Origin of the sequence: Duganella sp. Root198D2, assembly GCF_001428585.1 — a bacterium.
Lineage (GTDB): Bacteria > Pseudomonadota > Gammaproteobacteria > Burkholderiales > Burkholderiaceae_D > Rugamonas.
Window position 1 is genome coordinate 56747 of the sequence record NZ_LMIC01000013.1, and the last position, 46110, is coordinate 102856.

General features: G+C 61.1%; 34 protein-coding genes, 4 tRNA genes and 1 riboswitch (1 of these 39 running past the window's edge). Of the genes, 18 read left to right on the plus strand and 20 right to left on the minus strand.

What is annotated here, in order from left to right; all coding sequences use genetic code 11:
• Together ASE26_RS14900 and ASE26_RS14905 are read left to right on the plus strand one after the other, a co-directional pair.
• Nucleotides 1-1883 carry the 3' portion of a GGDEF domain-containing protein gene (locus ASE26_RS14900; protein ID WP_082591375.1) on the plus strand. The gene continues 97 nt to the left of window position 1, outside the view, so the window shows 1883 of its 1980 coding nt (coding positions 98-1980); the start codon falls outside the window, past its left edge; the stop codon is at nucleotides 1881-1883.
• Complete coding sequence (locus ASE26_RS14905; RefSeq protein WP_057246488.1) at nucleotides 1856-3076, plus strand: TIGR03862 family flavoprotein; 1221 nt, start codon at nucleotides 1856-1858, stop codon at nucleotides 3074-3076. Before ASE26_RS14900 ends, ASE26_RS14905 begins: the two co-directional genes overlap by 28 nt.
• On the opposite strand, the gene ASE26_RS14910 is transcribed toward ASE26_RS14905, so the two are convergent.
• From ASE26_RS14910 to hpnC, 5 genes are all read right to left on the minus strand, one after another.
• Nucleotides 3050-3865, minus strand: coding sequence for a head GIN domain-containing protein (locus ASE26_RS14910; protein ID WP_057246489.1), 816 nt, complete (start codon nucleotides 3863-3865; stop codon nucleotides 3050-3052). The genes ASE26_RS14905 and ASE26_RS14910 overlap by 27 nt on opposite strands.
• An 11-nt stretch (nucleotides 3866-3876) precedes the next feature.
• Nucleotides 3877-4662: a DUF1700 domain-containing protein gene (locus ASE26_RS14915; RefSeq protein WP_057246490.1), complete on the minus strand. Its 786-nt coding sequence runs from the start codon at nucleotides 4660-4662 to the stop codon at nucleotides 3877-3879.
• A gap of 126 nt (nucleotides 4663-4788) precedes the next feature.
• Complete coding sequence (gene hpnE, locus ASE26_RS14920; RefSeq protein WP_057246491.1) at nucleotides 4789-6135, minus strand: hydroxysqualene dehydroxylase HpnE; 1347 nt, start codon at nucleotides 6133-6135, stop codon at nucleotides 4789-4791.
• On the minus strand, nucleotides 6128-6961 hold the full coding sequence (gene hpnD / locus ASE26_RS14925) for a presqualene diphosphate synthase HpnD (RefSeq protein WP_057246492.1): 834 nt from the start codon (nucleotides 6959-6961) through the stop codon (nucleotides 6128-6130). The genes hpnE and hpnD overlap by 8 nt, the downstream gene beginning before the upstream one ends.
• A 38-nt stretch (nucleotides 6962-6999) precedes the next feature.
• Nucleotides 7000-7824, minus strand: a complete 825-nt coding sequence (gene hpnC, locus ASE26_RS14930; RefSeq protein ID WP_057246493.1) for a squalene synthase HpnC — start codon at nucleotides 7822-7824, stop codon at nucleotides 7000-7002.
• A 166-nt stretch (nucleotides 7825-7990) separates the two neighbouring features.
• Between hpnC and ASE26_RS14935 the strand changes: the two genes are divergently transcribed.
• From ASE26_RS14935 to ASE26_RS14990, 12 genes are all read left to right on the plus strand, one after another.
• The gene (locus ASE26_RS14935; protein ID WP_229207097.1) at nucleotides 7991-9064 is read left to right on the plus strand and encodes an efflux RND transporter periplasmic adaptor subunit; all 1074 of its coding nucleotides are present in this window, start codon (nucleotides 7991-7993) and stop codon (nucleotides 9062-9064) included.
• Nucleotides 9061-12147 (plus strand): efflux RND transporter permease subunit, encoded by a 3087-nt coding sequence (locus ASE26_RS14940; RefSeq protein WP_057246494.1) that lies wholly within the window; start codon nucleotides 9061-9063, stop codon nucleotides 12145-12147. Before ASE26_RS14935 ends, ASE26_RS14940 begins: the two co-directional genes overlap by 4 nt.
• A gap of 181 nt (nucleotides 12148-12328) precedes the next feature.
• Nucleotides 12329-12415, plus strand: a tRNA-Leu gene (locus tag ASE26_RS14945).
• A gap of 34 nt (nucleotides 12416-12449) precedes the next feature.
• Nucleotides 12450-13787, plus strand: a complete 1338-nt coding sequence (gene tig / locus ASE26_RS14950) for a trigger factor (RefSeq protein WP_055927913.1) — start codon at nucleotides 12450-12452, stop codon at nucleotides 13785-13787.
• A 57-nt stretch (nucleotides 13788-13844) separates the two neighbouring features.
• Complete coding sequence (clpP, locus tag ASE26_RS14955; protein ID WP_055927915.1) at nucleotides 13845-14462, plus strand: ATP-dependent Clp endopeptidase proteolytic subunit ClpP; 618 nt, start codon at nucleotides 13845-13847, stop codon at nucleotides 14460-14462.
• A 134-nt stretch (nucleotides 14463-14596) separates the two neighbouring features.
• A complete protein-coding gene (clpX, locus tag ASE26_RS14960; RefSeq protein ID WP_055927918.1) occupies nucleotides 14597-15865 on the plus strand; it encodes an ATP-dependent Clp protease ATP-binding subunit ClpX in 1269 nt (422 codons plus the stop codon).
• A 235-nt stretch (nucleotides 15866-16100) separates the two neighbouring features.
• On the plus strand, nucleotides 16101-18509 hold the full coding sequence (lon, locus tag ASE26_RS14965) for an endopeptidase La (RefSeq protein ID WP_055927920.1): 2409 nt from the start codon (nucleotides 16101-16103) through the stop codon (nucleotides 18507-18509).
• Between the two features lie 221 nt (nucleotides 18510-18730).
• Nucleotides 18731-19003 (plus strand): HU family DNA-binding protein, encoded by a 273-nt coding sequence (locus tag ASE26_RS14970; protein WP_055927923.1) that lies wholly within the window; start codon nucleotides 18731-18733, stop codon nucleotides 19001-19003.
• A gap of 41 nt (nucleotides 19004-19044) precedes the next feature.
• A tRNA-Val gene (locus ASE26_RS14975) sits at nucleotides 19045-19120 on the plus strand.
• A gap of 33 nt (nucleotides 19121-19153) precedes the next feature.
• Nucleotides 19154-19230: transfer RNA gene (locus ASE26_RS14980), tRNA-Asp, on the plus strand.
• Between the two features lie 23 nt (nucleotides 19231-19253).
• A tRNA-Asp gene (locus ASE26_RS14985) sits at nucleotides 19254-19330 on the plus strand.
• A 126-nt stretch (nucleotides 19331-19456) separates the two neighbouring features.
• Nucleotides 19457-21352 carry a SurA N-terminal domain-containing protein gene (locus ASE26_RS14990; protein ID WP_082507211.1) on the plus strand — a complete coding sequence of 632 codons (1896 nt, stop codon included), beginning with the start codon at nucleotides 19457-19459 and terminating at the stop codon, nucleotides 21350-21352.
• A gap of 94 nt (nucleotides 21353-21446) precedes the next feature.
• On the opposite strand, the gene mnmH is transcribed toward ASE26_RS14990, so the two are convergent.
• Both mnmH and ASE26_RS15000 read right to left on the minus strand, forming a co-directional pair.
• Nucleotides 21447-22502, minus strand: coding sequence for a tRNA 2-selenouridine(34) synthase MnmH (gene mnmH, locus ASE26_RS14995; protein ID WP_055927926.1), 1056 nt, complete (start codon nucleotides 22500-22502; stop codon nucleotides 21447-21449).
• Entirely contained in the window at nucleotides 22499-23128 is a 630-nt protein-coding gene (locus tag ASE26_RS15000; RefSeq protein ID WP_156397939.1) for an arylesterase, read from the minus strand. The genes mnmH and ASE26_RS15000 overlap by 4 nt, the downstream gene beginning before the upstream one ends.
• Before the next feature lie 4 nt (nucleotides 23129-23132).
• Here ASE26_RS15000 and ASE26_RS15005 point away from each other — a divergent pair, with 4 nt between their 5' ends.
• Nucleotides 23133-23831 carry an ABC transporter ATP-binding protein gene (locus ASE26_RS15005; protein ID WP_055927934.1) on the plus strand — a complete coding sequence of 233 codons (699 nt, stop codon included), beginning with the start codon at nucleotides 23133-23135 and terminating at the stop codon, nucleotides 23829-23831.
• A gap of 4 nt (nucleotides 23832-23835) precedes the next feature.
• Here the strand turns inward: ASE26_RS15005 and ASE26_RS15010 are convergent, their stop codons facing one another.
• Entirely contained in the window at nucleotides 23836-25362 is a 1527-nt protein-coding gene (locus ASE26_RS15010; RefSeq protein WP_055927937.1) for a bifunctional ADP-dependent NAD(P)H-hydrate dehydratase/NAD(P)H-hydrate epimerase, read from the minus strand.
• Between the two features lie 54 nt (nucleotides 25363-25416).
• Here ASE26_RS15010 and ASE26_RS15015 point away from each other — a divergent pair, with 54 nt between their 5' ends.
• Nucleotides 25417-29019, plus strand: a complete 3603-nt coding sequence (locus tag ASE26_RS15015) for a hydantoinase B/oxoprolinase family protein (RefSeq protein WP_057246495.1) — start codon at nucleotides 25417-25419, stop codon at nucleotides 29017-29019.
• Here ASE26_RS15015 and ASE26_RS15020 read toward each other — a convergent pair.
• On the minus strand, nucleotides 29016-30653 hold the full coding sequence (locus ASE26_RS15020) for a tetratricopeptide repeat protein (RefSeq protein ID WP_055927945.1): 1638 nt from the start codon (nucleotides 30651-30653) through the stop codon (nucleotides 29016-29018). The two genes, ASE26_RS15015 and ASE26_RS15020, sit on opposite strands and share 4 nt — an antisense overlap.
• Before the next feature lie 12 nt (nucleotides 30654-30665).
• Nucleotides 30666-32276, minus strand: coding sequence for a response regulator (locus ASE26_RS15025; protein WP_057246496.1), 1611 nt, complete (start codon nucleotides 32274-32276; stop codon nucleotides 30666-30668).
• Nucleotides 32277-32495: 219 nt separating this feature from the next.
• Between ASE26_RS15025 and purL the strand changes: the two genes are divergently transcribed.
• Entirely contained in the window at nucleotides 32496-36539 is a 4044-nt protein-coding gene (gene purL / locus ASE26_RS15030; protein ID WP_055927950.1) for a phosphoribosylformylglycinamidine synthase, read from the plus strand.
• Nucleotides 36540-36542: 3 nt separating this feature from the next.
• Here the strand turns inward: purL and ASE26_RS15035 are convergent, their stop codons facing one another.
• The 8 genes from ASE26_RS15035 to ASE26_RS15070 form a co-directional block, all read right to left on the minus strand.
• On the minus strand, nucleotides 36543-37223 hold the full coding sequence (locus tag ASE26_RS15035) for a hypothetical protein (protein WP_156409948.1): 681 nt from the start codon (nucleotides 37221-37223) through the stop codon (nucleotides 36543-36545).
• 142 nt (nucleotides 37224-37365) lie between these two features.
• Nucleotides 37366-38064 carry a DNA alkylation repair protein gene (locus ASE26_RS15040; protein ID WP_229208157.1) on the minus strand — a complete coding sequence of 233 codons (699 nt, stop codon included), beginning with the start codon at nucleotides 38062-38064 and terminating at the stop codon, nucleotides 37366-37368.
• A gap of 26 nt (nucleotides 38065-38090) precedes the next feature.
• Nucleotides 38091-38867: a peptidylprolyl isomerase gene (locus ASE26_RS15045; protein ID WP_055927960.1), complete on the minus strand. Its 777-nt coding sequence runs from the start codon at nucleotides 38865-38867 to the stop codon at nucleotides 38091-38093.
• Between the two features lie 64 nt (nucleotides 38868-38931).
• Nucleotides 38932-39711, minus strand: coding sequence for a peptidylprolyl isomerase (locus ASE26_RS15050; protein ID WP_055927962.1), 780 nt, complete (start codon nucleotides 39709-39711; stop codon nucleotides 38932-38934).
• Nucleotides 39712-39831: 120 nt separating this feature from the next.
• Nucleotides 39832-40104, minus strand: a complete 273-nt coding sequence (locus ASE26_RS15055; RefSeq protein ID WP_055927964.1) for a BolA family transcriptional regulator — start codon at nucleotides 40102-40104, stop codon at nucleotides 39832-39834.
• Nucleotides 40101-40805, minus strand: a complete 705-nt coding sequence (locus ASE26_RS15060) for a septation protein A (RefSeq protein WP_307143558.1) — start codon at nucleotides 40803-40805, stop codon at nucleotides 40101-40103. The genes ASE26_RS15055 and ASE26_RS15060 overlap by 4 nt, the downstream gene beginning before the upstream one ends.
• Nucleotides 40735-41133, minus strand: coding sequence for a peptide-methionine (R)-S-oxide reductase MsrB (gene msrB, locus ASE26_RS15065; RefSeq protein WP_055927970.1), 399 nt, complete (start codon nucleotides 41131-41133; stop codon nucleotides 40735-40737). The genes ASE26_RS15060 and msrB overlap by 71 nt, the downstream gene beginning before the upstream one ends.
• An 8-nt stretch (nucleotides 41134-41141) precedes the next feature.
• Nucleotides 41142-42605 (minus strand): YdiU family protein, encoded by a 1464-nt coding sequence (locus ASE26_RS15070; RefSeq protein ID WP_082591376.1) that lies wholly within the window; start codon nucleotides 42603-42605, stop codon nucleotides 41142-41144.
• 234 nt (nucleotides 42606-42839) lie between these two features.
• Here ASE26_RS15070 and ASE26_RS15075 point away from each other — a divergent pair, with 234 nt between their 5' ends.
• On the plus strand, nucleotides 42840-43589 hold the full coding sequence (locus ASE26_RS15075; RefSeq protein ID WP_082507217.1) for a PEP-CTERM sorting domain-containing protein: 750 nt from the start codon (nucleotides 42840-42842) through the stop codon (nucleotides 43587-43589).
• Between the two features lie 56 nt (nucleotides 43590-43645).
• Here ASE26_RS15075 and ASE26_RS15080 read toward each other — a convergent pair whose 3' ends face one another.
• Nucleotides 43646-45412: a S8 family serine peptidase gene (locus tag ASE26_RS15080; RefSeq protein ID WP_055927975.1), complete on the minus strand. Its 1767-nt coding sequence runs from the start codon at nucleotides 45410-45412 to the stop codon at nucleotides 43646-43648.
• A gap of 104 nt (nucleotides 45413-45516) precedes the next feature.
• Nucleotides 45517-45605, minus strand: a riboswitch (cyclic di-GMP riboswitch).
• A gap of 269 nt (nucleotides 45606-45874) precedes the next feature.
• Nucleotides 45875-46110: Ig-like domain-containing protein (locus ASE26_RS31045; protein ID WP_057246499.1), on the minus strand; the 236-nt coding region annotated here is incomplete at its 5' end.

A 46110-nucleotide genomic window follows, 5' to 3' on the forward strand; every position in this document is an offset into this window, starting at 1 on the left:
ATGCGCAAACTGATGAGCTGCTGCGCAGCAACCGGGCCTTGCGCATGGCTTCGCGTTGCCGCGTAGCGCTGCTGCACGCCGGCAGTGCGGAGGAAATGATGGCGGCTGTCTGCAAGGCCATCTCCGAAGAGGGCGGCTATTCGCTGGTGTGGACCGGTTTGTCGATGGCTGGCAGCAGCAGGGACTTGCTGGCCAGCGAGATCCAGGGCACGCCGGCAGGACGCTTCGCAGCAGCCGCAGGTGGCTTGCAACGCGGCTGCAGCTGCGAAGGCATTGCGCTCGATGTGATGTCGGATGCGAAATCCCGCCTGCGCCATGGGACGTCGGCAGAGTTCGGCTACCCAAGCGTGCTGGCCTTGCCCCTGGGCAGCGCCAGTGGAGATGCGGCGCCAATCGGGGTGCTGTGCGTATACTCGATCGCCCCCTGCGCTTTCGACAGCGATGACGTGCAAGTCTTGCAGGAACTGGCCACCGACCTGGCGCTTGGATTGAGCAATATGCACGCGGCACGCAGCCGCCGCGCGGCCGAGCAGGCGTCGGCCTGTCACGCCCAGCATGACCCGGCGACCGGCCTGGCCAGTCGCTCGCTGTTCAATGACCGCTTGCGCCAGGCCCTGGTAGCGGCGGAGCGCACCGGCCGCAAGGTGGCCGTGCTGGCACTGAGCATGGACCGTTACCGCGGCGTCAAGGCCAGCCTTGGTGCCGACGCCTGCAGCGCCTTGCTGATGCACGCGGCATCCGCCATGAAGTCCTGCCTGCACGAGGGCGATACGGTGGCCCACCTGCTTGGCAACGAATTCGCGGTGATCCTGTCCGACCTGATCAACGACGACGATGTGCTGCCGGTTGCGGGCAAGCTGCTCGAGGCCATCAAGGCACCGATGCGCTGGCAGGACAATATCGTGAATACCACAGCCAGCATCGGCATCGCATTGATGGGCGAGGATGGCGGCGAACCTTCGGTCATGCTGCGCTCGGCCAACTCGGCTATGGCGCATGCGGTCGGGCATGGCGGCAACCGCTTCCGTTTCGTCGCGCAGGAGATGAACGAGCGCGCCTCGCGCATGTTTGCGCTCGAGGCTGAACTGCGCAGCGCCCTGCTGCACAATGAAATGGTGGTGCATTACCAGCCGCGTGCGGCCCTGGGCGATGGCTGCCTGACCGCCGCCGAGGCGCTGGTGCGCTGGCAGCATCCGACGCGCGGCCTGGTGCCGCCGGCTGAGTTCCTGCCGCTGGCCGAGAGCAGCGGCCTGATTGTTCCGCTCGGAGCCTGGGTGATCCGGGAAGTGTGCCGCCAGCAACGGGCGTGGCGCGACGCAGGCCTGCCAATGGTGCCTGTCTCGATCAACCTGTCGGCGCGCCAGTTCCGCGAAGAAGGGCTGGTGGAACATATTGAAGTGACGCTGGAGGAGTACGATGTGCCATCGGCCATGCTGAGTTTCGAGATCACGGAATCGATGGTGATGGAGGATCTCGACGATGCCGTGGCCCGCATGAACGAATTGAAGGCAATTGGCGTCAAGCTGTCGATGGACGACTTTGGCACCGGGCATTCCTCGCTGGCCCGCCTGCGCCTGCTGCCGCTGGACCAGCTGAAGATCGACCAGTCCTTCGTGCGCCAGCTCGGCAGCGAGCAAGCCGACGAAGCCATCTGCCGTTCCATCATCGACGTGGGCCACAACCTCAATATGCAGATCGTCGGCGTCGGGGTGGAAACGCTGCTGCAGCGCGAATGGCTGCGTGCCCACTACTGCGACGAGATGCAGGGCTGCTTCTTTGGGCGGCCCATGGCGGCGCAGGACTTTGCCCAACTGCTGGCGGCCGATCGCCCGAGATCGAATACAATGCTGCCCCTATGGAAAGCAATCAATTACAAGGTGTAGCGGTGATCGGCGGCGGCCCCGCCGGCCTGATGGCCGCCGAAGTATTGGCGGCGGCGGGCGTGCGGGTAGATGTCTACGACGCCATGCCTTCGGTCGGCCGCAAGTTCCTGCTGGCAGGCCGCGGCGGCATGAATATCACCCATTCCGAACCCTATGGGGCATTCTTGGCGCGCTACGGCAGCCGTGCCGGCGTCATGCGCCCGATGCTCGATGCCTTCAAGCCCGACGACTTGCGGGCCTGGGTGCATGGGCTGGGCATCGATACCTTTGTCGGCACCTCGGGCCGGGTTTTCCCGACCGAAATGAAGGCGGCGCCGATGTTGCGCGCCTGGTTGCACCGCCTGCGCGAAAGCGGGGTGCACTTCCACCAGCGCCATCGCTGGCTGGGCTGGACAGCTGACGACAGCTTGCGCTTCGCGACAGCGGCAGGCGAGCGCAGGGTGCGCCACGCTGCGGTGTTGCTCGCGCTGGGCGGTGCAAGCTGGGCGCGCCTCGGCTCGGACGGGGCGTGGCAGCCCCTGTTGGCCGAACGCGGCGTCGGCATTGCGCCGCTGGTGCCTGCCAATTGCGGTTTCGATTCCGGCTGGAGCGCCCATTTCTCCGAAAAATACGCGGGCCAGCCGCTGACCACCGTGGCAATTGGCGGCCGCAAGGGGCAGATGGTGGTCACCGCAACGGGCGTCGAAGGCAGCCTGGTTTATGCCCTGTCGGCCGGCATCCGCGACCGCATCGCCGCGCATGGCAGCGCGACTATCGAACTGGACCTGCTGCCGGACTGGCCGCTGGAGCGCCTGCGGCAGGAGTTGTCGCATCCGCGCGGCTCGCGCTCGATGTCGAGCTTTCTGCAAAGCCGGGTCCACATCAAGGGCGTCAAGACCGGCCTGCTGCACGAGGTACTGGACAAGGAGGCTTTCCATGACCCGCTGCGCGTGGCGGCGACCCTGAAGGCGCTGCCAATCACCCTGCGCGCGCCGCGCCCGATCGATGAAGCAATCAGCAGCGCGGGCGGGGTTCGTTTCGAGGCACTGGAAGGAACCATGCTGAAGGCGGTGCCGGGCGTGTTTGTTGCCGGCGAAATGCTGGATTGGGAGGCGCCGACCGGCGGCTACCTGCTCACCGCCTGTTTCGCCAGCGGCATGGCCGCCGGCAAGGACATGCTGCGCTACTTAATGAACCCAGCTGACGCCGCCTGAGCCGCTGCGGCTGACGTTGCGTTCCGATGGGTTGCCGAACACGCGGATATTGCCGGTACCCTTGACGGTGAGATCGGCCGATTGGCGGGCAAACACATTGGTGGTGCCGGAACCGAGCAGGGTCACGGCCACCTTATCGGTCGCCAGGTGCTCCGCATCGAGGTCGCCGGAACCGGTGACTTCCGCGGTCAGCTCCTTGCAGCTGCCGCTGGAAGTGATAGCGCCCGAACCCACCATCTCCAGCATGACTTTCTCGCCGTGGCCGGTGTTCAGGTTCAGGTCACCGCTGCCGTGCACCCCGGCCTCGACATTCTTGTAGCGGCCGTTGAAGGTCAGGTTGCCCGAGCCTTGCAGCTGTACGCTCAGGTGCTCGCCGCTGAAACCATTGACGTTGCTGTCGCCGCTGCCGTTGATCACCAGTTCGTGCAGGGACGGCAGCACCAGCTCCACTTCAATCGGGCGGCGCGGGTGCAGCAGCAGGCCTTTCGAACCGATGCGCAGGGTCGAGCCATCCTGTTCGGTGCCGATATTGCCCAGCAGCCGCTGCTCGCCGCGTACTTTGAGCGAGGGCACATCGCCTTGTTTCAGGCGCAGGTCGATCGGGCCGACCAGTTCAACACTGGAAATCGTCGCGCTCACTTCGCGCACTTCGGTGCGGGCGGCGCGGCCGGCCACGCTGGTCGGGTTGGCGGCGCCCTGGGCGCGCAGCATGCTGTAGGTGACGCCGGTCAGCAGCACCGCCAGCAAGGCCAGCCCGAAGCCGATTTTGAGCAGGGAACGGAGGTTCATTGCGTTTCCTTTCAGCGGCCGCGCAGCAGCGCAACATTCATCTGGATGTAGCGTTTCAGGCCGATCAGCGAGTAACGCGTCACCACGATGCTGGCCAGGCTCAGGACGATGCCGAGCAGTATCAGGCCGATGCCGACAGCGGTCTGCGTGGCGCGCGATTCGTTATCGAGGTCGGAGATGATGTGCACGCCGCCTTCGGCCATGGCTTCCGCACCTTCCAGCCACTTCTCGGATTTGCTGTCCGCCTCATCCCATTCCTTGCGCAGGCCGGCCGAAGGTTCCTGGAACACCTCGATGCCGTGGTCGCTGATCGCAATCTTGGTTTGCATGCGGGCGTCGACCTGGTCGCCTGCGTCGTCGAAAATGACAAGGTGGCGCAGCGGGCCGGTCAGGACCAGCTCATTGGCGCCGGCCAGGCCGGTTGCGGTAATGGCAATGCCGCTGATGTAAAAGGCGAAGGCGCTGGCGTAGATCGATACCAGCAAAGCAGAAAAGACTGCTGCCGGCACCACCATGAAGAGGTTGAAGATGCCAAGGCCAATGAGCGAGAGCAGCATGCGGGCCAGGGTGGCCGGATTGCTCTTTTGCTCGAATGCGCTGCGGTGGGCGTTGGCGCGCAGGGTCATGGCGATCTTGCGCGGCTCGTCCAGTTCGGCCGCGATTTCCTCTTCAGTCCTGCCGGCGGCCAGGCTGTCGATAAAGCGCTGTTCGTAGTAAGCCATCGTCCTGGCCGCCACCTCGGGCGGCAAGCCGGCGAGGGCTTTTTTCAGTGCGTCAAGGTACTCATGCTTGCTCATTAGAAACTCAAGCCTCCGGTTGTTCCATGATCGCACTGTATCGTTGGCACCAGGGTGGCTCCAGTTGTTTACGACAGGATGCAGAAATGGGGGAGCAGGCGACTGAAATGCGGGACAGGCGGGACATCAAACTTTCGCTTTCGCGAGCAGGCGGGCGGCTTGTACGCCGCTGCGGACGGCCATTTCGAGCGTTGCAGGGTAGTCGCCGGCGGTATAGTCGCCGGCCAGGACCAGGCCTTTCGCCGGAGTTTCGTTGGCGGGGCGCATCAGGCCCGGCGTGCAGGCGTAAGTGGCGCGTTTTTCGGTGATGACTTTGCTCCAGGCCGGCTGCGCGAACTCTGGCCGCCGCAGGTCGGCCGCCAGTTGCGCCGCCACTGCTGCCGTCAATACATCCTGAGGCAGGCCGGCCGCGTCGCTGGAAGCGCTGATCACGACGGCAAACAGGCCGTCCTGCCGGGCATCGAGCTGGCCGCGATCAAAGACGAATTGGCCCCAGCGCTGGCTTGCAGGATCGTCAACCAGGGCAAGGAACGGGATCTCCAGGCGCGTGCCGGGGGCATATTGCAGGTAGCAGGTGGTGATCGGCTCGGGCTCGAACGCGGCCAGCCGGCTTGCCAGTTCGGCAAAGCCAGGCATGCCTTCAACCAGTGCGATGGCCGCGCTGGACGAGGCGGCGAGCACGACGCCGTCGAAATTGCCGCTCCAATCGCCGCCAACGGCCGCGCCGCTCGCCTCCACGCGCCAGCTGCCGGCGGCCGCTCGCAGGGCGGTGACTTTAGCGCCCAGGTGGATGGTGTTGCCCTTTGCCTGCAGCCAGGCTGCCGCGGCATCCGGGAAGAGGGCGGAAAGGTCGGCGCGCGGCAGCAGCATATCGGAGGCGGCGCGGCGTGCGCCAAGGCTGTCGCGCAGCACGGCAAGGAATACCTGTGCCGATGCGCGTTCCGGCGGCGTATTCAGCGCGGCCAGGCACAATGGCCGCCACATCAACGTCACAAGGCGCGGCGTCTGGTCGAAGCGTTGCAGCAGCTCCGCCACGCTGCAATCATTGTTCAAACGCCAATCCATCCAGCGTGCGGTAGTGGTGAAGCGTGCCAGCGCCATCTTGTCCTCGCGCGCCAGGCCGCGCGCGCGCAGCAAGGCGATGCCGACATGCAGCGGCGCCGGCAGGCGTGGGGCCAGGAAGTCCATGCCGTCGCCGCCAAGCGGATAGCGCATCTGCAAGGGCAGGGTGAGGACGGCCGAGCGTAAATCCACGCCAACGGCGCGCATGATGCGCAGCGATTCGGAATAAGCCCCCAGCATGATGTGCTGGCCGTTATCGAGCTCGCGCCCCTCGAAAGCGACGCGCCGCGCCCGCCCGCCCAAAGTGCGGGCAGCCTCGAAAACCGTCACCTGGTGACCAGCCCGCGCCAGTTCGACGGCGGCAGCAAAACCCGCCCAGCCGCCGCCGGCTACCGCAAAGTGCTTAGCCACGAACCCAGGTCTTCCAGGCCAGCCACAGTTTGCGGATAGGTGTCAGCGAAATGCGTTGCTTGAGGACGTGGTAGCCGTCCTCTTCGATCTCGTTCAGCAGGGTGCGGTAAATCGCTGCCATGATCAGGCCCGGGCGCTGGGCGCGCCGGTCTTCCTTCGGCAGCAGTGCAAACGCTTCGTCATAAGCCTTCTGCGCGCGCGCCACCTGGAATGCCATCAGTTTCGAGAAATTTTCGGTCTCGCGCGCGTTCAGCAGGTCCGCCGCAGTCACATTGAACTGCTGCAGCTCATTGACCGGCAGGTAAATGCGGCCTTTGCGGGCGTCTTCGCCCACGTCGCGGATGATATTGGTGAGCTGGAAGGCATGGCCCAGCTTTTCGGCGTACTGCAGCGTCTCCGGGCGGGTCACGCCGAAAATCGACGCCGACAGAATGCCGACTACGCTGGCCACGTGCCAGCAATACTTCGACATGCCCGCGTAATCCAGGTAGCGGGTCTGGTTCAAGTCCATCTCCATGCCATCGATGATGGCCTGCATATGCTCTTGCTTCAGGTTGTACACGGCAAGATGCGGCTGCAAGGCTTGGGTGACAGGGTGCGACTGCTTGCCTTCATACATCTGGGCGATTTCGTTGCGCCACCAGGCCAGCTTGATGCGCGCCAGCGACTCGTCGCTGCATTCATCGACGGTGTCGTCAACCTCGCGGCAGAAGGCGTACAGTGCCGTGATGGCGCGGCGGCGCTCCGGTGGCAGGAACAGGAAGCTGTAATAGAAACTGGAGCCGCTGGCGGCGGCCTTCTGCTGGCAGTATTCGTCGGGGGACATGTTCTTATGGCTTGGGTAATGCTGACAAAGGCGCTATTTTATAGTGAAGAAGGCTTCATCCGAAGCGCGCGCCATAAAAGCTTGAACCAATCGCGCTTTTGCAGCGTCGGACGACGCAGGAAAACGTCGTAATCGACTTCCTCGATTGCCTCCAGGATGCGCAGGCCGCCCTGGACCACCAGGCGCAGCTCCAGGCCTATGCGGCCTTTCAGGCGGCAGGCCAGCGGGGCGCCGGAAAGCATCAGGGCGCGGGCACGGTCGACCTCGAATTTCATCATGGCGCGCCATTTTGCCCTGTTATCGGGGCGCGCGAGGTGGGCCGGCGACAGCGCATAGCGGGCCAGGTCTTCCATTGGCAGGTAGATGCGCTCCTTATGCTCGTCGATCGCCACATCTTGCAGGAAGTTGATGAGCTGCAGGGCGGAGCAGATGGCGTCCGACTGGCGGACATTCTCTTCACTGGCGGCGCCGTACAGGTGCAGCATCAGCAGGCCGACCGGGTTGGCCGAGCGGGCGCAGTAATCCAGCAAGGACGCGTAGTCCTGGTAGCGGTGCACCACAATGTCCTGCTTGAAGGCGGACAGCAGGTCGTAGAAGGGAGGCAGCGGCAGTTTATGCTGTTCGATGACGGCAGCCAGCCGCTCGAACATCGGTTCATGGCCGCCTTCTGCGCGTTCGATGCGGCCCAGCGCTTCTTCATAGGCGGCCAGGGCCGCCAGGCGCTGTTCGGGCGTGGCGACGCCTTCGTCGGCGATATCGTCGGCGCTGCGGGCAAAGGCATAAATCGCCTCCACTGCCGGACGCAGCCGGCGCGGCATCAGGATGGAAGCGACAGGGAAATTCTCGTAATGGTCAACGGACATAGAGGTGCTGTTCTAAATTAATGACGCGAAAGTCATTTGCAAGTTCGGTTGACCCGGCTATAATTTTTTCTTACTAAACGGAAAGTCAGTTAGTTCCAAACGGGAAATAATAATGGCAAACATGCACTCCCGGCAATTGCCAGAGACACTAAAAAGGAATTCCATCGTGTTCGTAGCGAAAAAACTCCCCCTGGTTGCGGCTTGCGCTTTGCTGCTCGCAGCCTGTTCGAAAGAAGCCCCCAGGACCGAAGACATCCGGCCGGTGCGCGCCATGGTGCTGCAAAGCTCGGACATCGATGTGAATGCCGAATTCTCCGGCGAAGTCCGTTCGCGCGTCGAATCGCGCCTGGGATTCCGGGTCGGCGGCAAGATTATCTCCCGCAAAGTGGATGTGGGGAGCGTGGTCAAGCGCGGCCAGGTCCTGATGGACCTTGATCCCCAGGATTTGAAGCTGTCGCAGGCGCAGTCCATGGCTGCCTTGCGCGCGGCGGAAACCACGCGCGACCTGGCCAGCGCGGAATTGAAGCGCTACCAGGAGCTGCGCGACAAGAACTTCGTCAGCCAGGCTATCCTCGATGCCAAGCTGTCGGCCTATAAGTCGGCGCAGGCGCAAGTCGATTCGGCGCAGGCGGCGTATCGCGGCATGTCCAACCAGGCCGGCTACGCCAGCCTTGAGTCGGACATCGATGGCGTAGTCACCGCGGTCGATGCGGAAGTCGGGCAGGTGGTGTCGCCCGGCACGCCGGTCGTGCGCGTGGCCAAGACCGATGAAAAGGAAATTGTGTTCGGCGTGCCTGAAGACAAAGTCGACACCCTGCGCGCCATCACGGACGTGCATGTGCGCCTGTGGGCCAGCCCGGGTAAAACCGTGATAGGCAAGATCCGCGAGATCTCCCCGGTGGCCGATCCCTTCACCCGTACTTATGCCTTCCGCGTGTCGATTCCCTCCAGCCTCGCCGAAGCCAAATTGGGCATGACTGCGCTGGTGGCTTTTGCCTCGCGCACGCCGCAGCCGCAGATCAAGGTGCCGTTGACGGCCTTGTTCCATGAGAAGGCCGCGACCTCCGTGTGGGTGGTTGAAAACGGCGTCGTGCGCCTGGTACCGGTCACTGTGAACGGCGTCTCGGGTAACGAACTGGTCCTGGGCAGCGGCGTGAAGCCCGGCCAGACGGTCGTTACCGCAGGCGTCAACCTGCTGAAGCCTGGCCAGAAGGTAACCATACTCGGAGCTGCTAAATGAAGGGCTTCAACCTTTCGCGCTGGGCGCTGGAGCACATTCCGCTCACGCGCTACCTGATTGCGGTGCTGCTGCTGGGCGGCATGCTGGCGTACAAGAACCTGGGGCAGGATGAAGATCCGCCGTTTACCTTCCGTTCGATGGTGGTGCAAGCCTTCTGGCCCGGCGCCACCTCGCTGCAGATGGCCGAACAGGTCACCGACAAGCTGGAAAAGAAGCTGCAGGAAACGCCGTTCATTCACGAAATCACCAGCTATTCGAAACCGGGCCAGACGCTGATCATTCTCAGCCTGCGCGAGTCGACTCCGCCCAAAGAGGTGGCCCAGGCCTGGTACCAGGTGCGCAAGAAAATCGGCGACATCCGTTCGACGCTGCCTGCCGGCGTGCAGGGCCCCGTTTTCAACGATGAATTCGGCGATACCTATGGCTCGATCTTTGCGCTGTCCGGTGACGGCTTTAACTATGCGGAGTTGAAAGACTACGCGGACCTGGTGCGCCAGCAGCTGCTTGGCGTGAAGAAGGTGTCCAAGGTCGAACTGTTCGGCGTACAGGACGAGAAGATCAATATCGAGTTCTCGCACAAGAAGTTCGCCCAGCTGGGACTGACCATCGAGCAGATCGCCAACCAGATCGCCACCCAGAACGTGGTGGAGGCGACAGGCGTTGTGGTGACGCCGACCGACAACCTGCAAGTGCGCGTTTCCGGCGCGCTGCGCACGGTCAAGGACCTGGAAGAGCTGGAGCTGCGTGCCAATAACACGACCTTCCGCCTGGGCGACTTCGCGACCATCAAACGCGAATACCTCGATCCTCCGCGCGACAAGATGCGCTTCAACGGCAAAGAGGTGATCGGACTTGGCGTGTCGATGGAGAAGGGCGGCAACATCATCCAGATGGGCAAGGACCTGGAGAAGACCGTCAACGCCATGAAAACCAAGCTGCCGGTCGGTATTGAACTGGAGCGCGTGTCGGACCAGCCGGCCGCGGTTACCGCGTCGGTGGGCGAATTCCTGCATACCCTGATCGAAGCGGTGCTGATCGTGCTGGCAGTGAGCTTCGTTTCGCTCGGCCTGCATACCAAGCCCAAGCTGCGCCTGGATACGCGTCCCGGCCTGGTGGTGGCATTGACCATCCCGCTGGTGCTGGCGGTAACCTTCCTGTTCATGCGCATACTGGACATCGACCTGCACAAGATCTCGCTGGGCGCCCTGATTATCGCGCTCGGCCTGCTGGTCGACGACGCCATCATTGCCGTTGAAATGATGGTGCGGAAGATGGAGGAGGGCCATTCGCGGCTCGAAGCGGCGACCTTCGCCTACACCTCCACGGCCATGCCGATGCTGACCGGCACCCTGATCACCGTCGCAGGCTTCCTGCCGATCGGCCTTGCCGCATCGGCGGCAGGCGAATACACCTTCTCGCTGTTCTCGGTGAATGCGATTGCGCTGGTGACTTCGTGGATCGTGGCCGTGGTGTTCACGCCCTACATCGGTTACATCCTGCTGAAGGTGAAGCCGCACTCCGAGGGCGGCGGCCATCACGAGCTGTTCGATACGCCGGGCTACCGCAAGTTCCGCTCCATCGTGAACTGGTGCGTGGAATACCGCAAGACCACGATCGTGGCCACGCTGGTGGTGTTCTTCCTGGGCGTGTACGGCTTCAAGTTCATCGAGAAGCAGTTCTTCCCGGATTCCAGCCGCCCGGAGCTGATGGTGGAGATGTGGTCGCCGGAAGGCACGGCGTTCGCGCAGACCGAACGCCAGGCGAAGAAATTTGAAGAGTTCATCCGCAAGGAGCCGGGTGTGGCCAGCGTGACGACCTATGTCGGCACCGGCAGCCCGCGCTTCTACCTGCCGCTGAACCAGATCTTCCCGCAGACCAACGTGTCGCAGACCGTGGTGCTGGCGAAAGACCTGCGTTCGCGTGAAGAACTGCGCAAGAAGATCAGCAATGTCTTCAAGACCGACTTCCCGGAAGTGCGCGGCCGCGTGCAGTTGCTGCCGAACGGCCCGCCGGTGCCATACCCGGTGCAGTTCCGCATCACGGGTACCGAGGTGGAAGGTGTGCGCTCGATTGCCGACCAGGTGAAGGACATCGTGCGCGCCAACCCCAACGCGGTGGGCGTCAACGACAACTGGAACGAATCGATCAAGGTGCTGCGCCTTGACCTGGACCAGGACAAGATGCGTGCGCTGGGCGTAACGTCGCAAACCGTGATGCGAGCGGCGAACACGATCCTTTCAGGTACGCCGATTGGACAGTTCCGCGAAGGTATCCGCCTGATCGACATCCAGGTGCGCCAGCCGCTGGACGAGCGCAGCACCATTGCGGTCCTGAACGACACTTACATTCCGACCAATAGCGGCCGTTCGGTGCCGATCTCGCAACTGGCGCGCGTGCATTTCGTCTGGGAGCCGGGTGTCGTGTGGCGCGAAGGCCGCGAATGGGCGATTACCGTGCAGTCGGACGTGGTGGAGGGCGTGCAGGGGCCGACCGTGTCGGGCCAGATCAATCCGAAGCTCGATGAGCTGCGCGCCAAGCTGCCGCCGGGCTACGAGATCAAGGTCAAGGGCGCCGCTTCGGACAGCAGCGCAGCAGAGGAGTCGATTGCCGCCAACTTGCCGCTGGCCGTGTTCATCATCTTCACCTTGCTCATGCTGCAGCTGCACAGCTTCTCGCGTGCGCTGCTGGTGTTCCTGACCGGGCCGCTGGGCGTGGCCGGGGCGGCGATGGCGCTGCTGGTGATGGGAAGGCCGCTGGGCTTTGTCGCAAACCTGGGCATTATTGCGCTGTTCGGCATGATTATCCGTAACTCGGTAATCCTGGTGGACCAGATCGAGCAGGATATCAAGGCCGGGGTGCCGGCATGGGATGCGATCGTGGAATCGGCGGTGCGGCGTTGCCGGCCGATCATCCTGACCGCGGCGGCGGCAGCGCTGGCCATGATTCCGTTGTCGCGCTCCGTGTTCTGGGGGCCGATGGCGGTGGCGATCATGGGTGGGCTGATCCTGGCGACCGCGCTGACCTTGCTGTTCTTGCCGGCTTTGTATGCGGCGTGGTTCCGTGTGCCAAAACCAAACCGATAAGCAGTGCCTGACCCTGCGGGTCAGGCATCGGGGTTGCCGGTTTTGCCCAAATGTTGCGCATAACGCAAAAAACCACTTCCGCACTCCAGAAACACCGTATAGAATGCCGGGTTGAAGTTGAAAGCCCCGGGCGACCCCGTTTTCACTGTAAGGTCGCCCTTTGCTTTTGTGCAAATATGCCGCGAGGATGGCGAAATTGGTAGACGCACCAGGTTTAGGTCCTGACGCCAGCAATGGTGTGGGGGTTCGAGTCCCCCTCCTCGCACCATAAGTACACTTATTTTTATTGGACGATTTTTACAATGGCCACTGCAGTTGAAACCCTGGGCACTCTCGAACGCCGCATGACGATTTCCTTCCCACTGTCGGACGTACGTTCCGAGGTGGAAAAGCGCCTGAAAGTACAGGCTCGCTCCGCACGTGCTCCTGGCTTCCGTCCAGGTAAAGTGCCAATGAAGATGGTTGCCGCACAATACGGCTACCAGATCGAAACCGAAGTGCTGAACGACAAAGTCGGCCGCGCTTTCAACGATGCCGCCAATGAAAACCAGCTGCGCGTTGCAGGTTTCCCACGCATCGAGCCAAAACAAGACGCACCGGAAGGCCAATTGTCCTTCGACGCAACGTTCGAAGTGTACCCGGAAGTCGAAGTTGGCGACCTGACCAAGGTTGAGATCGAAACCGTCAAGTCCAACGTGACCGACGTAGAAATCGACAAGACCATCGACATCCTGCGCAAACAGCGCGTGCACTTCCACGTGAAGGGCGAGAAGGGCGAACACGGCGACGGCGGCGAAGCTATCGCTGCCAACGGCGACCGCGTGACCGTGGACTTCGTCGGCTCCATCGATGGCGTTGAGTTCCCAGGCGGTAAAGCCGAAGGCTATCCGTTCGTGCTGGGCGAAGGCCGCATGCTGCCGGAATTCGAAGCCGCGACCGTCGGCCTGAAAGTTGGCGAAGCCAAGACCTTCCCGCTGTCGTTCCCAGAGGACTACCATGGCAAGGACGTGGCTGGGAAAACCGCCGAGTTCACCATCACCCTGAAGAACCTGGAATGGGCGCACCTGCCGGAAGTCGACGCGGAATTCGCTAAGTCGCTGGGCGTGCCTGACGGCGACCTGGCCAAAATGCGCGAAGACATCAAGGTGAACCTGGAGCGCGAAGTTGCCGGCCGCGTCAAGGCGCGCAACAAAGAAGCCGTGATGGACACCCTGGTGAAGACCGCGACCCTGGAAGTGCCACAGTCGCTGATCGCACAAGACACCGAGCGCCTGGCGGAAATGACCCGCCAGGACATGGCTCAGCGCGGCATGAACGTAAAAGATGTACCATTCCCTCCAGAGCTGTTCAAGGACAAAGCCGAGCGTCGCGTACGCCTGGGCCTGATCCTGTCCAAGCTGGTGGCTGACCAGAACCTGCAGGCTACCCCTGACCAGGTGAAGGCGCAGATCGAAGACTTCGCGCAAAGCTACGAGGATCCACGCGAAGTGCTGAAGTACTACTACTCCGATCGCCGCCGCCTGGCTGAAGTCGAAGCTCTTGTATTGGAAGAAAACGTCGTTACTTACGTCCTGGGCCTGTGCAAGAACGTCTCGAAAGAAATTCCTTTCGACGAACTCATGGGAAGCGTACAAGCTTAATAGCTTGATATCATTCGACGCCGGCCCCGAGCCGGCGTTGTTTTCAAAGGAATTGGAATGAATCGTAATCCCGCACTCGATACGGAAATGCTCGGCCTGGTGCCGATGGTGATCGAACAAAGCGGCCGCGGTGAGCGCTCGTACGATATCTACTCGCGCCTGCTGAAGGAACGCGTGATCTTCATGGTCGGTCCGGTCAACGACCAGATGGCCAACCTGATTGTCGCCCAGCTGCTGTTCCTGGAAAGCGAAAATCCGGACAAGGACATCTCGCTGTACATCAATTCCCCTGGCGGTTCCGTTTCCGCGGGCCTGGCGATCTTCGACACCATGCAGTTCATCAAGCCTGATGTGTCGACCCTGTGCACCGGCATGGCCGCTTCCATGGGCGCCTTCCTGCTGGCCGCAGGCGCCAAGGGCAAGCGTTTCTCGCTGCCGAACAGCCGCATCATGATTCACCAGCCGTCCGGCGGCTCGCAAGGCATGGCGTCGGATATCGAGATCCAGGCGAAAGAGATCCTGTACCTGCGTCATCGCCTGAACAGCATCATGGCAGAACGCACCGGCCAGTCGATCGAACAAATCGCCAAGGATACCGACCGCGACCGCTTCATGTCTTCGGACGAGGCAGCGGAATATGGCCTGATCGACAAAGTCTTGACCAGCCGCGCATAAGCGTCCTTGCAAGTCGACGCCCGGACGCTACAACGTTCGGGCGTTTTGCTTTTATTTCGGGTAGCATGTGGTTGTGCGCAGGATTTCTTGCTTGTGCGCACGGCAAATTTGCACCAAAACTAAAGATTAGTCCCATGTCAGAGAAAAAATCCTCCAGCGGTGAAAAACTCCTTTACTGCTCGTTCTGCGGCAAAAGCCAGCACGAGGTGAAGAAGCTGATTGCCGGCCCGTCCGTCTTCATCTGCGATGAATGCATTGACTTGTGCAATGACATCATCCGCGACGAGACCTCCAGCATCGAATCTGTCACGGGTGCCAAGTCGGACCTGCCGACCCCGCTGGAAATCACCGAACTGCTGAACCAGTACGTGATTGGCCAGTCGACTGCCAAGCGCATCCTGTCCGTGGCGGTGTACAACCATTACAAGCGCCTGAAACACCTTGGCAAGAAGGACGACGTTGAACTGGCCAAGTCCAACATCCTGCTGGTGGGCCCGACCGGCTCCGGCAAGACCCTGCTGGCCCAGACCCTGGCGCGCATGCTGAATGTGCCGTTCGTGATCGCCGACGCGACCACCCTGACCGAAGCCGGTTATGTGGGCGAAGACGTGGAAAACATCATCCAGAAGCTGCTGCAAAGCTGCAACTATGATGTTGAAAAAGCACAGCGCGGCATCGTCTACATTGATGAAATCGACAAGATTTCCCGTAAGTCCGACAACCCGTCGATCACCCGCGACGTTTCGGGTGAGGGCGTGCAGCAGGCGCTGCTGAAGCTGATCGAAGGCACCATGGCTTCCGTGCCACCGCAAGGCGGCCGCAAGCATCCGAACCAGGATTTCGTGCAGATCGACACGACCAATATCATGTTCATCTGCGGCGGCGCATTTGACGGCCTGGCCAAGATCATCTCCAACCGTTCCGAAAAGTCCGGCATCGGCTTCGCGGCGGAAGTGAAGAGCAAGGAACAGCGTTCGAACAGCGACCTGATGCTGGACGCCGAGCCGGAAGACCTGATCAAGTTCGGCCTGATCCCTGAACTGGTGGGCCGCCTGCCGGTGGTGGCGACCCTGGCCGAACTGACCGAAGAAGCCCTGATCGAAATCCTGGTCGAGCCGAAAAATGCGCTGGTCAAACAGTATTCGAAGCTGCTGGAAATGGAAGGCGCCGAACTGGAAATCCGTCCTGCCGCCTTGCACGCCATCGCCCGCAAGGCACTGGCTCGCAAGACCGGTGCCCGCGGCCTGCGTTCCATCCTGGAACACGCGTTGCTGGACATTATGTTCGACCTGCCAAACCAAACGAACGTCACCAAAGTCGTTATCGATGAAAATACGATCACCAGTGGCGCAAAACCCCTCCTGATTTATCAGGAATCCCCCAAAGCTGCAGGGGAAAATTAAATAGGGTTTTGAATCCCTGAGGCAAGGCGTTACAATCGGTCTCAATAACCATAACGCCGGCTTCAGTCGAAAAGCCACTCGCGATCACTCGTCGCGCGTGGCTTTTTTTGTTCTGAATCGGCATTAAGTTAGAGTAAAACTGCATTTTCTCAAAGCAAATATAATTGCAGCATAGGGCTTGTGAATTGGCCGCTGGGGCCTATATCAGAATCAAGCTTTTAAAATAAGGTACGCCATGACAACTACCAAATTAACTGAGCAAACTCAACTGCCTCTGTTGCCACTGCGTGACGTAGTCGTCTTCCCGCACATGGTAATTCCGTTGTTCGTTGGCCGACCAAAGTCCATCAAGGCGCTCGAAGCTGCTATGGAGCAGGGTAAGAGCATCATGCTGGCGGCACAGAAAGCCGCTGCCAAGGACGAACCTTCGCCTTCGGATATTTATGAAATCGGCTGCGTGGCCAACATCCTGCAGATGTTGAAGCTGCCTGACGGCACCGTGAAGGTGCTGGTTGAAGGCGCCCAGCGTGCACGCATCAAGAAGATCACCGATAGCCCAACCCATTTTATTGCCGACCTGATGCCGCTCGAATCCGAGCAGGGCGATGAGTCGGAGATCGAGGCCATGCGCCGTGCGATCGTCCAGCAGTTCGACCAGTACGTCAAACTGAACAAGAAGATCCCGCCTGAGATCCTGGCTTCGCTGTCGGGTATCGACGATGCCGGCCGCCTGGCCGACACCGTGGCCGCCCACCTGCCGCTCAAACTTGAGCAGAAGCAGGTGATCCTGGAAATCATCGAAGTGTCGAAGCGCCTGGAGCACCTGCTCGGCCAGCTGGAAGGCGAGCTCGATATCCTGCAGGTGGAAAAGCGCATCCGTGGCCGCGTCAAGCGCCAGATGGAGAAGTCGCAGCGCGAGTACTACCTGAACGAGCAGGTCAAAGCCATCCAGAAGGAGCTGGGCGAGGGCGAAGAGGGCGCCGATATCGACGAACTCGAGAAGAAGGTCATCTCCGCCAAGATGCCGAAGGAAGCGCTGGAAAAGGCCCAGGCCGAGCTGAAGAAGCTGAAGCTGATGTCGCCGATGTCGGCCGAGGCAACCGTGGTGCGCAACTATATCGACACGCTGGTGTCGCTGCCATGGAAGAAAAAATCCAAGGTCAACAACGACCTGGCCAATGCCGAGAAAGTGCTCGACCACGATCACTACGGCCTGGAAAAGATCAAGGAACGCATCGTCGAGTACCTGGCGGTGCAGCAGCGCGTGGACAAGCTGAAGGCGCCGATCCTGTGCTTCGTGGGTCCTCCAGGCGTGGGTAAAACCTCGCTGGGCCAGTCGATCGCCAAGGCCACCAACCGCAAATACGTGCGCATGGCGCTGGGCGGCGTGCGCGACGAAGCCGAGATCCGCGGCCATCGCCGTACCTACATCGGCTCCATGCCGGGCAAGGTGCTGCAGTCGCTGTCGAAAGTCGGCGTGCGCAACCCGCTGTTCCTGCTGGACGAGATCGACAAGATGGGCGCGGACTTCCGCGGCGATCCATCGTCGGCCCTGCTGGAGGTGCTGGATCCTGAACAGAACCACACCTTCTCGGACCACTACATCGAAGTCGATTTCGACCTGTCCGATGTGATGTTCGTGGCGACCTCGAACTCGTACAACATCCCGCCGGCACTGCTGGACCGTATGGAAGTGATCCGCCTGTCCGGCTACACGGAAGACGAGAAGACCAATATCTCCTTGCGCTACCTGTTGCCGAAGCAGGTCAAGAACAACGGCTTGAAGGAAGAGGAAATCGCCATCAGCGAAGGCGCGGTGCGCGACATCATCCGCTACTACACCCGTGAAGCCGGCGTGCGTTCGCTGGAGCGCGAAATCTCCAAGATCTGCCGCAAGGTCGTGAAAATGCTGCTGCTGAAGAAGTCCGACAAGAAGGTCAGCGTCACGCCGAAAAACCTGGACAAGTTCCTGGGCGTGCGCCGCTACGACTTCGGCGTGGCCGAGAAAACCAACCAGGTGGGCCAGGTGGTCGGCCTGGCATGGACCGAAGTGGGCGGCGACCTGCTGACCATCGAATCGGTCAGCATGCCTGGCAAAGGCAACGTCATCCGCACCGGTACTTTGGGCGATGTGATGAAGGAATCGATCGAAGCTGCCCGCACCGTGGTGCGCAGCCGTGCCGCACGCCTGGGCATCAAGAACGAGGCCTTTGAGAAGAAGGACATCCACATCCACGTGCCGGAAGGCGCAACGCCGAAGGACGGTCCATCGGCAGGTATCGCGATGACCACGGCGATGGTGTCGACCTTCACCGGCATTCCAGTCCGTGCGGACGTGGCGATGACGGGCGAGATCACGCTGCGCGGCGAAGTGCTGCCCATTGGCGGCTTGAAGGAAAAGCTGCTGGCGGCGCATCGCGGCGGCATCAAGACCGTGCTGATTCCTGAGCAGAACGTCAAAGACCTGGCCGAGATTCCGGACAATGTGAAAAACAAGCTGGAAATCGTGCCGGTGCGCTGGATCGACAAAGTGCTGGAAGTCGCACTGGAACGCCAGCCGGAACCAATCACCGAGCCGGTGGCGGCGGTGGAGGTGCCGGCAGTTGCAGCGGCCGACGGAAGCAGCGAAGTAGTCAAGCACTAAACCGAAGGGCCGGTGTCCGACCCGTTGGGTCAGACACCGGTTTGCCGGTTTTAGCGGTAAAAAGGGCGCCAGAAATGGCGCCCTTTTTGTTTCATGACCCGATTTGCCCTTGACACAGTGCAACCCCGACCTGTTTAATACGGCCCTGAGATTTTTATACGCATCACAACGCGGCATAAAAAACGGTATAAACGATATAAACCTTTGTGACGGGGACTGTAATGAACAAGACCGAACTGATCGACCACATCGCGACTTCCGCTGACATCTCCAAGGCCGCTGCTGCGCGCGCCCTGGATGCTGTGATCGATGGCGTAACCACCACCCTGGCCAAGAACGACAGCGTCACCCTGGTTGGCTTTGGCACCTTCTCCGTGAGCGAGCGCGCAGCCCGTACCGGCCGCAATCCGCGCACCAAAGAAGAGATCAAAATCGACGCAGCGAAAGTTCCTAAATTTAAAGCTGGTAAAGCTTTGAAAGACGCTGTACAATAATGGCCTTCGGTAAGCAGCAATGCTTACCGGCCAGTTTAAGCGGGCGCTTAGCTCAGTTGGTAGAGCGGATCCCTTACAAGGATTAGGTCGGGAGTTCGAGCCTCTCAGCGCCCACCACTTAAACGAAATGGTGTACCTGTTGTGAATGCTGGAGCGGTAGTTCAGTTGGTTAGAATACCGGCCTGTCACGCCGGGGGTCGCGGGTTCGAGCCCCGTCCGCTCCGCCAGCAAACACATATGGCCACTACCTGGAGTGGTAGTTCAGTTGGTTAGAATACCGGCCTGTCACGCCGGGGGTCGCGGGTTCGAGCCCCGTCCACTCCGCCAGAATCCCGAGAAAGCCCCACAAGTCCAAAAGACGGTGGGGCTTTTTCATTTGCTATTGGAGCAACTGCCCTGTAAAATCGCGCGAGCAGTTTTCACGCCTCCTCTCTACGGAAAAAAATAGCTGACATGTTTGATTTTGTACGCACGCATCAAAAGCTGATGCAGATTATCCTGGCGCTCCTGATTGTGCCGTCGTTTGTGCTGGTCGGTGTCAGCGGCGTCAAGCTGTTCGGCGAAGACGCGAACACGATTGCCAAAGTGGCAGGCCATCCGGTCACCCAGCAAGAATGGGACAACGCCCAGCGCAACCAGCTGGACCAGCTGCGCCAGCGCATGGGGCCGCAGTTCGACCAGAAGCTGTTCGATACTCCCGAGTTCAAACAGAACATCCTGGACCAGCTGATTGCCCAGCGCGCGATGAACGCGGAAATCCGCAGCGCCCACCTGACCGCCAGCGAGCAGAAGGTGCAGGAAGCGATTACGACGCAACTGCCATTGTTCAAAGCTGACGGCAGCTACGACAAGGAACAATACCTGCAGATCCTGGCAGCGCAAGGCATGAATGCCGGCATGCACCAGGAACAGGTTCGCCACGACCTGGCCTTGCAGCAGGTAGCTACCGGCGTGGAACTGAGCGGCTTCGTACCGCGCACCGTTGCCAAGGCGATTTCCGATTTCGGTTCGCAAGAGCGCGAAGTGCAGGAACTGGCGCTGCCGGTTTCGCAATTCCTGCCGAATGTGAAGGTCACTGACGACATGGTGAAGGCCTTCTACGACAAGAACGCCAAGCTGTTCGAGATTCCAGAGTCGGCCAAGATCGAATACGTCGTGCTGAACGCGGAAGCCGTGGCTTCGCAAGCCAGCGCAAGCGATGAAGAAATCGCCGGCTACTACAAGTCGAACCAAAAGCGTTTCGCGGCTGAAGAAACCCGCCGTGTCTCGCACATCCTGATCTCTGCCGAAGGCGGTAAAGCTGCGGCGAAGACCAAGGCGGAAGCAGTGCTGGCCGAAGTTCGCAAGAATCCGGCCGACTTCGCGAAGATTGCTCAAGCCAAGTCGGACGACTCTGGCTCCGCAGCGCAGGGCGGCGACCTGGGCGTGATTGCCAAAGCCGGCAATGCGGCTGAAGCAGCAGCCCTGAAGATGAAGCAGGGCGAGATCAGCGACCTGGTGGAAACCGATTTCGGCTACCACATCGTTACCGTGACCGAGTTGAAGCCGACCCAGGTAAAACCGCTGGACGAAGTGAAGGGCGAGATCGCTGCTGAAATCAAGAAGCAGAAAGCCGCCAAGCTGTACTCGGACATGTCCGAACAGTTCACCGACATCGTGTTTTCGGATTTCGAAAGCCTGAAACCGGTGGCCGACAAGCTGAAGCTGAAGATCGAAACCATGGACGGCATTTCCCGCCAGCCCAACCCGATCCTGGGCGCAGCGCCATTCAACAACGCCAAATTCCTGAACGCCCTGTTCGCCGACGAAGCGCTGAAGAACAAGCGCAATACCGAGGCTGTTGAAGTTGCGCCGCAAACCCTGGTTTCTGGCCGCATCGTCGAATTCAAGCCTGCTTCCAAGAAGCCGCTGGCTGAAGTGGAAGCGGCGATCAAACAGCAGGTAGCGCTGGAAGAGGCCGTAAAAGCTGCGAAGAAAGCCGGTGAAGAGAAGCTGGCCGCAGCCAAGAAGTCCGGCGATGCTGCAGGCTTCGGCGAGGTGAAAACCATCTCCCGTGCCAAGGCCGACGGCATCAATCCGGCGGCTGTGGCGGCAGTGATGAAGGCTGATGCCTCCAGGCTGCCAGCCTACGTTGGCGTGGAAATTCCGGGCCAGGGCTATGGCGTGTACCGCATTGGCAAGGTCGGCCAGCCGGCAGAGCAGGACGCTGCCCGCCGCGAAGAAGAAGGCCAGCGCATCAACCAGATCGTCGCACAGCAAGAGATGACTGGCTACATCGATGTACTGAAGCAAAAAGCCAAGGTCAAGATCCTGCACCCGGTTGCAACGATCAAGAAGCAGGCCGAATAAGATACTGAGCGCTTAAAAAAAGCCGGTGTCCGTGAAAACGGACACCGGCTTTTTTCATGCCTGCCGATTTTCTCCGCCGGGAGGCTTGTCCTGCTTATGCGCCGTGCAGCTTGCGTGCCGCGGCGACAAAGGAGTCGGGTGAAATATCGGGCAGCGCAACTTCAATCGCTTTTTCGAACTGGACGAAATTACGGTCGATCGATTTGAGGTAAGCCGGGTCGTAGTGGTCCACCAGCAGTTCATCGACCAGCGCCGGCATGTCGCCGGCAAACGCCATCGCCTGCCAGCGTTCGATGCGTTCGCGACCGTGCAGTTGCACCAGGAACTCCAGCTGGGCGTTCAGGGCAGGGGCGTTGCAGGCAAAGTGCTGGTAATCCTCGATCAGCAGTTTGACGCGGTCTTCCCGCGAGACCTGCATGGAGATGCAGGGCGAAGCGCGCATGCGCTCCATCAGCGCGCCCGGCACCCGCAGGCTGCCGACCTTGCGGCTCTCCGCTTCGACAAAGACAGGCAGGCCCGGGTCATAGCGGCGCAAGCGGTCCCAGATTGAAGTCTCGAATGCCTTTTGCGAAGGCTGCGGCTGGCAGGGGATATTGCCCAGCACCGAGCCGCGGTGGGCGGCCAGCTGCTCCAGGTCCAGCACCTGGGCGCCGATTGCTTCCAGCGTATCGAGCAGGCGGGTCTTGCCGCTGCCTGTGGTGCCGCAAATGACGCGGAAGTCCAGTTCCGGGGTTTGCTCGAGCTGGGCGTTGATGGCGCCGCGGAAGGCCTTGTAGCCGCCATCGAGCTGCACCACCGGCCAGCCGATCTTGGCCAGCACCGTCGCCATCGAGCCGCTGCGATTGCCGCCGCGCCAGCAGTAGATCAAAGGCTTCCAGTCGCGCGGCTTGTCCAGCCACAGGGTCTCGATGTGGTAACCGATATTCTTCGATACCATGGCGGCGCCGACTTTCTTTGCTTCGAAGGAGCCGACCTGCTTGTACATGGTGCCGACCGCGATGCGCTGCTCGTCATCCAGCACCGGGCAGTTGATCGCGTTTGGCAGGTGATCCAGCGCGTATTCGGACGGGCTGCGTGCATCGATGATGGTGTCGAAATCGTCGAGGCGGGACAGGACATCTTCGATAGAGAGGATTTCTGGATACTTCATTTAGTTTTGAGTATTGGCTGGAGGTGGGGCCAGATATTGCCCAGGATGATAGGGTGGGCCGCCGCCAGCGGATGCAGGCGGTCCGGCTGGAGCAGTTCGGGCTTTTGGGCGACGCCGTCAAGCATGAACGGCGCAAGCGGCACTTTGACGTCCTTGCTGAGGATGCCGTACATGGCGAAAAATTTGTCGGCGTAATCGCGGCCGTAGTTCGGCGGCATCCGCATGCCGACCAGCAGCACCTGGGCACCGGCCTTGCGCGAGTCGTCCACCATGGCGCGCAGGTTGGATTCGGCGGCGGCGACCGGCAGGCCGCGCAGGCCGTCGTTGGCGCCCAGTTCAATGATCACGATATTCGGTTTGTGCTTGCTCAGCAGGGCTGGCAGGCGGGTGCGGCCGCCGCTGGTCGTTTCGCCGCTGACACTGGCGTTGACCACGGTTGCGGGCAGTTTCTGGTCCTTCAGGCGCTGGTCGAGCAGGGCAACCCAGCCGGCCCCGCGCGATATGCCATATTCAGCCGACAGGCTGTCGCCCACCACCAGGACGGTTTTTGATGCAGAATAGGCGTTCGTGGCGGCGCTGAACATCAGCATCAGCACCGCGAAGCAGCGGACTATATTTTTGAACATGACCATGCGTGATATTCCTCAATCCTCCAGCCAATTGGCCAAGGCGGCGATTTCCGTCTCGGGACTGGGCAAGCGGGTGGCCGACGCCAGCGGCGAACTGACCATCCTGCATGGAGTGGATTTTACAGTGCAAAAGGCGGAAACGCTCGCCATTGTGGGGGCTTCCGGCTCCGGCAAATCGACCTTGCTTGGCCTGCTGGCGGGCCTGGATACGCCCACCGAAGGCACGGTAGTGCTCGATGGGGTGGATATTTTCGCCCTGGACGAAGATGGCCGGGCTGCCATGCGCAAGGAAAAACTGGGCTTCGTGTTCCAGTCGTTCCAGCTGCTGCCTCATTTGACGGCAGCCGAAAACGTGATGCTGCCGCTGGAGCTGGCCGGCGATAACGCGGCGCGTGAAAAAGCAGAAGCCATGCTGGGTCGGGTTGGGCTTTCCGCCCGTTTGAAGCACTACCCCAAGTTCCTGTCGGGCGGCGAGCAGCAGCGCGTGGCGTTGGCGCGTGCCTTCGTGACTCAGCCTCCTTTGCTGCTGGCCGATGAACCCACCGGCAGCCTGGATGCTGCCACCGGCGAATCGGTGATCCAGCTGATGTTCGAATTGAACCGCGAACATGGTTCGACCCTGGTGCTGGTCACGCACGATACCCATATCGCTGCGCGCTGCGGGCGCGTCATTACGATCGCGGCGGGAAAGATCGCCTGATCCGTCAAGAGCCGTGGTGCGCGGCCAGCCGGTTGAGGGCAGTGCGGATGGCCGGAATCAGCTCGCTCGCTGTAAGGCCGATCGGCCCGGCGCCGTCGGCGACGAGGACGTCGGCTGCCATGCCGTGCAGCCAGACGCCGGCCAGTGCAGCCTCCCATTCAGGCCAGCCCTGCGCGAGCAGGCTGCCGCACAAGCCGGACAGCACGTCGCCGGTGCCCGCCGTGGCAAGGGCTGGATTGCCGGTGGTATTGACTGCAATGACGCCGTCGCGCGCGGCGATCACGGTTCCTGAACCCTTCAGCACGACGGTCGCCGCGAGGCGCTCGGCCAAGGCACGTGCCGCGGCCGGCCGGTCCGACTGCACCTCGGCGGCCGTAATGCCGAGCAGCCGTGCGGCTTCCAGCGGGTGCGGCGTCAAGATGCAGGGAAGCGTGCGTTGCGCCAGTTGTTTGCGCAGGGCTTCGGAGCCGGCCAGCAAATTCAGTGCATCGGCGTCCAGCACCACGGCGCTTTGGCTGTGCAGGGCGCTGGCCAGCATTTCTGCGCTTGCCGCCGAGCCGCCCATGCCGGGCCCGATCACCAGGACCGCGCTGTTGAAGTCATATTGCTGGGCGCTGCGGCACATCAGCTCGGGCAGGGCGGCATCGAAGGCCGGTGCTTCGCCGACGAAGCAGGCGTAGACCCGCCCCGCACCGCTGGTGAGCGCCGTGCGTGCAGCCAGGATTGGCGCACCGGCCATGCCGCGCGCCCCGCCCACGACAGCCACACTGCCATGGCTTCCCTTGTGCGAACTGTGGCGGCGCCTGCGTATGCAGTGTCCGAAGAGCGCTACCTCGTTCAGCCTCGCCCGCGATGCGGGGAACAGGCCGCGCTCGATGTCCAGGTCGCGAACGATGACGACGCCTGCATGGTCGCGCCCCTCCGCCGTGTGCAGACCGGGCTTGTCGCCGATGAAGGTGACTGTGTGCGTGGCGCGCACGGCAACGCCTGGCTCAACTCCGCCCACAATGGCGCCGGTGTCGCAGTCAAGGCCGCTAGGCACGTCCAGCGCGAGGATCGGGCAGGCCAGGCCGTTGACGGCAGTTACCAGCGCAGCAAAGCCGCCGCTGATCGGCCGTGCCAGACCGATGCCTAACAAACCGTCGACAACCAGCGTCCATTCAGTCGCTGCGGCCACGGTGCACGCGTCAGCCGCATCGTTGAAGTCAGCGAAGCGCGCAGGCGAGCTGCGGGCGCGCCGCAGTGCTTCGATGCGTTCTGCCGAGGGCGTGTCTGGCGGCGGAAAATGCAGGACCGTGACTTGCGCGCCCGCATGGCCGAGGTGCGCTGCTGTTTCGAGGGCGTCGCCGCCGTTGTTGCCCGGTCCCGCCAGCACCAGCACCCGGGCGCGGTAAACAGTGAAAGGCAGGAGGTCGAGCGCCTCGCTGGCGCCGGCCTGGCCAGCGCGCTGCATAAGCGCACCTTCGGGCAAATGCTGTGCCGCAGCGCGCTCGATCGCGCGGATTTCTGCAATCGTGAAGAGGGGCGTCATGCGGGGCATTCTAGCACTACAATACCTGCTTCACGATTAGAGCGAGGCGGCGCAATGGACTGGCAATTCTGGATCGACCGAGGCGGCACTTTCACCGATATCGTAGCCCGGCGGCCCGATGGAAGCCTGGCTACCCACAAGCTGCTGTCGGAAAGTCCTGGGCAGTACCGTGACGCTGCGATTGCCGGCATCCGCCATTTGCTGGGCGTCGCCGCTGGCGGCCCGATCCCGGTCGGGCAAGTCGGCGCCGTCAAAATGGGCACCACGGTCGCCACCAATGCGCTGCTCGAGCGCAAAGGTGAGCCGACCGTGCTGGCGATTACGCGCGGCTTCCGCGACGCCTTGCGCATCGCCTACCAGAATCGTCCGCGCCTGTTTGACCGCCATATTGTGCTTCCTGAATTGCTCTACCAGCATGTCGTGGAAATCGATGAGCGCATCGGCGCCCACGGCGAATTGGTACAGGCCCTGGATCCTGCGGCGGCGCGCACAGGCCTGCAGGCCCACTATGATAAAGGGTTGCGTTCGATAGCCATCGTCCTGATGCACGGTTATCGCTACACGGCGCACGAAGCGGTACTGGCCCAGATCGCGCGGGAAATCGGCTACACACAAGTCTCCGTATCGCATCTGGTCAGCCCGATGATGAAACTGGTGGCGCGTGGCGATACGACGGTGGTCGACGCCTACCTGTCGCCAATCCTGCGCCGCTATGTGGACCAGGTGGCCTCCGAACTGCCGGGCGTGAACCTGCAATTCATGCAGTCCAGCGGCGGCCTGACCGATGCTCGTACCTTCCAGGGCAAGGATTCGATCCTGAGTGGTCCGGCAGGCGGCATTGTCGGCATGGTGCGCGCCAGCCGCGCGGCTGGTTTTGAAAAGATCATCGGCTTCGACATGGGCGGGACGTCGACCGATGTTTCGCACTTCTCGGGTGAATTCGAGCGTGTGTTCGAAACACAGGTGGCGGGCGTGCGCATGCGCGCGCCGATGATGAGCATCCACACTGTCGCCGCGGGCGGCGGTTCGATCCTGCATTTCGACGGCAGCCGGTTCCGTGTCGGACCCGATAGCGCCGGCGCCGATCCAGGCCCGGCCAGCTATCGCCGCGGCGGCCCGCTGGCGGTCACCGACTGTAACGTCATGCTCGGCAAGATCCAGCCGGAGTTCTTCCCGCAACTGTTTGGCGGCGACGGCGCGCAAGCGCTCGATGGCGCAGCAGTGCGCGAAAAGTTCAGCGCGATGGCCGCCGCGATCCAGGCAGCCACAGGTGCACCATCGTCGCCGGAGCAAGTTGCCGAGGGTTTCATTGAAATCGCGGTCGGCAATATGGCCAATGCAATCAAGCAGATTTCCGTGCAACGCGGGCATGACGTCACCGAATATGCCCTGACCAGTTTCGGCGGCGCAGGCGGCCAGCACGCCTGCCTGGTCGCCGATGCCCTGGGCATGAAGACTGTCTTCATCCACTCTCTGGCAGGCGTACTGTCGGCCTACGGTATGGGCCTGGCCGACCAGACGGCGATGCGCGAAAGTGCCGTCGAACTGCGGCTGGCGCCCGAAACGCTGCCAGCGCTGGAGGCACGCCTGCAGGCGCTTGGGGAAGAAGCTGTGGCCGAGCTGCACGCGCAGGCAGTCGTCGACGAACGTATCAGCGTGGTGCGCCGCGCCCACCTGCGTTACGAAGGCACGGATTCAGCCTTGATCGTCCTGTTCGACTCCATCGACGGCATGAAGGCGCAATTCGAGGCCGCATACCGCAAGCGCTTTTCCTTCCTGATGTCCGCCAAGGCGCTGATCGTGGAGGCCGTCTCGGTGGAGGCAATCGGCAAGTCGGATGCGCCACCGGAGGCCGCTCCCCGGCAAGCGCCGCGCCACGCCCCGCTGGCGCCATCGCAAACCGTGCGCATGTACAGCGCCGGCCAGTGGCACGAGACGGGACTTTTCAAGCGCGATGCGACCCGGATCGGCGACATCGTCAAAGGCCCGGCCATTATTGCCGAAGCCAACGCCACGACGGTCGTGGAGACCGGCTGGCAAGCCGAAGTGACGCCGCAGGACCACCTGGTGCTGACCCGGGTGCAAGCGCTGCCGGTACGTCGCGCCATCGGCACCACGGCCGATCCGGTAATGCTGGAAATCTTCAACAACCTGTTCATGTCGATCGCCGAGCAAATGGGCCTGCGCCTGCAGAACACGGCTTACTCGGTCAATATCAAGGAGCGCCTGGACTTCAGTTGCGCCATATTCGACGCCGAGGGCAAGCTGATTGCCAACGCGCCGCATATGCCGGTGCACCTTGGTTCGATGGGCGAAAGCATCAAGACGGTCATGCGCGGGAACGCCGGCCGGATGCACCCCGGCGACGTCTATATGCTGAACGATCCGTATAACGGCGGCACCCACCTGCCTGACGTCACTGTTATCACGCCGGTGTTCGACGAGGCGGGAAGCGAAATCCTGTTCTACGTCGGTTCGCGCGGCCACCATGCCGATATCGGTGGCAGCACGCCCGGATCGATGCCGCCCGATTCGCGCAATATCGAAGAAGAAGGCGTCTTGATCAACAACTTCAAGCTGGTCGACGGCGCTTCCGGCGGCCAGCTGCGCGATGCTGAAGCGCGCGCCTTGCTGGCCGGCGCGCGCTATCCGGCGCGTAATCCCGACCAGAACATGGCCGACTTCCGGGCCCAGGTCGCGGCCAACCAGAAGGGCGTGGAAGAGCTGAGCAAGATGGTCGCGCACTTCGGCCTCGACGTGGTGCGTGCCTATATGGGGCACGTGCAGGACAATGCGGAGGAGGCGGTGCGCCGCGTGATCAGCGCCTTGCGCAACGGCAGCTACGAACTGAAACTCGATAACGGCGCCGTGATCAAGGTCGCCGTTCGGGTCAACGCGGCAGAACGCAGCGCCGAGATCGACTTCAGCGGCACTTCCGGGCAGTTGGAGAATAATTTCAACGCGCCGTCCGCGGTGTGCATGGCGGCCGTGCTGTACGTATTCCGCACCCTGGTTGACGACGACATTCCGCTTAACGCGGGCTGCCTGAAACCGCTGCACGTGATCATCCCGCCGGGTTCGATGCTGAACCCCCGCTATCCCGCATCGGTCGTATCTGGCAACGTTGAAACATCGACCTGCATTACCAACGCGCTGTATGGCGCGCTAGGCGTGCAAGGCGCCTCGCAGGGGACGATGAACAACTTCACCTTCGGTAACGCGAAGCACCAGTATTACGAGACGATCAGCGGCGGCTCCGGCGCTGGCGATGGTTTCAGCGGTACTGACGTGGTGCAGACGAATATGACCAACTCGCGCCTGACCGATCCGGAAATCCTGGAATTCCGCTTCCCGGTACGCCTGGAAAGCTATGAGATCCGCCACGGTTCCGGCGGCGCGGGCCGCTGGCATGGCGGCAATGGCGGTGTGCGCAAGGTGCGCTTCCTGGAACCGATGACGGCCGCCATCCTGTCGAACAACCGCATCCATGCGCCGTTTGGCATGGCCGGCGGCGAGCCGGGGGCGTTGGGCCGCAATGCGGTGCTGCGCGCCGATGGCAGCACCGAGCAACTGGGCCATATCGGCAAGACCGAGATGCAGCCCGGCGACATCTTCGTCGTGGAGACGCCGGGCGGAGGGGGATTCGGGCCGGCCTAGGCGGTGGTGGAAATACCGTACTTGCGCTGGGTGCCCGAATACTGCATCAACACGGCCTCCAGCGCGGGGCTGCCGGCGTCGAGTCGACGGATGCGGTCGATCAGGGTGCCGGCCTGGTCGCCCAGCGGTGCTTCCCAACCCAGTTCGTCCAACTGGCGCAGGATCGCCTGCACGGCGGCATACAGTACCTTGAGGTTGCCCGGCGTGCGGCGCAGGGCCTGGTGCAGCGTCGCCACCGCAGCGCGGTGGTCGCCCTGGCGCGCCATGGACTCGGCCTCGGTAACCAGTTCCTGCATGACGTTGTCGATCTTTTCGCCGACGCCCTGTGCCAGGTCGTGGCGGCCGGCTTTCTCGAAGACGCTGACAGCTTCTTCCATGGTGATCGGTTTTTCGTTGTCGTTCATCATATGCATGACGACATCCGCGGCATCCTTGTCCAGCCGATGCTTCAGGCAGGAATCGACCAGGCCGATGCGCAGGCGATTCGACAGGCCGCGTGCCATGCCCACCGCAGTCACCGCATTCGACAGCTCGGAGGCGGCTTCGGTCGCGTGCCCGGTTACGTCCAGCAGCAGGGCAGAGGAAATATGCTTGCACACTTCCGTATTGGCGCTGGCGCGCAGCGTGCGCTCCATATCGCGGATCACGCCGGAGGCCTGGTTGACGTCGCCTTTGCGCACCAGTGCGCGCACCAGGTTCACATGGTCTTCGGGATCGCGGAATTCGGAATAGCGGGCCTTGGCCACCACCTGGCGGAATGCCTTTTCGGCTGCCGTGATATCGCCGGTGCCGTACGCCACTTCGCCGAGGTGGCGCAGGCGCCGCACCATATTCGGCGACATCGACACCGCGTCTTCCAGGATTTTCTTGGCCTGCTGCGACTGGCCCATGGCCTCGTAGGAGCGGGCCAGCAGGTCATAAGCCGCCATCATGTTGGGGTTGGCTTCGAGCAGGCGCTCCAGCGTGCCCATTGCGTCGGCATAGCGCTCGAGGCCGAACTGGCAACGGGCCAGTCCGAGTTGCGCCCAGCCGGTAGGACGCCCAACCAGGATCGCCTGGTAGATCAGCTCCGCTTGCGCGAGTTCGCCGGCTTCGTAATGGAGTTCGGCGCGCAGGCGGGCAAATTCCGTGACGTAGCGCGGATTGGCCGCTTCAGCTTCCTGGCAGGCGTCGATGGCTTCGCGCTGCTTGCCTTGTGCGATAAACTGGTAGATCGGCATGAATACCGCCCGCCGATCCACGGCGCGGCCGATGCGCTGCATCAGGCCGTCGACGGTGAAGGGCTTCAGCACATAATCGGTCGGCGTCAGTTCAGCGGCGCCAATCACCTTGGTCTGCACCGCTTCCGATGTCAACATGATGAAGATGGCCGAGCGGTCGATCAGCTTATGGTGGCGCAGGTCTTCCAGCAATTGCTGGCCATCCTGGCCGTTGTCGTCATTGCCGCTGCCAAGGTCATATTCGCACAGGATGACGTCAAAGCGTTTGTTGGTCAGTTGCCGGATCGCCGTACCGGAGCTGACGGCATACTCGATGCGCGTGATCGAGGCCTGGTTCAGCATATTGTGCAGGTTGCCCCGCATCGCCGGGTTGGGGTCGATGATCAGCACCGACAGGTCGCTATACGATTGCATTAACTTCGTCTCTTATTGTTTGCCCCGCAGGGTGACATATTGTGATGATAACGCAGCCAGCATGGGATGATGGGGATCCGCCTGGCGCATTCGTATCAACAGCGCTGCACATTGCTCGCCCAGCGCCGCTTCCCAGCCGCTGTCGCCCAACAGTCGCAGCATGGCTGAGGCGAGGGCGGAGATCAGCCCGGCGTTCTCCGGGCGCCGCCGCACAGCCACCTGGAGTACCTCGATCGCCCCGCGCTGGTCGCCCTGGCCGCTGCGCGCGGCGGCCTGCCTGACCAGGCCGTCGAGGTAGCGCTCCACGCTGTCGCCCTGGTTTTGCGCCAGTTCGGCCCGGCCGGTGCGTTCATAGACCGCTGCCATATCGGATTCGCTGACGCCGCTGGCCGGATTGCCGGCCAGCGCATCCAGCAATTGCATGCCTTGTTCGTCCATGCCGTGGCGCAGGCAGTTTTCCGCCAGGTCCAGTTTGAGCGCGCTCGACAGGGTAGCTGCTGCGCCGGCTGCGTGTGCGGCATGCGCCAGTTCGCTTTGCGCCGCCCCGGCATTGCCGTTCAGTTCCTGTACCAGGGCCGAGGAATAGGCCTTGCAGGCGTCCGTCGCGGGGCCGCCGCGTGCCGAACGGTCCAGGTCGCGCAAGGCATTCGCTGCGCCGGCGGCATCGCCTTTCCGGACCAGGGTTCGCACCAGGTTCACGTGGTCTTCCGGGTCGCGGAACTCCGAATACCTGGATTTGGCGACCACCTGCTTGAAGGTCTTTTCGGCCGCCTCCAGATCGCCGGACTGCAACGCCACTTGGCCGAGGTGACGCAGGCGCCGCACCATATGGGGCGAGATCGAGACCGCTGCTTCCAGCGCGGCGCGGGCTTCCGCCGGCTGGCCAAGCGCTTGCTGGGTGCGTGCTATAAGGTCATAGGCCGCCATGTATCTGGGGTTGTCGTCGATCAGGCGCTGCAGGGTGTCCAGGGTATCGGCGAATTGGCCCTGCTGGAACTGGCAGCGCGCCAGGCCAAGCTGGGCCCAGCCGAGGGGCCGGGTTTCCAGGATCTCCCGGTAGATTGTTTCCGCCTGCGCGACTTCGCCCAGGGCCGTATGCGCTTCGGCCCGCAAACGGGCGCATTCGGTGGCGTAGCGCGGATTGGCCGCCGCCGATACTTCACTGGCCAGTATCGCCTCACGCAACCGCTCGCGCCCGATCATCTGGTGGATCGGGCGCAGGGCGGCGCGCCGGTCGACCGCCCGGGCGATGCGCTGGGCCAGCACGTCGACCGTGAACGGCTTGAGGATGTAATCGGTTGGGGTCAGCTCCGCCGCGCTCACTACCTTGCTGTACACCCCCTCGGTGGTCAGCATGATGAAAATGGCGGCAGGGGAGATCAGCTGGTGGTGGCGCAGGTCTTCCAGCAACTGCTGGCCATCCTGTCCCTGGTCGTTGCCCAGGTCGTACTCGCAGAACACCAGGTCGAACGCCTTCTTTTCGAGATGGCGGATGGCAGTTCCTGCGCTCACGCCGTGCTCGATGCGGGTGATCCCCAGTTGGCCGAGCATCTTGTGCAGCCCGCTGCGCATATGCTGGTTGGGGTCGATAACCAGGACTGACAGGTCGCTATATTCTTCCATTTTGGGGGTAGAAGGCTGTCATAAAGGCAGAATACCCCAAGGACGAGCAAAAAACAGGCATAAACGCAGCAAATGTTGCTTTCGGACCAATGAAGGAAGGGTGGGAAGTGATGCGTGAAACAAGTATAATGTCGGCAAATCGAAATACAGCAAGACCAGTCAGCTCGTGCACAGTATTCCTTTAAACCGCAGCTACGCTGCATTCTTCACGCCCCCACTATGTTGATTCTGCCGGGCTCCAACGCCCTGTCCTCCTTCCGTAGCCAACGCCTCCTTAACCAGCTTCAAGCAGTTCTGCCGACCATTACGTCGGTCCAAGCCCGCTTTATCCACTTTGTCGACTCCGCTTCGCCCCTGTCCGAAGACGATCTGAACCGCATGAATGGCCTGCTGACCTACGGCGAGCCAGCCTTGCCGGAGCATGCTGAAGGCGTGGTGGAAGAGTTTGTCGTCATCCCGCGTTTCGGCACCATTTCGCCTTGGGCTTCCAAAGCCACCGATATCGTGCACAACTGCGGCATGGCGCACATTCACCGCGTGGAGCGTGGCGTTGCTTACCGCATCAACCTGAAGGGCGGCATCCTGGGCACCGGCCTGGGCGCGGCCAGGAAGCTGGATAGCGAGCAGGCGCAAGCCGTCGCGGCGCTGCTGCATGACCGCATGACCGAATCCGTGCTGCGCCACCCGGACCAGGCCGCCGGCCTGTTCTCGAGCCTGGAAGCCAAGCCGCTGGAATCGATCGACGTGATTGGCGCCGGCCGCACCGCGCTGGAAAAGGCCAATACCGACCTTGGCCTGGCGATGTCGGACGACGAGATCGACTACCTGCTGGAAGCCTTCACCAACGCCAAGCGCAACCCGACCGACGTCGAACTGATGATGTTCGCGCAAGCGAATTCCGAGCACTGCCGCCACAAGATCTTCAACGCCGACTGGACCATTGACGGCGTGGTGCAGGACAAGTCGCTGTTCAAGATGATCAAGAACACCCACGAGAAGAACCCGCGCGGCACTATCGTGGCCTATTCGGACAACTCGTCGATCATTGAAGGCGCTGAAGTTACCCGGTTCTACCCGCGTGAAGGCCAGGAATACGCGCCGTCCACCGAGCTGGTGCACACCCTGATGAAGGTGGAAACCCACAACCACCCGACCGCGATTTCCCCATTCCCTGGCGCCTCCACCGGTGCCGGCGGCGAAATCCGCGACGAAGGCGCGACTGGCCGGGGCTCCAAGCCTAAAGCCGGCCTGGCCGGCTTCACCGTGTCCAACCTGATGATCCCTGGCGCCGTGCAAGCCTGGGAAAACGCGGCCAATGTGACCGCGCCGGTCGGCAAGCGCGACGAAAGCCAGGTGTACGGCAAGCCCGAACGCATCGCTTCGCCGCTGCAGATCATGATTGACGGCCCGCTGGGCGGCGCCGCTTTCTCCAATGAATTCGGCCGTCCGGTGCTGGGCGGCTACTTCCGTACCTACGAGCAGAACATCGGCCAGCAGTTCGCCGGCGGCAAGGACACCGTGATGGGCTATCACAAGCCGATCATGATTGCTGGCGGCATCGGCAATATCTCCGGTTCGCACACCCACAAGAACGACATCCCGGTTGGCAGCCTGCTGATCCAGCTGGGCGGTCCAGGCATGCGTATCGGCATGGGCGGTTCGGCCGCGTCGTCGATGGCAACCGGCACCAATACCGCCGACCTGGACTTCGATTCCGTCCAGCGCGGCAATCCGGAAATGGAACGCCGCGCCCAGGAGGTCATCAACGGCTGCTGGCAGCTGGCCGACAAGAACCCGATCATTTCGATCCACGACGTGGGTGCGGGCGGCCTGTCCAACGCTTTCCCGGAAATCACCAACGACGCCAAGCGCGGCGCGATCTTCGACCTGCGCAAGGTGCCGCTGGAAGAATCCGGCATGGCGCCGAAAGAAATCTGGTCCAATGAATCGCAGGAGCGCTATGTTCTTGCCATCGCGCCGGGCGACCTGGCACTGTTCCAGGCCCTGTGCGAGCGTGAACGCTGCCCATTCGCCGTCGTCGGCGTGGCCACCGAAGAGCGCCAGCTGAAGGTGATCGACCAGGAAATGGGCAACAACCCGGTCGACATGCCAATGGAAGTCCTGCTGGGCAAGCCGCCAAAGATGCACCGCGACGTGAAGCACGTGCAGAACGACCTGCCGGCCATCGACCTGACCGGCATCGCGCTGGAAGAAGCCGCCAGGCGCGTGCTGCTGCTGCCAACCGTGGCCGACAAGAGCTTCCTGATCACCATCGGCGACCGTACCGTGGGCGGCATGTCGGTGCGCGACCAGATGGTGGGTCCATGGCAGGTGCCGGTGGCCGACTGCGCCGTGACCACCCTGAGCTACGACGGTTACGTGGGCGAGGCGATGGCGATGGGCGAGCGTACGCCGCTGGCTGTGATCGACGCCCCGGCTTCCGGCCGCATGGCGGTCGGCGAGACCGTCACCAACATGGCTGCCGCGCCGATCAACGATATTTCCGACATCAAGCTGTCGGCCAACTGGATGGCTGCCTGCGGCCAGCCTGGCCAGGATGCGGCCCTGTTCGACACCGTCAAAGCGGTCGGCATGGAACTGTGTCCGGCGCTGGGCCTGTCGATCCCGGTCGGCAAGGACTCCCTGTCCATGCGCACCACCTGGAAAGATGAAGGCGCTGACAAGGCGGTGATTTCGCCCGTGTCCCTGATCGTTTCCGGTTTCTCGCCGGTGTACGACGTGCGCAAGTCGCTGACCCCGCAGATCCGTACCGACCTGGGCGAAACTTCCCTGATCGTGATCGACCTGGGCCGCGGCAAGAACCGTATGGGCGCCTCCGCGCTGGCGCAGGTCATGGGCCAGCTGGGCAATGCCGCACCGGACGTGGATTCGCCGGAAGACCTGAAAGGCTTCTTCAACGCGATCCAGCAGCTGAACAAGGAAGGCAAGATCCTGGCCTACCACGACCGTTCCGACGGCGGCCTGTACGCAACCCTGGTGGAAATGGCCTTTGCCGGCCGCGCCGGCCTGTCCGTCAACCTGGACATGCTGACCCTGGGCGCCGAAGGCACCATGGACCATGGCGATGCCAAGAACTGGGCCGGCCAGGTCGCAGAGCGCCGCAATGAGCTGACCCTGTCCGCGCTGTTCAACGAGGAGCTGGGCGCTGTGATCCAGGTTCGCGCTGAAGAAAAATCGGCCGTGATGGACGTGCTGCGCACCTTCAACCTGGGCGCTTGCAGCCACATTATCGGCAAGCTGAACGACCGTGGCGTGATCGAATTCACGCGCGACGCCAAGACCATCTACTCGCAGCCGCGTGCCGAGCTGCATCGCCTGTGGAGCGAAACCAGCTGGCGTATTTCCCGCGTGCGTGAAAATCCTGCGACCGCGGATGCGGAATACGATCGCCTGCTGGACGAAACCGATCCAGGCATGCAGCCAAAAGTCGGCTTCGACATGGCGCAGAACATCGCCGCACCGTTCCTGTCGTCGGGCGTACGTCCTCGCGTCGCAATCCTGCGCGAACAGGGCGTGAACTCGCATATCGAGACTGCCTGGGCGATGCACCGCGCCGGTTTCACCGCCGTCGACGTGCACATGAGCGACCTGATTGCGCGCCGCGTTTCGCTGGACGATTTCCAGGGCATTATTGCCGTGGGCGGTTTCTCGTACGGCGACGTGCTGGGTGCAGGCGAAGGCTGGGCCAAATCGATCCTGTTCAATCCGGAAATGGCCGACCAGTTCGCCAAGTTCTTCCAGCGCAAGGATACCTTCGGCATGGGTATCTGCAACGGCTGCCAGATGATGTCGAACCTGAAATCGCTGATTCCAGGTGCCCACGCCTGGCCGAAGTTCACCACCAACAAGTCCGAGAAGTTCGAAGCACGCTTCTCAATGGTGGAAGTGCTGGATTCGCCATCGATCTTCCTGCAAGGCATGGCCGGTACCCAGGCGCCGATTGCCATTGCGCACGGTGAAGGGTTTGCAGACTTCAGCCAGACCGGCATTATCGACGAGGCAATCGGCGCACTGCGCTTCGTGGACAACAAAGGCAGTGCCACCGAAACCTACCCGTACAACCCGAACGGTTCGCCGCGCGGGCTGACTTCGGTAACCACGGCCGACGGCCGCTTCACCGTGATGATGCCGCACCCGGAACGCGTGTCCCGCACGGTGCAGAACTCCTGGCACCCGGACGGCTGGGGCGAGGATGCGCCTTGGGCGCGCATGTGGGGCAACGCGCGCAAGTTCATCGGTTAAGGCTTATGCGCGCCGGCGGCGCGCTGCCAGCAAGGCAGCGATGCCGCCGAGCATCAAAACGGCCCCGCCCGGGGCCGGCACCTGGGTCGCATCGGCGAATTGGAAGTCGTCGGCGACCCAGTTTCCATTCAACTGTCCCAGTTCGCGCCGAACGATCCGGTAGCCCGTGATCGGGCCAAGGGACGCGAAGATGCTGGTGTCGGCAAAGGACAGGGGCTCGGGCAGGCCGGGGTGGCTTTCCGGCAAGTCAAACACGACTGAACCAAGTTCGCTTGCGCCATTTAAGGCCACGATCGTGACCTGGTCCGCGCCGCCTTCACCAAATCCATAGTACTGGTTGCGGCCAAACCAGGCGCCGGTCAGCACTTTATTGGTGGTGATTGTCATGCCGCTGGAACCGGATGAATTGGAGACGAAATAATGGCCGGAATGCGGAATGCCAAATAGGGGACCGCCTGGCCCGCCGACCCGATATTGGTCGCCGACCACGCCAAAGCGAGCGTCCCAGACCACGCCCTGATATTCCAGGCTGTCCGGCGAACTAGTCCACTGGATGCCGCTTGCGCTATCCAGCGCGGGCGGAATCGGCAGGTCGTCAAATGTGGCGACGACACCCGCCATTGCTGGTGCCGCGGTAATAAAAGCGCCGCTGACAATTAACTGCCGTAATGCGAGTTTATTCATTTCCAGCCTCCTTAAGTTGTCACGAGTTTAACGCGGCATTTTAAGGCCCGGCAATTGTGTGCATTATTGCTGTTGTTTTGGCGTCGGCCCGCGACTTCCATGGTGCACGCCAGAAGCTGGCGTGTTCATGCAAGTTCCTGGCTTAGTCCTCGGGCGCCAGGTGCTTGCAGGCCTCGCGGATGCTCAATCGGGCGAGGCTGTTCTTATTTTCATTAATAAAATGAGCCACATTATGTGGTGCATGCCGGGCATAATCCCGCAAGGCCCAGCCAATTGCTTTCTGAATGAAAAATTCATTTTCATGGCCGAGTGCGAGGGAATAACGGAACAGCCGCATTTCATCGGTTTTCCCGCGCCAGCCTAATTGGTGGAGGAGGGCAATCCGGCGCATCCAGAAGTTTTCATGCTTTAAAGCCTTGTCCATTTCATGGTGCTCAAAGCGCAGCACGTCGCCGATAATTCCAGCTAGGCCATCCACCGAATCCCACCACGATTTGCGCGGGACGAAGGCCAGCAATTCCGGCACATCGGAAGCGTTGAATTGCTTCCAATGCGCCGCCATTAAATCGAGGGCCGCATACAGGTATTCCCGTTCCGGCATTTGCCAGAGTTCGCCTGCCACGCCGATCAGCTCGGCAGGCGCAGCACCTGTGAAGGCCCGGATCAGCGGCTTGACTGCCGCGCGCCGCGCTGGCGTGGCGATACCGAGGAAGGGGAATTGTTCACGCATATAGGCGCGCATCGCCGGGCCCCGGGTGGCATCGGCCAAAGGAGCGAGGGCGGAAATGATGTCTTTGGTGGTTGGCATAATAAAAAAGCGCCCCGCGGGGCGCTTGATCAAGGCAGCCGGTAAAGGCGCACCCGGGATTATTGCACTTTAGCCTTGGCGATCAGCTGGTCGCGGTAAGCTGCAACTTTGCGCTGGGTCAGGGACTCGGAGATCTGGCCTTTGATTTCGTCCAGGGACGGCACTTTGGCGGCGCGGGAGCCTTCCAGCTTGATCACGTGGTAGCCGAATTGCGATTGCACCGGCTTGTCGGTGACCTGGCCGTCTTTCAGGGCCACCATGGCATCCGCGAATGGCTTCACGTAGTTGCCTGGTGCTGCCCAGTCCAGGTCGCCGCCGTTGGCTGCCGAACCTGGATCTTGCGAAGCCTTGGCCAGCTCTTCAAACTTGGCGCCGCCTTTCAGCTTGGCGATGATGTCGGTTGCTTCTTTCTCGGTCTTCACCAGGATGTGGCGAGCGTGGTATTCCTTCTCGCCTTTGGAAGCCTTGAACTGGTCGTAAGCAGACTTGATTTCTGCGTCGCTCACAGGGTTTTTCTTCACATAGCTGACCAGCAGGGCGCGGATGATGATTTCCTGGCGAGCTTGTTCCAGGGCGTCTTTCACGTCCTTGTTGGCAGCAACGCCTTGCTTGGTGGCTTCCTGCACCAGCACTTCGCGGCCGATCAGGGATTTCTTGATCATTTCGCGCAGTTGTGGCGAGTCAGGCTGGCCTTGGGCGGCAGCTTGTTTGACAGCGGCATCCATCTGGGCCGATGGAATGACTTTGCCGTTCACGGTGGCGACGTTCTGGGCAAACGCAGGAGCAGCAGCAACTGCGATCAGGGCCAACAGCAGGGTAGCTGGTTTAAATTTCATTGAGTGTTTCCTTAGTTAAAATAAATCCGGCGCCACTCAGGCGCCGGATCAGGTCCGTGACGGATTATTGTACTTTGGCTTTCTTAACCAGGGATTCCTGATAGGTCTGCAGTTTTGCGCGCATCAGGGAGTCGGCGATACGTGGCTTCACTTCTTCCAGGGTTGGCAGCTTGACGGCGCGGGTGTCTTCTACCTTGATCACGTGGAAACCGCTCGGGGTTTGCACCGGCTTCTCGGTAATCTGGCCTTTTTGCAGCGAGGTGAAGGCATCTGCGAAGACTTTAGGGAAGTTGCCTGGGGTGCCCCAGTCCAGGTCGCCGCCGTTGGCAGCGGAACCGGTATCCTTGGAGTTCTTGGCCAGGTCTTCGAACTTGGCGCCGCCTTTCAGCTTGGCGATGATATCGGTCGCTTCTTTTTCGGTTTCAACCAGGATGTGACGCACGTGGAATTCCTTGTCGCCTTCAGCGGCAACAGCGCGGTCGTATTCAGCCTTGATTTCGGCGTCGGCAACCGGGTTCTTCTTCACGTAATCAGCAGCCAGGGCATTCAGCATGATGTCCTGACGAGCCTGTTCCAGGGCAGTGGTGACGTCCTTGCTCTTGGACAGGCCTTGCTTCTCGGCTTCCTGGATCATTACTTCGCGGCCAATCAGGGACTTCTTGATCATTTCGCGCAGTTGTGGGGTGTCTTGCTGCTGGCCTTGGGCAACGACTTGTTTGACCAGGGCGTCAACTTTGGCGGTCGGGATGGCTTTGCCATTAACGACGGCGGCGTTCTGGGCAAAAGCTGGTGCAGCGGCAACGGCGATAAGTGCGAGCAGCAAGCGGGCTGGCTTGAAAGTCATTTAGTTTAATTCCTAGGGAAAGTTTACTGAATTGCGGGGATTTTGAGCTGGTTCGCCGAGATGTCTCTACTATTCAACGATCGAGGTTCTTTTTGATGTTTCCCAAAAACTCCGCGCATATCATACTTCGGACGGTGCCAGTGCGGTAATGGCCAATGCATGAATTTCTTTATGCATCATATCGTGCACGGAATCATACACCAGACGATGGCGCATGACGAGTTTCACACCCTCGAATTTAGTAGAGACTATTTTCAGTCTGTAATGACCGCCGCCGGAGGCTGCGCCGGCATGGCCGGCATGCAGCGCGGACTCATCATCCAGCACGATTTCCGTCGGGGCCAGCGCCGCTTCCAGGCGCTCGCGGATCTTGGCCAGGCGCGGATCGCTCATGCTTCATCCTTAATATGTTTAGAGAGGTAGAAAGCCTGCGCGATAAAGAACACCAGCATCATTCCGGTAACACCGAAAGCCTTGAAATTGACCCAGGCGTCGTTATCCGACTTGAACAGGATGAAGGCGACAAACAGGTTGACGAAACCCAGCACCAGCCAGAAGGTAATCCACATGAAATGCAGGCGGACCCAGACGTGCTCAGGCAGCTGTACCTGCTTTTCCATCGCCACGCGAATCATGTTTTTATCAAAGAAGCGGTAAGCCACCAGCATTGCCGTAGCGAGCGACCAGTAGATAATGGTCGGCTTCCATTTGATAAAGCCATCGTCGTGGAAATAAATGGTCATGCCGCCAAATACGATAAACACTACAAGGGAAACCCATAGGGCACCATCGACTTTTTTGCGGCGCGCCAACAGATATAACACTTGCGCAGCAGTGCCGATAATACCGACGATGGTGGCAACAACGATCGCCGCTTGCGAAGCGGGAATTGCGCCGCCGGCAACCAGGTCGCCGAGGTGGGCATTCAACATGGCATGCGCCGCTTCCTGGTGGCTGCCGGCAAACTTGTAGCTGACAAAGAACAGAATCAGCGGAAACAGGTCGAAAATAATCTTCATCTTTTTAGGGCTTTGGTTCGAAGCGCAGCGAAGCCGAATTAATGCAATAGCGCAAGCCGGTCGGCGGAGGGCCATCGGGGAAGACGTGGCCCAGGTGGGCGTCACATACTGCACAGATGATTTCGGTGCGCAGCATACCATGCGAGCGGTCGGTTTTCTCTATGACATTGGCGGGATTGAGCGCCTTGAAGTAGCTCGGCCAGCCGCAACCTGAATCGAACTTCGCATCCGATTCGAACAGTGGCGTATTGCAGCACACGCAGGTATAGATGCCATGCTCGTGGTGGTCCCAGAACTTGCCGGTAAAGGCACGCTCGGTGGCCGCGTGGCGGGTCACCTGGTATTCCGTTGGATCGAGCTGGGCGCGCCATTCGGCGTCAGTCTTGACTACTTTGTCGCTCATTTTCTCTCTCACGAAGAGCAGCTTACCGAGAGCTGGCTGGACCAGTCCGGCGGGAAGCCTGCGTATTGTTCATTTTGTGTTTGCTCGTCGAAAGGGCGCTCGAGCATGGCCAGCAAGCGTTCTACTTCGGAAAAGTCTTTATTTTGCGCCTTTTCAATGGCGACCTGTGCCATATAGTTTCGCAGCACATATTTGGGGTTGACCTGATCCATCGCAAGTTTTCGCGCTGCATCATCGCTGTTTTCCGCGCGCAGACGCGCACGGTAAGCTTCGGCCCAGTGATCGAAAGCGGGGCGGTCGATGAACAGGTCGCGCAGCGGTTCGTCGCCTTCGGGACCGCCCGCGCGCAAGCCGCTGAGGCGGCGGAAGAAGATCGTGAAATCGGTGTGATTGGCTTGCAGAACGGCGAATAGGCCATCGAGCAGTTCGCGGTCCGCATCCTGTGTGGTCGTCAAGCCTAGTTTGGCGTGCAGCAGTTTGTCGATGTGGCGCGCGAACTCGGGCTGGTACGCATCGAGCGCTTCCTGTGTCAGCTCGACTTCGCCGATCAGCGGCAACAGCGCTTGCGCCAGGGCGTAGCAGTTCCAATGGCCGATTTGTGGCTGGTTTGAATAGGAGTAGCGTCCCTGGTCGTCGCTGTGGTTGCAGATCTGGTTGGCGTCGAAGCCATCCATGAAGCCGAACGGGCCGTAATCCAGGGTCAGGCCCAGGATCGACATATTGTCGGAATTCATTACACCATGCATGAAGCCTACGGCTTGCCAGTGGGCAATCATGCGCGCGGTACGGCGGCTTACTTCTTCCAGCAAGGCTGCGTAAGGATTTTCTTCCTCGCGAAGGGCTGGGTAGAAGCGCTCGATCACGTAATCGGCCAGTTGCTTCAATTCTTCCGGCTTGCGGTTGTAATACCAATGTTCGAACGAGCCGAAACGGACGAAGCTGGGCGCCATGCGCACCACGACAGCGGCCGTTTCGATCGACTCGCGGACGATGCCCTGGTCCGAGCCGACGACCGACAAGGCGCGGGTCGTTGGGATACCCAGGCCATGCATCGCTTCCGAGCACAGGAACTCGCGGATGGAGGAGCGCAGTACTGCACGCCCGTCACCCATCCTGGAATAAGGTGTCATGCCGGCGCCCTTCAACTGCAGCTCAACCGGACCGTCCGCAGTAGTGATATCGCCGAGCAGGATGGCTCGTCCATCGCCGAGCTGGCCGGCCCAGACACCGAACTGGTGGCCGGAGTAAACAGCTGCCAGCGGCTTTGAGCGTTCAGCAACACGATTGCCGATCAGGATTTCAAGCGTTTCCTGGGTTGAAAGCGCTGTGGGTTCGAGGCCGACCAGGCGTGCGGCTGAAGGACTCGCTGCAACCAGGTATGGCGCCGGCAGCGGCGTTGGCATCAGGTGCGTGAAGAAGGCGGGCGGCAGGCCCGCGAAGGAATTTTCAAAAGGGAAGTTTGCGGCGCTCATTTCCCCGCATTGTAACGCAGGCGAAGAGGGCCAGTTACCGTCCTAAGGGAAAACTAAGTATCGCTTTGCCCCTTGCGCAAGAATGCCTTTCTCACAAGTGACTTGCTGTCGAAAAGTTTTACACCTGATGACTGCGAAATCAATATGGCTGAGATTAACTGTTTGATTCTGCGGGGGGGTGACTTGCAGGCACGCTCTATGCATCTACTACGATACAACAACCAAGGGGGTGCCATGAAAATCTTGAAAACACTGTTGGGTGCAGCACTGAGTGTCGCCGCTTTGGCGGCTCCAATCGCCGAAGCTGGAACGATTACTTTCCAGTTCGGTAATAGTGGAGCGTATAGCGGGGATGTGCCTCCTGCAACCCAGGATATTTACGCAACTGCAACCCTCAACTGGGTAGACGGCGACACCATGGCGACTCTCGTGATGAGCGTCGGCCCTGGCTTGCCTACCGGTGCGTACGTCAATGATTGGTATTTTAACCTTGCTGGCGGCAACAATTTGACGGACGTCCAGTACGCTGGCGGCGTGGGCGATATTGAAGCGTCGAGCGTCTATTTTGGAACCCTGAATGGGTATAACGCAGACGGCGGCGGCTATTTCGACATGCGCTTCTCGTACTCCACCAGTGACCATCAACTGGGGGAAGGTGATGTCTCAACGTACACGCTCACCGCGCTGAGTGCTTTGTCCGCGGACGCCTTTAGCGACTTTTCGGTTCACAAAATCGGTAAGCAATGGGTGATAGATGGACGGATGATCCAGGCTGCAGTTCACGTGCAAGGCTACGAGGGCAGCGTGTGGCTGAAGCAATGTGACGATAATGGTGTGGATTGCGGTCCTCCAGTGATCGACTTCTGCACGGAAAACCCAACCGATCCAGCTTGCGTCGCTGTTCCAGAACCAGCAACCCTGGCCATCCTTGGCACCGGTCTGTTCGGCATGGCGCTGGCACGTCGCCGCAGGGGTAAGTGGTAATGACTAAGATTTCCGAAACCAGAACGGCAGCCTAGGCTGCCGTTCTTTTTTGTTACTTACCGGGTAACGTAGACCGTAGAGGTCGAAGTGTTGCCCGCCTTGTCGCGCGCAACCGCTTGCAGCGTGTGATTGCCGCGCGCCGCCTTGTTGGTGTTCCAGTTGTAGGACAGGCTGGAACCGGCACCGGAAGCAACCACGCCGCCGTCGACGTACAGCGACATCGAAATGCCCGCGCTGCCGCTATTGTCCGAAGCGTTGACCGAAACGGTCACGTTGCCGCGAACAGAACCTGCCACCGGGTTGGTAATCCGGACTACCGGCGCGGTGGTATCGGTGGCCGGCTGAGTCGTCGTCGTGTTTGCCACGTTCACCGAGACCGGCGAAGACGATGCGACGTTGCCGGCTGCATCATAGGCCACGGCAGTCAAGGTTGCCATGCCGTTGATAACTCCCTTGGTATCCCAGGCGAAGCTGAACGGTGCGGCGGTGTCGGAAGCGACCACGGTACTGTTGACTTTGAGCTCCACACGGGTAACGCCAACGTTATCCGATGCGTTGGCGGTAACGGTTGCGATGCCGGAAACCGTGCTGCTGGCGCCAGGAGAGGCAATCGCTACCGTCGGACGAGTCGTATCGGTGACGGGCACGGTGGTCGAGCTGCCAGCGGCCGCTACCGCAGCAGCAGCGTTGACGCGGCCATAGCCGAAGTAGATGTCACGTCCTGAAGTGCCGAGGTCGGTTGCCGTGGAAAACAGGATGTTCTGTACCTGGGCACCGGTCAGCGATGGATTTGCCGCCATGACAAGGGCACCGACTGCAGCCGCGATCGGGCTCGAGAAGGATGTGCCGGCCTGCATCCGGTAGCCACCGCCACGGGTGGTGGTGTAGATGTTGGTGCCTGGCGCCGACAACTGCACGAAGGAGCCGTAGCTGGAGAAGCTGGCCTTGGCGTCATAGGTATCGGTGGCCGACACGGCGATCATGGAATCGGTCGGGGTGAAGCCTTCGTTGATGTTGCTGTTGCCGGCGCCGACGAACACCAGGCCGTTCTTGCTCTTCATGTAGTTCGAAGCGCTGACCACGGCCGAGCTGCTTGGCAAGTAGGCATAGCTGGCGTTGGCAATACGGGCGCCGTGGTCGGCAGCGTAGGTGATACCGGCGGCGATCGCCGAGTAGGAACCCTGGCAGGATCCGGCCGAATTGAGGTAGCCGGTACGGATCGGCATGATCTTGGCTTTGCCGGCCACGCCCACCACGCCCAGGGCGTTGTTCAACGCGGCAGCTGCGCTGCCGGCAACTTCGGTGCCATGGCCGCAGACATCGCTGGAATTGGTGTTGTTGTCGATCGTGTTATAGCCAGGAACCATGTTGGCTGCCAGGTCGGGATGGCTGGCATCCACGCCCGAATCGATGATTGCGATGATGACGCCTGCGCCCTGGGATCTATCCCATGCCGTAGCCGCGCCGATCTTGTTGAGATGCCATTCGCTGCCAAAATATGGATCGTTGCTGGTGGCGGCGACATCCACAAGCTGGTCCAGCTCGGCGAACTTGAAGTGCGGATTGTGCTTGAGTTTGTTGGCGATGGCTTTTTCGGAGCCATGCGGCACATCGATGACGTGGATATTGCTTTGACCCAGTTTGCGGGCTTTGCCGGCGCCATGGATCTTGAGGTCCTTGGCGAATTCGTCTGCGCCCAGGCCGGCTTGGGGTTCGACGATGATGCGGCCAGCGATAAATTCTGGATCGGCGTGGTTTGGAGCGGAGAACGCCAGCGGGGTTACGGCGGCGAAGAGGAAGGCGAAATTGCTGAGTTTCTTCATTGAAAAGCGAGTCCTGTTTTCGGAGTTTCGGAAAAAAGGGACTGCCTCCCGCCCTGGAAAGGGCGGTTGAAGAGTACAGCGGGGACTTCAGTGTCACCGGTGTATCTGGCAGTCCAGCCGTCATAGACGCTTGCGCGCCGTTAGACCGTCGACTTTGCGTCCCGTGCTTTCGCACGGTTTGCCTTTGTCAGACTTCAAGTTCGATAGTAACTGATGATTTACCGTGCGGCAAATAAATTTGCCCGCAAATTACATCCTGAAACAAATCAATCTGAGCATTTGTGCAAAGTTGGCTTGCAAGATTGTAGCGATTAATAATATTCAGTCAAATCAATGAGTTAACTAATGGCGCGCGGAAATGGATATTAACTCAATTTCACTTGGCGACGCATTAATGGTTATTACTTGCTGATAATAAAAAAAGCCCGGCCGAAGCCGGGCTGTAACAGGGTATTTTATTAATTAGCGGGTCACTTGCACGGTGGTGGTGGAGGTGTTGCCAGCGGCATCCTTGGCCACAGCCTGGACAGTGTGGTTGCCGGCAGCGATCTTGCGGGTGTTCCAGCTGTAGGACAGGGAGGAACCGGCGCCGGATGCTTGCAGCTGGCCGTCGATGTAGACACTCATGTTGATGCCGGCCGAGCCGCTGTTGTCGGAGGCGTTCACGGTGACGTTCACAGTGCCGGACACCGAACCGG

Coding starts and splice junctions, on each gene's coding strand:
- ASE26_RS14905 (WP_057246488.1), top strand. CDS start 1,856: ATGGAAAGCAATCAATTACAAGGTGTAGCGGTGATCGGCGGCGGCCCC.
- ASE26_RS14910 (WP_057246489.1), bottom strand. CDS start 3,865: ATGAACCTCCGTTCCCTGCTCAAAATCGGCTTCGGGCTGGCCTTGCTG.
- ASE26_RS14915 (WP_057246490.1), bottom strand. CDS start 4,662: ATGAGCAAGCATGAGTACCTTGACGCACTGAAAAAAGCCCTCGCCGGC.
- hpnD (WP_057246492.1), bottom strand. CDS start 6,961: ATGTCCCCCGACGAATACTGCCAGCAGAAGGCCGCCGCCAGCGGCTCC.
- hpnC (WP_057246493.1), bottom strand. CDS start 7,824: ATGTCCGTTGACCATTACGAGAATTTCCCTGTCGCTTCCATCCTGATG.
- ASE26_RS14940 (WP_057246494.1), top strand. CDS start 9,061: ATGAAGGGCTTCAACCTTTCGCGCTGGGCGCTGGAGCACATTCCGCTC.
- tig (WP_055927913.1), top strand. CDS start 12,450: ATGGCCACTGCAGTTGAAACCCTGGGCACTCTCGAACGCCGCATGACG.
- clpP (WP_055927915.1), top strand. CDS start 13,845: ATGAATCGTAATCCCGCACTCGATACGGAAATGCTCGGCCTGGTGCCG.
- clpX (WP_055927918.1), top strand. CDS start 14,597: ATGTCAGAGAAAAAATCCTCCAGCGGTGAAAAACTCCTTTACTGCTCG.
- lon (WP_055927920.1), top strand. CDS start 16,101: ATGACAACTACCAAATTAACTGAGCAAACTCAACTGCCTCTGTTGCCA.
- ASE26_RS14970 (WP_055927923.1), top strand. CDS start 18,731: ATGAACAAGACCGAACTGATCGACCACATCGCGACTTCCGCTGACATC.
- ASE26_RS14990 (WP_082507211.1), top strand. CDS start 19,457: ATGTTTGATTTTGTACGCACGCATCAAAAGCTGATGCAGATTATCCTG.
- mnmH (WP_055927926.1), bottom strand. CDS start 22,502: ATGAAGTATCCAGAAATCCTCTCTATCGAAGATGTCCTGTCCCGCCTC.
- ASE26_RS15000 (WP_156397939.1), bottom strand. CDS start 23,128: ATGTTCAAAAATATAGTCCGCTGCTTCGCGGTGCTGATGCTGATGTTC.
- ASE26_RS15005 (WP_055927934.1), top strand. CDS start 23,133: ATGCGTGATATTCCTCAATCCTCCAGCCAATTGGCCAAGGCGGCGATT.
- ASE26_RS15010 (WP_055927937.1), bottom strand. CDS start 25,362: ATGACGCCCCTCTTCACGATTGCAGAAATCCGCGCGATCGAGCGCGCT.
- ASE26_RS15015 (WP_057246495.1), top strand. CDS start 25,417: ATGGACTGGCAATTCTGGATCGACCGAGGCGGCACTTTCACCGATATC.
- ASE26_RS15020 (WP_055927945.1), bottom strand. CDS start 30,653: ATGCAATCGTATAGCGACCTGTCGGTGCTGATCATCGACCCCAACCCG.
- ASE26_RS15025 (WP_057246496.1), bottom strand. CDS start 32,276: ATGGAAGAATATAGCGACCTGTCAGTCCTGGTTATCGACCCCAACCAG.
- purL (WP_055927950.1), top strand. CDS start 32,496: ATGTTGATTCTGCCGGGCTCCAACGCCCTGTCCTCCTTCCGTAGCCAA.
- ASE26_RS15035 (WP_156409948.1), bottom strand. CDS start 37,223: ATGAATAAACTCGCATTACGGCAGTTAATTGTCAGCGGCGCTTTTATT.
- ASE26_RS15045 (WP_055927960.1), bottom strand. CDS start 38,867: ATGAAATTTAAACCAGCTACCCTGCTGTTGGCCCTGATCGCAGTTGCT.
- ASE26_RS15050 (WP_055927962.1), bottom strand. CDS start 39,711: ATGACTTTCAAGCCAGCCCGCTTGCTGCTCGCACTTATCGCCGTTGCC.
- ASE26_RS15055 (WP_055927964.1), bottom strand. CDS start 40,104: ATGAGCGATCCGCGCCTGGCCAAGATCCGCGAGCGCCTGGAAGCGGCG.
- ASE26_RS15060 (WP_307143558.1), bottom strand. CDS start 40,805: ATGGCCCTCCGCCGACCGGCTTGCGCTATTGCATTAATTCGGCTTCGC.
- msrB (WP_055927970.1), bottom strand. CDS start 41,133: ATGAGCGACAAAGTAGTCAAGACTGACGCCGAATGGCGCGCCCAGCTC.
- ASE26_RS15070 (WP_082591376.1), bottom strand. CDS start 42,605: ATGAGCGCCGCAAACTTCCCTTTTGAAAATTCCTTCGCGGGCCTGCCG.
- ASE26_RS15075 (WP_082507217.1), top strand. CDS start 42,840: ATGAAAATCTTGAAAACACTGTTGGGTGCAGCACTGAGTGTCGCCGCT.
- ASE26_RS15080 (WP_055927975.1), bottom strand. CDS start 45,412: ATGAAGAAACTCAGCAATTTCGCCTTCCTCTTCGCCGCCGTAACCCCG.